The 48,468-nt window shown below is 60.8% G+C and carries 61 protein-coding genes; 20 read left to right on the top strand and 41 right to left on the bottom strand.

Annotation, left to right across the window (positions count from 1 at the left end; genetic code table 11):
• Nucleotides 1-233: 233 nt before the first annotated feature.
• From WC683_06990 to WC683_06970, 5 genes are read right to left on the bottom strand one after another with little or no spacing between them, the layout of a single operon-like run.
• Nucleotides 234-1,028, bottom strand: coding sequence for a hypothetical protein (locus WC683_06990; protein ID MFA4972342.1), 795 nt, complete (start codon nt 1,026-1,028; stop codon nt 234-236).
• A 34-nt stretch (nt 1,029-1,062) separates the two neighbouring features.
• Nucleotides 1,063-2,619, bottom strand: a complete 1,557-nt coding sequence (locus tag WC683_06985; GenBank protein ID MFA4972341.1) for a portal protein — start codon at nt 2,617-2,619, stop codon at nt 1,063-1,065.
• A gap of 9 nt (nt 2,620-2,628) precedes the next feature.
• On the bottom strand, nt 2,629-2,958 hold the full coding sequence (locus WC683_06980; protein ID MFA4972340.1) for a hypothetical protein: 330 nt from the start codon (nt 2,956-2,958) through the stop codon (nt 2,629-2,631).
• On the bottom strand, nt 2,955-3,161 hold the full coding sequence (locus WC683_06975) for a hypothetical protein (GenBank protein MFA4972339.1): 207 nt from the start codon (nt 3,159-3,161) through the stop codon (nt 2,955-2,957). Before WC683_06975 ends, WC683_06980 begins: the two co-directional genes overlap by 4 nt.
• Before the next feature lie 60 nt (nt 3,162-3,221).
• Nucleotides 3,222-5,615: a DNA-directed RNA polymerase gene (locus WC683_06970; GenBank protein ID MFA4972338.1), complete on the bottom strand. Its 2,394-nt coding sequence runs from the start codon at nt 5,613-5,615 to the stop codon at nt 3,222-3,224.
• Between the two features lie 96 nt (nt 5,616-5,711).
• Here WC683_06970 and WC683_06965 point away from each other — a divergent pair, with 96 nt between their 5' ends.
• The 18 genes from WC683_06965 to WC683_06880 all read left to right on the top strand — a co-directional run bounded on the left by WC683_06965 (nt 5,712) and on the right by WC683_06880 (nt 16,238).
• On the top strand, nt 5,712-5,864 hold the full coding sequence (locus WC683_06965; protein MFA4972337.1) for a hypothetical protein: 153 nt from the start codon (nt 5,712-5,714) through the stop codon (nt 5,862-5,864).
• Nucleotides 5,865-5,921: 57 nt separating this feature from the next.
• Entirely contained in the window at nt 5,922-6,374 is a 453-nt protein-coding gene (locus tag WC683_06960; protein MFA4972336.1) for a hypothetical protein, read from the top strand.
• Between the two features lie 32 nt (nt 6,375-6,406).
• Nucleotides 6,407-7,093 carry a hypothetical protein gene (locus WC683_06955; protein ID MFA4972335.1) on the top strand — a complete coding sequence of 229 codons (687 nt, stop codon included), beginning with the start codon at nt 6,407-6,409 and terminating at the stop codon, nt 7,091-7,093.
• Nucleotides 7,094-7,286: 193 nt separating this feature from the next.
• On the top strand, nt 7,287-7,640 hold the full coding sequence (locus WC683_06950) for a hypothetical protein (protein MFA4972334.1): 354 nt from the start codon (nt 7,287-7,289) through the stop codon (nt 7,638-7,640).
• Nucleotides 7,637-7,819 (top strand): hypothetical protein, encoded by a 183-nt coding sequence (locus WC683_06945; protein MFA4972333.1) that lies wholly within the window; start codon nt 7,637-7,639, stop codon nt 7,817-7,819. Before WC683_06950 ends, WC683_06945 begins: the two co-directional genes overlap by 4 nt.
• Nucleotides 7,820-7,973: 154 nt before the next feature.
• Complete coding sequence (locus tag WC683_06940; protein MFA4972332.1) at nt 7,974-8,462, top strand: siphovirus Gp157 family protein; 489 nt, start codon at nt 7,974-7,976, stop codon at nt 8,460-8,462.
• 10 nt (nt 8,463-8,472) lie between these two features.
• The gene (locus WC683_06935; GenBank protein MFA4972331.1) at nt 8,473-9,465 is read left to right on the top strand and encodes an ERF family protein; all 993 of its coding nucleotides are present in this window, start codon (nt 8,473-8,475) and stop codon (nt 9,463-9,465) included.
• A 580-nt stretch (nt 9,466-10,045) separates the two neighbouring features.
• Nucleotides 10,046-10,924: a hypothetical protein gene (locus WC683_06930; protein MFA4972330.1), complete on the top strand. Its 879-nt coding sequence runs from the start codon at nt 10,046-10,048 to the stop codon at nt 10,922-10,924.
• Nucleotides 10,925-10,928: 4 nt separating this feature from the next.
• Nucleotides 10,929-11,213 (top strand): hypothetical protein, encoded by a 285-nt coding sequence (locus tag WC683_06925; GenBank protein MFA4972329.1) that lies wholly within the window; start codon nt 10,929-10,931, stop codon nt 11,211-11,213.
• Nucleotides 11,210-11,440 carry a hypothetical protein gene (locus WC683_06920; protein MFA4972328.1) on the top strand — a complete coding sequence of 77 codons (231 nt, stop codon included), beginning with the start codon at nt 11,210-11,212 and terminating at the stop codon, nt 11,438-11,440. The genes WC683_06925 and WC683_06920 overlap by 4 nt, the downstream gene beginning before the upstream one ends.
• A 1-nt stretch (nt 11,441) precedes the next feature.
• Nucleotides 11,442-11,627 carry a hypothetical protein gene (locus WC683_06915; protein MFA4972327.1) on the top strand — a complete coding sequence of 62 codons (186 nt, stop codon included), beginning with the start codon at nt 11,442-11,444 and terminating at the stop codon, nt 11,625-11,627.
• A complete protein-coding gene (locus WC683_06910; GenBank protein MFA4972326.1) occupies nt 11,624-11,998 on the top strand; it encodes a hypothetical protein in 375 nt (124 codons plus the stop codon). The genes WC683_06915 and WC683_06910 overlap by 4 nt, the downstream gene beginning before the upstream one ends.
• On the top strand, nt 11,995-12,162 hold the full coding sequence (locus tag WC683_06905; protein MFA4972325.1) for a hypothetical protein: 168 nt from the start codon (nt 11,995-11,997) through the stop codon (nt 12,160-12,162). The genes WC683_06910 and WC683_06905 overlap by 4 nt, the downstream gene beginning before the upstream one ends.
• A complete protein-coding gene (locus WC683_06900) occupies nt 12,149-13,306 on the top strand; it encodes a DNA adenine methylase (GenBank protein MFA4972324.1) in 1,158 nt (385 codons plus the stop codon). Before WC683_06905 ends, WC683_06900 begins: the two co-directional genes overlap by 14 nt.
• Before the next feature lie 86 nt (nt 13,307-13,392).
• The gene (locus tag WC683_06895; GenBank protein MFA4972323.1) at nt 13,393-13,683 is read left to right on the top strand and encodes a hypothetical protein; all 291 of its coding nucleotides are present in this window, start codon (nt 13,393-13,395) and stop codon (nt 13,681-13,683) included.
• Between the two features lie 98 nt (nt 13,684-13,781).
• Nucleotides 13,782-14,222 carry a hypothetical protein gene (locus WC683_06890; GenBank protein ID MFA4972322.1) on the top strand — a complete coding sequence of 147 codons (441 nt, stop codon included), beginning with the start codon at nt 13,782-13,784 and terminating at the stop codon, nt 14,220-14,222.
• A complete protein-coding gene (locus WC683_06885; protein ID MFA4972321.1) occupies nt 14,219-14,893 on the top strand; it encodes a DnaD domain protein in 675 nt (224 codons plus the stop codon). The genes WC683_06890 and WC683_06885 overlap by 4 nt, the downstream gene beginning before the upstream one ends.
• Nucleotides 14,808-16,238, top strand: coding sequence for a replicative DNA helicase (locus tag WC683_06880; GenBank protein MFA4972320.1), 1,431 nt, complete (start codon nt 14,808-14,810; stop codon nt 16,236-16,238). The genes WC683_06885 and WC683_06880 overlap by 86 nt, the downstream gene beginning before the upstream one ends.
• 112 nt (nt 16,239-16,350) lie before the next feature.
• On the opposite strand, the gene WC683_06875 is transcribed toward WC683_06880, so the two are convergent.
• The 31 genes from WC683_06875 to WC683_06725 all read right to left on the bottom strand — a co-directional run bounded on the left by WC683_06875 (nt 16,351) and on the right by WC683_06725 (nt 42,964).
• A complete protein-coding gene (locus tag WC683_06875) occupies nt 16,351-16,542 on the bottom strand; it encodes a hypothetical protein (GenBank protein MFA4972319.1) in 192 nt (63 codons plus the stop codon).
• Nucleotides 16,543-16,633: 91 nt separating this feature from the next.
• Nucleotides 16,634-16,870 carry a hypothetical protein gene (locus tag WC683_06870; GenBank protein ID MFA4972318.1) on the bottom strand — a complete coding sequence of 79 codons (237 nt, stop codon included), beginning with the start codon at nt 16,868-16,870 and terminating at the stop codon, nt 16,634-16,636.
• Nucleotides 16,867-17,268 carry a hypothetical protein gene (locus WC683_06865; GenBank protein MFA4972317.1) on the bottom strand — a complete coding sequence of 134 codons (402 nt, stop codon included), beginning with the start codon at nt 17,266-17,268 and terminating at the stop codon, nt 16,867-16,869. The genes WC683_06870 and WC683_06865 overlap by 4 nt, the downstream gene beginning before the upstream one ends.
• Nucleotides 17,269-17,301: 33 nt before the next feature.
• The gene (locus WC683_06860; GenBank protein MFA4972316.1) at nt 17,302-18,090 is read right to left on the bottom strand and encodes a hypothetical protein; all 789 of its coding nucleotides are present in this window, start codon (nt 18,088-18,090) and stop codon (nt 17,302-17,304) included.
• A 53-nt stretch (nt 18,091-18,143) separates the two neighbouring features.
• Nucleotides 18,144-18,635, bottom strand: coding sequence for a hypothetical protein (locus WC683_06855; GenBank protein MFA4972315.1), 492 nt, complete (start codon nt 18,633-18,635; stop codon nt 18,144-18,146).
• A 39-nt stretch (nt 18,636-18,674) separates the two neighbouring features.
• Nucleotides 18,675-18,935, bottom strand: a complete 261-nt coding sequence (locus WC683_06850) for a hypothetical protein (GenBank protein ID MFA4972314.1) — start codon at nt 18,933-18,935, stop codon at nt 18,675-18,677.
• A gap of 160 nt (nt 18,936-19,095) precedes the next feature.
• Nucleotides 19,096-19,302, bottom strand: a complete 207-nt coding sequence (locus tag WC683_06845; GenBank protein MFA4972313.1) for a hypothetical protein — start codon at nt 19,300-19,302, stop codon at nt 19,096-19,098.
• Between the two features lie 47 nt (nt 19,303-19,349).
• Nucleotides 19,350-19,550 (bottom strand): hypothetical protein, encoded by a 201-nt coding sequence (locus WC683_06840; protein MFA4972312.1) that lies wholly within the window; start codon nt 19,548-19,550, stop codon nt 19,350-19,352.
• Nucleotides 19,551-19,612: 62 nt separating this feature from the next.
• Nucleotides 19,613-19,921, bottom strand: a complete 309-nt coding sequence (locus WC683_06835; protein MFA4972311.1) for a hypothetical protein — start codon at nt 19,919-19,921, stop codon at nt 19,613-19,615.
• Nucleotides 19,922-19,958: 37 nt separating this feature from the next.
• On the bottom strand, nt 19,959-20,159 hold the full coding sequence (locus tag WC683_06830; GenBank protein MFA4972310.1) for a hypothetical protein: 201 nt from the start codon (nt 20,157-20,159) through the stop codon (nt 19,959-19,961).
• 635 nt (nt 20,160-20,794) lie between these two features.
• Entirely contained in the window at nt 20,795-22,525 is a 1,731-nt protein-coding gene (terL, locus tag WC683_06825; GenBank protein ID MFA4972309.1) for a phage terminase large subunit, read from the bottom strand.
• On the bottom strand, nt 22,522-22,809 hold the full coding sequence (locus tag WC683_06820; protein ID MFA4972308.1) for a hypothetical protein: 288 nt from the start codon (nt 22,807-22,809) through the stop codon (nt 22,522-22,524). The genes terL and WC683_06820 overlap by 4 nt, the downstream gene beginning before the upstream one ends.
• The gene (locus WC683_06815) at nt 22,802-22,945 is read right to left on the bottom strand and encodes a hypothetical protein (protein MFA4972307.1); all 144 of its coding nucleotides are present in this window, start codon (nt 22,943-22,945) and stop codon (nt 22,802-22,804) included. Before WC683_06815 ends, WC683_06820 begins: the two co-directional genes overlap by 8 nt.
• Before the next feature lies 1 nt (nt 22,946).
• On the bottom strand, nt 22,947-27,515 hold the full coding sequence (locus tag WC683_06810; GenBank protein ID MFA4972306.1) for a sigma-70 family RNA polymerase sigma factor: 4,569 nt from the start codon (nt 27,513-27,515) through the stop codon (nt 22,947-22,949).
• 19 nt (nt 27,516-27,534) lie between these two features.
• Nucleotides 27,535-29,814: a hypothetical protein gene (locus tag WC683_06805; protein ID MFA4972305.1), complete on the bottom strand. Its 2,280-nt coding sequence runs from the start codon at nt 29,812-29,814 to the stop codon at nt 27,535-27,537.
• Between the two features lie 21 nt (nt 29,815-29,835).
• A complete protein-coding gene (locus WC683_06800; protein MFA4972304.1) occupies nt 29,836-30,366 on the bottom strand; it encodes a hypothetical protein in 531 nt (176 codons plus the stop codon).
• A 1-nt stretch (nt 30,367) separates the two neighbouring features.
• Complete coding sequence (locus WC683_06795) at nt 30,368-33,280, bottom strand: hypothetical protein (GenBank protein MFA4972303.1); 2,913 nt, start codon at nt 33,278-33,280, stop codon at nt 30,368-30,370.
• On the bottom strand, nt 33,280-33,624 hold the full coding sequence (locus WC683_06790) for a hypothetical protein (protein ID MFA4972302.1): 345 nt from the start codon (nt 33,622-33,624) through the stop codon (nt 33,280-33,282). The genes WC683_06795 and WC683_06790 overlap by 1 nt, the downstream gene beginning before the upstream one ends.
• On the bottom strand, nt 33,599-35,920 hold the full coding sequence (locus WC683_06785) for a hypothetical protein (protein ID MFA4972301.1): 2,322 nt from the start codon (nt 35,918-35,920) through the stop codon (nt 33,599-33,601). The genes WC683_06790 and WC683_06785 overlap by 26 nt, the downstream gene beginning before the upstream one ends.
• The gene (locus WC683_06780; protein ID MFA4972300.1) at nt 35,921-36,838 is read right to left on the bottom strand and encodes a hypothetical protein; all 918 of its coding nucleotides are present in this window, start codon (nt 36,836-36,838) and stop codon (nt 35,921-35,923) included. It lies immediately after the preceding gene.
• Nucleotides 36,839-36,921: 83 nt separating this feature from the next.
• Nucleotides 36,922-37,122: a hypothetical protein gene (locus tag WC683_06775; protein MFA4972299.1), complete on the bottom strand. Its 201-nt coding sequence runs from the start codon at nt 37,120-37,122 to the stop codon at nt 36,922-36,924.
• A gap of 36 nt (nt 37,123-37,158) precedes the next feature.
• A complete protein-coding gene (locus tag WC683_06770) occupies nt 37,159-37,389 on the bottom strand; it encodes a hypothetical protein (protein ID MFA4972298.1) in 231 nt (76 codons plus the stop codon).
• A gap of 138 nt (nt 37,390-37,527) precedes the next feature.
• Complete coding sequence (locus WC683_06765; protein ID MFA4972297.1) at nt 37,528-38,373, bottom strand: hypothetical protein; 846 nt, start codon at nt 38,371-38,373, stop codon at nt 37,528-37,530.
• A 13-nt stretch (nt 38,374-38,386) separates the two neighbouring features.
• Nucleotides 38,387-38,773: a hypothetical protein gene (locus WC683_06760; protein ID MFA4972296.1), complete on the bottom strand. Its 387-nt coding sequence runs from the start codon at nt 38,771-38,773 to the stop codon at nt 38,387-38,389.
• A gap of 101 nt (nt 38,774-38,874) precedes the next feature.
• The gene (locus WC683_06755) at nt 38,875-39,609 is read right to left on the bottom strand and encodes a hypothetical protein (GenBank protein ID MFA4972295.1); all 735 of its coding nucleotides are present in this window, start codon (nt 39,607-39,609) and stop codon (nt 38,875-38,877) included.
• A 12-nt stretch (nt 39,610-39,621) separates the two neighbouring features.
• Nucleotides 39,622-40,266: a galactosyltransferase-related protein gene (locus WC683_06750; GenBank protein ID MFA4972294.1), complete on the bottom strand. Its 645-nt coding sequence runs from the start codon at nt 40,264-40,266 to the stop codon at nt 39,622-39,624.
• Nucleotides 40,256-40,729, bottom strand: coding sequence for a class I SAM-dependent methyltransferase (locus WC683_06745; protein ID MFA4972293.1), 474 nt, complete (start codon nt 40,727-40,729; stop codon nt 40,256-40,258). The genes WC683_06750 and WC683_06745 overlap by 11 nt, the downstream gene beginning before the upstream one ends.
• 20 nt (nt 40,730-40,749) lie before the next feature.
• Complete coding sequence (locus WC683_06740) at nt 40,750-41,058, bottom strand: hypothetical protein (GenBank protein ID MFA4972292.1); 309 nt, start codon at nt 41,056-41,058, stop codon at nt 40,750-40,752.
• A gap of 14 nt (nt 41,059-41,072) precedes the next feature.
• Nucleotides 41,073-42,134: a glycosyltransferase gene (locus tag WC683_06735; GenBank protein MFA4972291.1), complete on the bottom strand. Its 1,062-nt coding sequence runs from the start codon at nt 42,132-42,134 to the stop codon at nt 41,073-41,075.
• Between the two features lie 160 nt (nt 42,135-42,294).
• The gene (locus tag WC683_06730; protein ID MFA4972290.1) at nt 42,295-42,510 is read right to left on the bottom strand and encodes a hypothetical protein; all 216 of its coding nucleotides are present in this window, start codon (nt 42,508-42,510) and stop codon (nt 42,295-42,297) included.
• 10 nt (nt 42,511-42,520) lie between these two features.
• Nucleotides 42,521-42,964: a hypothetical protein gene (locus WC683_06725; GenBank protein ID MFA4972289.1), complete on the bottom strand. Its 444-nt coding sequence runs from the start codon at nt 42,962-42,964 to the stop codon at nt 42,521-42,523.
• 124 nt (nt 42,965-43,088) lie between these two features.
• On the opposite strand from WC683_06725, the gene WC683_06720 reads away from it, so the two are divergent.
• The gene (locus WC683_06720; GenBank protein ID MFA4972288.1) at nt 43,089-43,790 is read left to right on the top strand and encodes a hypothetical protein; all 702 of its coding nucleotides are present in this window, start codon (nt 43,089-43,091) and stop codon (nt 43,788-43,790) included.
• Here the strand turns inward: WC683_06720 and WC683_06715 are convergent.
• Nucleotides 43,750-44,508 (bottom strand): hypothetical protein, encoded by a 759-nt coding sequence (locus tag WC683_06715; GenBank protein MFA4972287.1) that lies wholly within the window; start codon nt 44,506-44,508, stop codon nt 43,750-43,752. The genes WC683_06720 and WC683_06715 overlap by 41 nt on opposite strands.
• On the opposite strand from WC683_06715, the gene WC683_06710 reads away from it, so the two are divergent.
• Nucleotides 44,492-45,376, top strand: coding sequence for a hypothetical protein (locus tag WC683_06710; protein MFA4972286.1), 885 nt, complete (start codon nt 44,492-44,494; stop codon nt 45,374-45,376). The two genes, WC683_06715 and WC683_06710, sit on opposite strands and share 17 nt — an antisense overlap.
• Nucleotides 45,377-45,663: 287 nt before the next feature.
• Here WC683_06710 and WC683_06705 read toward each other — a convergent pair whose 3' ends face one another.
• The 4 genes from WC683_06705 to WC683_06690 form a co-directional block, all read right to left on the bottom strand.
• Nucleotides 45,664-46,479 (bottom strand): glycosyltransferase family 25 protein, encoded by an 816-nt coding sequence (locus WC683_06705; GenBank protein MFA4972285.1) that lies wholly within the window; start codon nt 46,477-46,479, stop codon nt 45,664-45,666.
• Nucleotides 46,476-47,093: a hypothetical protein gene (locus WC683_06700; GenBank protein MFA4972284.1), complete on the bottom strand. Its 618-nt coding sequence runs from the start codon at nt 47,091-47,093 to the stop codon at nt 46,476-46,478. Before WC683_06700 ends, WC683_06705 begins: the two co-directional genes overlap by 4 nt.
• Nucleotides 47,094-47,117: 24 nt before the next feature.
• Nucleotides 47,118-47,327, bottom strand: coding sequence for a hypothetical protein (locus WC683_06695; GenBank protein MFA4972283.1), 210 nt, complete (start codon nt 47,325-47,327; stop codon nt 47,118-47,120).
• Between the two features lie 66 nt (nt 47,328-47,393).
• A complete protein-coding gene (locus tag WC683_06690) occupies nt 47,394-48,386 on the bottom strand; it encodes a hypothetical protein (GenBank protein ID MFA4972282.1) in 993 nt (330 codons plus the stop codon).
• Nucleotides 48,387-48,468: the final 82 nt, after the last annotated feature.

Raw genomic sequence — 48,468 nt, 5'->3', positions numbered from 1 at the left:
CTTCGCAAGTGCGTCGAATCTCCCTGTTCCGTGGTCGTCTTGCAATGCGACATCGTAGGCCATGACTAAACTCCTAACTGGTGACAATGAAACGGCACAATGCGCTTCACCGTGGAGTTGTCTTGGCATGGCCGGGCCTTGCGGTTATCCGGCTGCGTCAGGCTCTTTGGTTTTGCGGGTACGGCGATGCGACCGTCCGGCGTGGCGTATCCCCGTAGGGGCGTTTCACGCGCTCAGGTCGAGAGGAACGGCAACGCGCCCATGATGTGATCGGGCGTGTTCTTCAATCGCTGCTGGAACGCAGTGCGTTTGGATGGGTCGGACTCTGCGGCTTTGGCGGCGGCGTCATATTCCGCATAGGTGCTGAACGGCGCATTGCCGTTGCCGCTGGCGGGCCGTCCGGCGTTGAGCGGGTTGCTGCCGCCCGCGCCGACGGATTCGCGGTGCATCTGCAAGAGCAACTTGACCGCGTGTGCATTGCGCGCGGGGTTGGCCAGGTCCTCAGTGAACGCCTTGCGGTCAGCCTCGCTCAAATTGGCCTGTGCCCAAAGGAACGTGTTCTTCCACTGTTCCTCGCCCCCGGCGGCGGCATAGGCTTTCGCCATAGTGTCCTGTGTCACGCGCTGTTGCAGGGCCACTTCGGTGCTGAGGAGTTGATTGACCAGCGCCTTTCCAAGTCCCTTGAGTTTCAGGGCGTCGTATTGCTCCTTCGTCAACTCGCCCTTTTCCACAAAGGTCTTGCCCACGACCTCTGGCGTGAGTCCCGCGCGGATGATGGTATCGGAGAGCGTCGCGTTGTCGTCGAGCGATTCCGGCGGCGCGGTCAAGTCCATCGCGCCGGGCTTCGGCGGCGGAGCGGACTGCTTCTTCTCCAGATTCGCGTAGGATTCGGCCATCTTCTTTGCCGAGTCCTCGATGTTTCCGGTCCAGAACTTCTCCGGGATGTACTCCGGGCGCGCGGGCTTATCCCCGCCGCCGTCCGCCTTCGCCCCATCCATGCCGTCCTTCTTCTCCGGTACGTCGCCCATGATAGACTCCTTTGGGGCCTTGCTTCAGGCAAGGTTATCCCGGTTTTTGCAGTTGGCTTTCTGCGGCCATCTCCATGAGATTACCAGCCGTTTTCGCCTTCTGCTCGTTCGCGGCAACCTGCGCCTGCTGCGCAATGGCCGCCTGCTGTTCCGCCTGCTTCTCCGCCATCGTCTTGAAGAACTGGTCCACGGACAGGCCCGTGCCCTTGAACAACTCGCGCATGGCGACATCGAGGCGGATCTCCTGCAATGCGCCGGGCAACTGCGCGACGGATTGCAGCGCGCCAAGCAACTTCTGCGCGGACAGTTGGCGGGCCAACGCCTCAAGACCCGTGGTAATGGAAATGTCCACGTCCTTCTTGAATTGCGCGGGGATGGGGATCAGCAGCCGGTCGCGCTCCATGCGGTGCTCAAGGCGTTTCAGCAGGGGAATTTGCAGTTCGCCCGCAATGTTGACGAAAGCGCCACCCAAAGCGCCATCAATCTCCTGCCGGATGCGGTCAACCTGATAGGCGGTCACGCGCTCGCCCTGCGGCTGCGTGGCGGACTCCATGAGCATTTGCTTGCCCAACCGCTTCTCAATCTGCGTCAACCCCATAAGCGCGCCGCCCATGTCCATGCTTTTGTTCGTGTGCAGGAACGCCAGCCCATTGGGCGTCTCGCCTTCTACGCGGCCCTCTACGGGTACGCCATTCGGGCGCGTGAATGCGTCGGTCGTATACCCCTTTGAGGAGTCGAAGATGGGCCGGAGCATCGTCATGGCGATGTACCCGTCCAGCAGGGCTTTGGACAGGCCGTTGTGAGAACGCAGGTCGCCGATGCGTTCCTCGATGAATCCGCGCGCGTGATTCTCCCCGGACAGTTCGATGTACCCTATGGGGATGAACGGGGACACGCGTTCCTCGGAGCGGTTGAACTCCTTGTCCTTGATTTCCTGAGTGATTACCCAAGTCCCATCGCGCTGAAGCCGTGCGCGCGTGTACTGGTCTTTCCACTGTTCAGAGTATCCGACCTTCTCTACATCTTCGCGCTTGATCTCGCACAACGCCAGTTGGTCGTCCGTCAGTTCAAGGACATGCACCTTCTCTTTGACGACGATTTGAAGAATCTGCCCATCGGAGCCGCGAATGGGAATCCACGAATCCAACCGAAAAGACCGATAGTTGTAGTTGTCCAACTCCTGCAACAGCCCGTTGCCGACGCAGAATATGGACTCAAGGCACTGCCGGATGACCATGCGGTAGTTGGACTTCTCGAACTTGGAAATGAGTTGCAGTTCCCGCCCGTAGAGGTAATCGTCAAACGCCTGCCAGCCTGCGGCCCCGGCCTTCTCGCGCACCTGGGGTCCGGGCGACATGCGGAACCACGGGCCAAGCGGCGGGAACAGCGCTACCAGAACCTTGCTCACGAGCGTCGAAAGTCCATCCGCCCCGATGGACTGGTAGGTGATCGGGATTCGTCCCCCTGCCGTCTGCCCCAGCGGGAGCAGGATGCTGGGGATTGTGAGGGCGGCGCACTCGCGGCACAAGTCCAAAAAGCTGCTTCGTTCGGCATCTTCCCGTTCAAACTGCGTCCGAATGGACTCGGCCAACGAGACTCCTTAGAGACGGATGCCCGGCGGAATGATGGATGTTGCCATGCCCGGAGTGCGCGGCACGTCCACACGCAGCATGTTATTACCTGTTGGCATTAGACTTGTGAACTGTCGTTTTACAACGGGATCTTTGGACGGAACTGGCGGCGGCAAGGGCGGTGCAGGAGACATCATGCCACTCATCTTGTCAAAGAGTCCACCAAAGCCCTTCAAGCCCCCCAATACTGTAAAGGCCAGCGTCTTTTGCACAAAGTTGACAGGAGCAAGAGGGGTAAGGTAGAGAAGGTTGGTCCAGTCCTCTGTGAAGAAGTCGGTGACTCCGCTGAACATGCTCATTGCTGAGATTCCTTGTCCCACCGCCTGCGCAGCATGTTCACCACGTCGCGTCTGCCCATCTCATAGGCCATGAGGAGCCGGTGTTTATCGTCGGCAAGACAGCCCACATTGTCCAGCACCGGCGCAGGGATGATCTTCTCAAGCCAGTCAATCAGGTCCACAGTGACCCGTGGCATCACGTCAACCGACTCGATTTTCCCCATCCCGTTACTCCACTAGACGTTACAGATGCTTTATATTTCCATACTACCACCGTCTTTGCTTTATGCAAAGAAATACCGCGATCCACGAACTGCCTCAAGGTCCAGAGTGCCCAACTTGGGGGGCGGGGCAAACGTGATTTCCGGGTATGTGGCGCACAGGTCTTTGTGCAACGTCTCAAGCAGCGGCGTTTTGTGCGCGACGATGAACTCCTCTCGAAGCAGAACGTTCATTCTATCCCGGTGCGCGGCGTGGCACCAGTAGGAATCGTGGACGCCGGCGAAGTCCATGCCCTCGGCGCGTGTGCGGATGCCTGTAGTCAACATATGGGCGGCATCCACGGAATGCACGAAATTGGGGGCAAATCCGTTGCGCTGGCGAGTGATGTTGATAAGGCGTTCATCGTCCGTACGCGCCCACAGCAAATGCCTCAATGTGTGGACGCCCATCTCCCTGCTGCACATGTACGGCTGGACCACGCGCAAGCCGCACGGGCTGGTCCACTCGATCCGCTTGCCCGTAAGGACGATCTTCTGCGCACAGTCCTTCAGCCATGCCATGCCGACATGCGCGGCGGCGCAGACCTCACGGGACGCCTCTGCGATAGCGTTCGCCAAGTTCTTGCTTACCTCGTAGATATCCTCAGCGGTATACCCGGCGCGGGTTAGTTGGTCCTCGACCTGTGTACGTCTGCCGATCATCGTTACTCCGTACAGGTCGGTCATGGTGGGCTGCTTGACCAGTTTGCGAGTGATCCACGGCTCGGCGGCAGCGGCGTAGCGATTCCCCTGCCGCGCCTCTGCTGAAATACTCTCGACTACCCTAAGTTGAACCACTGCATAGATATCTGACGGTGTTTCACGTGGAACAAGGTTGACCAGTCCCCCAGTTTCAGAACATCGGAGCATGGCCCCGTAGTGCTGTAAGGCATTGTTGCTACCGTCCGCCTGGACGGGCAGATGTGCGGCGGCTCCTTCGTCCAGAAGGGCGTGAGTAGCCGCCAACGCCTGAAATGGCTCATCCATGTCCATCCATTCCCGATGTTCAAGCGGGGCGGCAATCCACTTCTCGAACATGGCCCGGTTGTCGGAAACCCATTCAATGCGCTGTGCAAATGGTATCTTGTCAAATCCACAGCAATTCGCAAGATGTACTGCAATCCATTTCAGCCCGGTCTCTGTGATGGGCACAGGATCGGCGAACTCCAACAACCCCCGGCAGATATCGTCTCCCTGATGGTGAAGGAATAGGGGCACAGGGTATGCCCTGCCCCGGAAGTCTAACTGGTGCGGTAGCCAGAACTTAGAACGTTCGGCCCAGTGTTCTGCAACGCCCAGGGTGCATAGAAACACATTCTGCATGGCGGGCAGTTCATTCTCGTTGCGTTTGTGCACCTTGTGGGCGTACTCGCGCCAGAACCGACGCTTGTCCAAGTCGGCATTTTCCTCCGGCGTCATGGGGCGGATGGGATACGGATTGCGGCGGATGACGCCCGCAACGTTTCCACCCGCTTCCCATAACTCCTTGACCACAGGCAGGATGGTGCGATTAACGCGCCAGGGGCAGCGATTCAGTGCGTTGATGCCATCGTAGACCAGTGGCGGCGGTTCAGGTGCGCCGGTCAACGCGGCGCGCTTGATCGCCGTCATGGGCAGTTCCACGTACCCGCCGGACTGGCCCTTGCTCCACATCATCGGCTGAACGAGCATCGGCTGATAGCGGGGATGCAGGAATTGCCGCTGTAAGTGCCCTTCCTCAATGACTTTGAGTGCTTCAGGGGCAAGCGAGATAATCAACGCGCGCCGACCACGGCATCCAAAGTGCGTGTTCAGGGAACGCATCCCCTTGACGAATACCGGGGTGGGCGTACCGTCCTCAAGGGGCAGGTAGCAGGACGCCTGAACCAACTCAAACAGTGCCGCGCCCACCTTGACTTGTATCGGCAGCGTCCAGACCCCATCGGTGATTTTCCGGGCAATCTGGGTGACCAGCTTGGGATGTGACCGATGCTTAAGTCTGCGCTTGACGGACGCGAACGCCTCGTGATTCTTCCGGCGCAGTGTGCGGATGACGATCTCTGCGGCAGCCGCGCGCCCGATGTCCAGACATATCAGGTACAGACGCGCCCCGTGCGGGTAGATCATGCACCGGCTCAGCGTTTCGTGCAAGGCAATAACGGCCCATTCCGCAGGCCGCAGATCGTCAAGGTAGGGGCCGTATTGTTGCCGGTTAGGGCCGGGTGTGCCTCTGCGCCAGGAAGTGCGCTCTTTGGAAATGGCAGCGGTGAGGCGGGTATGCCAGTAGAGCATCAGACGCTCGACCGGCTTGAGGCTGGCCCCATCGCCCCGGTCGGTTGCGCGTTTCGCCAGCAGACGGTATCGCGCCACGCCGCCGTCAACTGCGGCGCGTTCCGCCTTGCGCTCCTCGGCGAAGATAGAATCATCGAGCAGCCGCACGAACCCTCCTACGGAAGAAATGTACCATAGGTCTTGCAGAAAAGCAAGCCGAAAGATTTTTCAGATTTTCTTCTTGACATTTCAATTCTCGGTTGTATGATAAGGGTGGCTGGCGAGGAACCGATTCATGACAACCATTCATTGCCGAAGCGAGATGCGCAGAAGTCCCGCCGGGCGCAAGCCCAGCGGTTCTTCGCCAGCCAACGCATCCGCTTCGGCGACATGGCCTGCCGGGGAGACCCACCGTGAGTTTGTGCGCCTTTCACGGCCCCGGCAGGCTGACCCTTTCCAATTGGAGGAGACGCGATGACGCCTACGAGAAAGCGTATCACCACGAAGTCTCGGACGGAGAAGGCCGCGATGAGTAGAGACTCGGCGCAGCGGGTACGCGAACGGCGGTCAGAAATCGAGAAGGCCGTGCTGGCCGACAGTCGGCGTTTCTGCCGGGGTTGTCGAACGCCACTCGTGTGTGAAGACAGCAAGGAACTCGGTCTCTGCGCCGGGTGCCGGAAGTATTGCCGACGATGTGGACGGAAAACCAACCAGATTGCCCGCTTTGGCGTCTGCGTCCGATGCGGGGGAGAACTCATCACCGAAATCGCCGCGCGAGTGGCCGGCAAGTCTGTGCTGGCGAATGGCCCGGTATCCACGGGCACAGAGAGCCTCCTGATCTGTGACTACTGCGGGGATCAGGCAACGACGCGAGTTGGTACGCGGCCGGCATGTGATGACTGCGCGGCAGAGGTCAAGGTAACCTAGGTAGACAGGTCATGGGATGGAGGACATGCGACATGGCGACGGACAAAATCGAGCAGGCGCAGTTTGCGAGTGCCGAGGAAATCCAGGCGCGGATAGGGAGCGATCCCGTTGCGGACGCCTGCTGCGCGACGGATGTTCACAGGGCGGTTGACGCGGCGGCGGTAAATGCGCCGTCGCCCGCACAGGCGAAAATGGAAAAGGCGCACCGCGAGGCGTCATTCGCCGAGACGGTGCGGCGGGATCCGTGGAGCCGGTCACTGCAACGGGCGAAGGCGCGGGAACGGGAGCGGATGGCAGCTGCCGGAGGATATTTCACTCAGCCGCCAATACCGGAGATCGTCGAGACGGTTGACGCGGGCGGCGCACGGAAGGGGGGGGGCGGATCGGCGCAGACCGATCCCATCACCCGTCCCTCTGCTCAGGCGGCGCCCGTGCTCATTTCCGCCGATGACGTGTTCGCAACCCGCGACGCCGTGAAACTCATTGCCGAACTGAGCCGCGAGAACTACAAGTTACAATGGGAGGTTGGCTTCGTGCGGGCGGAGCGCGACTCCTACAAGACCGAACTCGCCTCAGCGGCGCACGAGCGTATGCGGCTGGTCCGCCGGATTGACTACCTCGAAGAACAATTTCTGCAACCCGAAGCCGAGCGCGACCATGCCGGCGCGGACGGGCCGAAGATTGACCGAGTGCATGATAACGCGCTGAGGAGAGGATGACAAATGAAGCCCCTGCGAGACGCGGAGTGCTGCGTCCTCTGTAAGCATGCCAGTCTCCAGTACAAGCCGCCTCGGTGTGGCCGGGGCAACGCAGGGTGCGTCAAGCCGCGCATCAAGTGGTGGACAGTTTGCGATGACTTTGAGCGTGGGCAACCGCCCCGATGCACGTTGAATAAGGATGAGGACGAGTCCGATGGAAACGCCTGAACCCTATGTGACCGCGCCGGTGAAGCGAAAGTTGTCCGACGACTGCTGGAAGACTCTGGACTGCCTGCGTATGCACTCATGGCGCGCAACGAGCCTCGACCTGGCCCGTGTCAACATGCTGAACTACCGTGCGCGCGTCAGCGACCTGCGGCGGTTCTTTGGCGTAGACATCGTGGCGGAGTCTCAGCGTGACCAGGTGACGCGGAAACTGCACACGGTCTATGTCGTGCCGGAGCAACATCAGGCGCGGGCAATCTATCTCTGGCAGAATCATACCGTGGATGGGTTTGTCTCAAAGCATTGCCAGATTGGCCTATTCGTGAAGGGAGAAGTGGAATGACGCCATTGCCGAAGTGCCACTGCGGCGGGACGCCGAAGATCGTCGGCAACCGGAAGATCGGCTACTACGTCGAGTGCCAGAACGTGGAATGTCTGGCGGGTAGCGGATCGCTCACGAATCGCGAGGACGCTGTCAAGGATTGGCTCATGGAGTGCGCGAGAATGGAGAAGACAAAATGAAGCACCTTCCGAGCCGTGAATTGCAGGCACCCGGTGGGGATGCCGAACGCGCAGAGCAGTATCAGCGCGCGCTTGAACGCGGGCACATGCGCGGGCGTCCGCGCCCCGCCGCTGAGGTTGATGCCCGGCAGGAAGCCGGGGATAGGAGCGTGGAATGACAACTCTCTATGACATTACCGCGGGCATACGCGACATCATGGAGTGCGTAGATGAAAACGGGGAGTTGACGCAAGCGCAGAGCGACGACCTGACCGCGCTGGAAATGGCCTTCGATGAAAAGGTTGAGGCCATTGTGAAGTTTGTCCGCAACGTGGAGGCGGACGCCGATGCGTTCAAGGTCGAATCCGACAGGCTTGCCGCATTGCGCAAGAGCGCGATGAACAAGGTCGCATGGCTTGAGGATTATCTCAAGGCCCAGATGGACGCACGGCACCTGCCGAAGGCCGGGACGAAAATGGGCGGCGCGCGCATACAGCAAGGCCCGCCCCGCGTGGACGTGCTGGACGCAACACTGGTGCCCGCCGAGTTCATGGTGCCGCAGCCTGCCACATTGGACAAGGGCAAGGCGTTGATGGCGCTGAAGGCCGGGGAGAGTGTCCCCGGCTGCACGTTGACGCGCGGCGAATTTCTACGGCTGACATAGGAGAGCCAAGATGCAGTCAAAGGACATTAAGGACTTGGCGGTTGCACTGTCCAAGATGCAGTCGCAAATGAAGCCAGCCAAGCGCGGTGCGGAGAATCCCTTTTTCAAGAGTTCATACACCGACCTGGCTGGGCTGTGGGATTCCATCCGTGAGCCGCTGTCCGCAAACGGCTTGGCCGTTGTGCAGACATTCGACGGCGACGGCGAATTGCTGAAGGTTGTCACGACGCTGTTGCACACAAGCGGCCAATGGGTGCGGGGAGTCTGTGCCGTAAAACTCGCAAAGGCCGATCCGCAAGCCGTTGGCAGTGCCACGACATATGCCAGAAGATATGGCTTGGCCGCAATCGTCGGGGCATGTTCAGAAGGCGAGGATGACGACGGCAACGCGGCTACCCATGCGCGGCCAGCCGCCGCCAAGCCTGCGCCGCGTCCATCTGTACCCGCTCAGGCGAAGCCCGCGCCCGCACGGCCCGCCGCGGCTGCCCCAAAGCCGCCAGCGTCAAAGGGCAAACCTGAAGCCCCTCGACCGCATATTCTCAAATCGTGGATGGTGGACACGAAGAATGGCCCATCGCCGGTGGTCGAATTGGATCTCCCCTGCCCGACGTGTGGCGGCACAGAGTTCTGGGACGGGCAGGCGCGCCGCAAGGCGGCAGAGCAGGCCGGGACGAATGCGCCGCCCGCATTCCGATGCCGCAACCGGGAATGCGATGCGGGGAAGGGGTTCCCCGGCGCAATCTGGCCGTGCGCTGAGAATGACGTGGCCGCCGCCTTCGAGGCGAGCATGTCCGCGCCGCAGATTCCGCCGGGCGACCGGGCGCACTGGTTGTCCATCATCGGCGCATACATTGACGGCGCGACTGAGTTGGACAGTTTGACCGCAGAGGCCAACCGGCTGAAGTTCGTATTCGCAGACGAGCCGATTCTGATTTCCGACATGGACGGCGCCAGCGACGATCAGATCGGGCAGTTGGCGGCATGGGTGGAGGCGCAGAAATGAGAATCGTCAGAACGAGCGGGCGCATCAGATGCACTAAATGCCAGCGCGAACTGGCCCCAAGTGAGTTTCATAAAGCAAAGGACTTGTCTCATTATCCTAACGGTAGGAGGAATGTGTGCCGCTGGTGTGACCGAGCACAGAGAGGAAAACGTATTCGCCTGGGCGGTAGGCACATCTATAACCCACTGCGCGATAGGGCACGAGGCAGGGTGCGCGATGCGGTTCGTCATGGACGTTTAGCGAAGCCCGCACGGTGCGAGCGATGCGGCCTGCAAGTTAGTGGCAGATTGCTGGCTGGACATCATGTGCGCGGTTACGGTGAAGCCCTGGCGGTGATGTGGCTGTGTCCAACGTGTCATGCGGAGATACACATGACAGAAAGGGTGCGCGTGTGATAAGGAATCGAGCGGAGCGCGGCGTGGACAGTGACACGCGGGGAGGCGGCGAAACGGGGGGCGTCTGCCCCAGTAGCCAGTCTCACAATCTCCCCCAAAACGCGGGATGCTTTGCAGACGCCCCGCGAGCCTCGTGCAATTCGGGCCGCCCGCTCGTTCCTGTTTTGCATGTCCGCATAGACGGAATGCGCATAGTCAACGAGACCAACGCGCGGGAGAACTGGTATGCGCGCGCGGCGCGCGCCAAACGACAGCGCACGTCGGCGCGGTGGAATTGCACAGTGCCCATACTCACGGCGATACCCCCGCCGCGTGTGCCCTTGACGATTCTGATAACACGCATCGGGCCGCGCGGGCTGGATAGCGACAATCTCGCGGCAAGTGGCAAGCACGTTAGGGACGGCATTGCCGATGCGCTGGGCATGGACGATGGATCGCCACTTCTGGACTGGCAGTATGCGCAACGCTCTGAAGGTCGCGGCGTGTACGCAGTGGAATCCAAATTGAGAAGGAGGGTTGACATGGGCATTACGCCAGAGCAGGCGGACGCACTGAAGAAGACGATCTTGCTGGATACTTGGCGCAAGATTGACGCGCTGGTGGACGCGCGCCGCTATTGGCTTACTCCGCCAGAGGTTTATGCTGCCCTCAATGCGGAGTTCAATTTCGACTTTGACCCGTGCCCTTGTCCGCGCCCGGATGAGTACAATGGGCTGGTACTGCCGTGGGGACATAGCAACTACGTGAATCCGCCATTCCGAAAGAAGGACTCTCCGCACGGTGGACCTACGGCGTTTGTCCGCAAGGCCATAGAGGAACAGGCGCGGGGCAATACGTCGGTACTGATGATCCCCGTCCAGTCCTACGTGAACCTGCTCATTGAGGCGGGGGCTGAATTGCGCTCTGCGGGGCGCGTAAAATGGTTGGAGGCGAATACAAGGGAGCCGATGCGCGGCCCGTCGCCCATACTGTGCGCGATACTGCGCGGGAAACTGCCCGTGCGCGAGGCCGAGCGTGTGGCTGCATTGCCGCTGTTTGACGCCCCGCGAGCGGGGAAGGAGTAGTGACATGAGCAAGAAAGTGAAGTGGATGCACAAGCGCAGGTGTCAACTTACCCCTGAGCAGTCCGACGTGCTGTTCAAGTACCCGCTGACGTGCGGGGCGTGTGGGCGCAAGCACATCGAGGGCATCGGCCCGTGGTATATGGCCGGCGAGTTCGTAGACTCCTGTTTTGAGGACAGCGCGCGGAGCAATACCGTACTCGGCATCCCGCTATGCGAAACTTGCGGCGACAAGGTTAGCGCCGCACTTCAGAGCATTCGCCAGAGCGGAATGAAAGCGAGGAAGCCATGAGCAAGGTTGAAGTCCGCCTCGACGAGTCCGGCGCGATTGACGAAATCTGCGCCGACGCTGTGCCGGTGCACATCGAGCGCATGGATGACGACGAAATCTCCATGCACATCGGGAATCGGCTATTCTTCGTGCGCTCTGGAGCACAGGGCATGGAGACGTCGTGGTTGGAGATGACCGACATGGGCGAGGACTGCGGCGACGGGCCATTGCCCGCAAGGGAGGGATGACATGGGAGAGCATTGGACAGCAAATGAACTACGGGCGTATGCCCGCGCAATTCGATTGGCCCCACAACAGCGCGCGCAGATCGAGGTCAATCGGCGCAGAAGGGTGGACCGGCTGCTCGAACGGCTTCACCCGACATTGCCCGCAAAGGCTGCGCCAGAAGCCCCGCGCGAGGGGGGCAGGACATGACCATTGCCGACACGCTGCAACGCTACGAGACCGAGGCCGCCCCCATCTGCGGCTGGCCCGAATGGCAGGAGGGCGACCTACACTATCGCCTTGTACATGGCGTATGCGGATGGGCCGTTGACTGCATCCCGCCACCCTATGATGACGATGCGAAGTTTATGGCCAGCGAATTGCACGACCATATTTCAGAGCACGTCGCCCTGTGCCTGTGGCGCGACCGCTGCCGCGAATATGCGGCGAAACGGCACTGGTACATTGCCGTTGGGACAACCGGCGGCGTGTGTTATGTGGCCGTGCCGGGATCGCGCATAGCCCCGTTTGCCGATTATGACGACGCGCTGATTGCCGCTGTCAAGGAGATGAAGCCATGACGCGCTGCCCGCGATCCTCGGCCAAGTGCCCGGAGTGCTGCCATTGCCGCGAGCCGCACCGCGTGAGCGAGTGCTGCACCATCTGCGCGCAATGGGACGGCAAGACTTACCCGGTGCGAGTGGAATGCGACGGCGGCAAAAGGAGAAAGCGTGACCTGGCCTGAGTGGACGGACCTACGCGCACCCTTCCCGTGGTTCGGCGGCAAGCGCCGCGTGGCCGATACCGTATGGGCTGCGATGGGCGCAGTGGACAATTACTGCGAACCCTTTGCAGGGAGTCTAGCGGTGCTTCTGGCCCGTCGCGATGACCGATGGATGACCGGGGCGGAAACCGTCAATGATGCCGATTCGTACCTGAGCAATTTCTGGCGCGCGCTGGCGGCAGACCCGGACGCCGTGGCGCAATATGCCGACTGGCCGGTGAACGAAACGGACCTGCTTGCCCGGCACCTGTGGCTTGTCAACGAGGGGAAGAAGCGCATCGAGCGCATGGAGGCGGACCCTGAGTTCTACGATGCGAAGGTCGCGGGCTGGTGGGTGTGGGGCATCAACAGTTGGATTGGCTCCGGGTGGTGCGCGGGGAACGGGCCGTGGCAGATTGTGGATGGGGTGGTATGCAAGCCCGGCAACGCGGGCCGGGGCGTCAACCGGCAACTCCCGCACCTGGGCAACGCGGGCCGGGGCGTCAACCGGCAACTCCCGCACCTCGGCGACGCGGGCAGGGGCGTCAACCGGAAACGTCCGCACCTCGGTCAGCAGTTCAGCGTCGGCGTTGGCAGCAACAAGTTTGGCGGCGATGTTCTGACCGCGTATTTCCGCGCCCTCGCCGCCCGCCTGCGCCGCGTCCGCGTCTGCTGCGGCGACTGGTCCCGCGTGGTCACAGACGGCGCGCTCGCATACGGCGATACGGTTGGGGTATTCCTTGACCCGCCCTATCAAGGCGAGGTGCGCGCCAAAGACCTCTATCGCGTTGACGACCACAGCATCAGCAACGCCGTGCGCGAGTGGGCAATTGAGCATGGGCAGAATCCGCGATACCGGATTGTGCTGGCAGGGTACGCCGCAGAGCATGAAGCGCAGATGCCCGCAACGTGGCGCGTACACGCCTACAGCGCGAACGCCTGCTATCAGACGGCTAATGCTGATGGGGCCAATGCGGCCAACCGGCACAATGAGCGGCTATGGTTCTCTCCGGGATGTTTGGACGGTGAAGCATTTATGCCCCTGTTCGACAAGCCGAAGGCGCGGCAACTGGAACTAGCGCCCGTGGAATGCGACGGGGGGAAGAAAAGGAAGGAGAAGATATGAAAGTCTCGCCGGGCGAACTACCCGATGGCGCACCTGGCCCATGCCTATCGTGCAGGAAGGTTACAGTCGAGTTTCAGGAGAGCATCATGGCCGAACTGACGCGCAGGCAGATGGTGGATTTGATTGGACGACGGTGGAGCAGGGGCGCGCGGCCTGCATGTCTCGTCGCTGGGGTCGGGCGCAAGGTGCCCGGTGACATGACGCCAGGGGAGCTTTCCGCCGTCATGGCGCACCTGCCCCAGGGCGAGCCGTACATCCTACACCTGGAGCACATCCTTCAGCATGTGCTGATCCAGGTGAAACGCGACGGGTACATCTCGCGCTACATTCGCGGGACGGTGGGAGATGTGAAGATGCCGTCCAACGTAACCCCTTGACACGCAACAGGATGTGAGGTAGAATATGGGTGTCCAAGTAAGAGGCTGTCCATGAACCAAACTTGCAACGCGCCGAAGGATGCCGGAAACCCTATCCAATGGGCCTCCTGCTTGGACACCTTCGGCGCGTTGCTTCGCTTTGGAGCAAGACTATGAGCGGCAAGGAATGGTACACGGAGCAATGTCGTAAGCCGGAATGGCAACGTAGGCGGTTGCAGATCATGGAGCGGGACGGCTGGCAGTGTCGCTTTTGTCTCTCGTCCGACAGAACTCTTTCCGTACACCACCGGTACTACCTGCCCAAGCGAAAGCCGTGGGAGTACCCGGATTCCGCCCTGATAACGGTCTGTGAACCCTGTCATGTCCCACTACTGGAGGTGCCGCCAGCGCTGATTACCGCCGCCGATTTGGCACACGAGCGAATACTTGCCGGCGACTGCGGCGACAGCACACTGCGCACCCGCCTGGGACTCGTGCGTGAGATTCACCGGGCGCAAGGAACCCTTGAGATACCCAAGAAGGGGGACAGCCCAACATGAGCGCATGGATCAGGCTCGATACGGAGAGCACCTTTGCGGGATGGACGAGTGAATTATCGGACGCCGATTTCGGAACATGGACGCGGCTCCTGCTGGTAATGAAACTCTTTGGGCGCGGTGGAAGCATTGAACGACACAAGGCGGAAAAGCACCTACTTCACGCAAATACGAGCATGGAGTCCGTTGTAAAACTCTGTGCCAAATCTCATGGGCACATAACACTGGACACCGTTACTCTTACCGTTGGCAAGTTTGGCAGATATAACCCTGACCCCACTAACGCTTTGCGTCAAGCGGCTTACCGAAACAGGGCCGACGCACGTAACGGGGATAACGCAAGTAACGGATATAACGACGACAGGACAGGACAGGACACTACACTACGGGACAGCGCGCGTGACACCGTTACTGTCCCGAAGGAACTTGACGCGCTCGCCTTTCGTGTCTACGGGCAGACACCCATCGGGATCGGGGAAGCCCTGACACTTCACGGCGCAGATGTCGTCAAAGCCGCTATACTGGAAACCGCGAAGCGGGAAAAGAAGTCATGGCCGTACACTGAAGCGATTCTGCAACGGTGGGCGCGTGAAGGTGTTCCTGCGCCGACACTGGCCGCAACAGCAGGGCGCGCCTTTGGGCTTGTCACAAACGAGTTGGAGGCCCCGTACTGAAATGCGCCACGAGGAAACAGAGCGCGCGGCTATCGGGGCGATTCTGCTCACGGAAGACAACGCTGCGCTGCATTCCGTAGTTGCCGAGGGGTTGGAGCCTGAGCACTTCTGCAATCCAGCCTTTCGTATGATAGCCGAAATGGCTACAGAACTATCCGCACAGGGCAAGGCGGTTGATGTGATAAGCGTCGAGGCGGCGCTTGAGTCGGCTGGCAAACTTGATGCGGTAGGGGGACATGATTTTCTATGGGGCCTGCTCGATGGGCCGATGGGCGTCAGTCACGCGCAGACCTACGCCCGGATTCTGGTTGAGGACGCGCGGCTGCGCTCCGTGCAAGCGGCGGCAGAGTCGGCAGCGGTGGCCATTACGGGTGGCGCGGACATTGGCACCGTGCGCACGTCGCTGGAGGAAGCACTTCAGCGCACGTTGCCGGAGTCCGATGCGGAATCCGGCCCCATCGGTACGCTGCTGCGCCGGGGTGTTGGCTTGGAGAAGGCGAACGTCCACTCATGGGGACTTGAAACGCTGGACAAGCGCACGGGTGGCCTGCCGGAAGGCTGTCTCGTGGTGATCGGGGCATACCCAGGCACGGGCAAAACCAGTCTGACAACGCAAGTGCTGTGCAGCCTTGCGCGCATGGGAACGCCGGTTACGTTCTTCTCAGCGGAGATGAGTGCGGCGCAGGTGCTGTCCACGCTGATCGGCCGCGAGTCCCGCATCGGCGCGTCGAAGCTGCGGGCACTCGGATCAAAGGGACTTGTGGGTGACGACCTGGCGCGCGCCGGGGACGCTTCGGCAGAGTTGGCCGGACTCCCGTTTCATCTGGTCGCGCGCCGGCTGTCGGCCAGTGAGATCGCCGGGCACGCGCGCCACCACATTCGCAAGCATGGGGTGAAGGTCATGGCCGTGGACTATCTGCAACTTCTGCGCTGCGAGGCGCACGAGGAGAACAGGCGTATCGGTATTGACGCTTCAGTGAACACGCTCAAGGCTCTCGCGCAGTCCACCGGGTTGACGGTGATTCTGCTGTCGCAACTGGCGCGAGGTAGCGCACAGAACCCGCAACCGGCATCGTCACTGCTGAAGGAATCTGGCGGCATTATGGAGGCGGCAGACGTTGTGTTGATTCTCAACCGTCCGCATTTCAGAGAGGCGAACCCCTGCCCTGCCTGTGGAACGCAACGCGGCCTGCAATGCGACGAGTGCCGTGGAACGGGGCAGGTGAGTCTGGACACCGAGATCATCCTGTCCATTGAGAAGAACCGCTTCGGCGGGGTGGGCAGCGTCACACTTGGATGGAACGGACGGCTGATGAAAGTGTTTGAGAAGGAGGTACGCTTATGAGATTTCTGTTGATTGTGCTTGCCGCGTTTGCGTTCGCCGCGATATGGGAGTTCGTGTTCGACAAGAAAAAGCCTGGACCGGGCGAATGAGCAACCCGGCCCAGGCGTAACCGCTACGCCATTTTCTGATTCTCCAGCATTGCCTTGACGCCGGCGGCCTTCACCGCCGGGATCCCATACCTCTCCCACCGTTTCACGGTGTGCCATGACACGTTGAGTAGCCTTCCCATGCGCTCCTGGGACAGTCCCAAGCCCTTGCGCAAGGCCAGCACGGCTTCACCGCTCATTCCCGGTATCTCGCTCATTTCCGCTTCTCCCACCACAAGGACAACAACAAGAATCCGCATTGCCAAACGGCCATAACGAACAGCACCAGAAAGACGCGAAGCGTGTTACTCATTCCTTGCCCTCCGCTAGGGCCAGGGCGGCGCGGGCGGCCTTCATGTCCTCGATCTCTCGCATTTTCACGGCGCATTGCGCCATTGTCACGGCCGCTTGGTGATTGGAGTTCCATTGCGTGTAGCCAACGATTGCACATTCTAGCGGCGGCGCAGTTGTCCGCACGATCTTTCCCCTCGACATACCAACCCCACTCACCGTCCGCATTTCCATCGTGTAGGAGTAGTGTTTCATTGTGTGATCTCCAGTACAATCCTCGCTCCCTCTGCGGCAGAGTCCAAATGCGCCGCCGGTACACCTGTCGCTATCGTGTCAAGCGCAGCCTCGTATAGCCCACGCAGTGCCTCCACCAGCGCATCGTGTGAATTGACGGCGCGGACAATCAGCGCGGCGTTAGCGCGTTGTTCCGCCTCGCCATGTCCACGATCCGGCCACATGGTATCTGCAACCATACGGCCATCGGGGCCGCCAAACACGCGCAGGTTGTCCAATGCGTGATTGTCGTCGTCGTTGAGATACCCAGTATTCCACGGTCCGCGCGCAATGTCTGAAGCCGCTGTAACCGCGCCTTGCCATTGGCAACGAGTCGCCTCGATGCGACCTTGCTGCCGTCGCCGTCGTTTCTGCGCCACAGCGGTAACGTGTCAAGAGCGGTCACGTAGGGTTCAGGCGTTTCCATCGGACTCGCCCTCGATATAATCGCGAGGCACTTCCGCGATGCCCTTGCAGGCTAGCGACCGCAACTTCATTGGATAATTGGGTAGGCCGGGGAAGCATCTGCAATCCTTCACAGCGGCGGATACCCTGAACAACCGGAACGTCTCGCGGTACGCCTCTGGCACAAATAGTCTCGCCGCAGAAGGCGAATCTGCCAGATGGAGACCCTTGCCGCACTCATCTTTGTACTGTGCGTCCCATTCCGGGGCGACAGTCACGATACCTGTCCCGTACTGGCATTTTCCTGTCTTAAAATCTGTGCCGTCTGGGCGAGTAGATTTCCACAACGTCATGTGACCGCGCACGATTGCCAGCCCCTTGAGTTTGGCCCATACGCTCACAGACGCCGGGTACTTCACGACCGTGGTGCGCGCCTTGCCGAGCAACTTGATAACGACAGACGCGCCGAAATGGGTGACAGACGAAAACTCCCGCGCCACGACGTGCGCCGAGTCCCACGCCTCGACGTGCGCCGAGTCCCGCGCCTCGACGTGCGCCGAGTCCCGCGCCTCGACGTGCGCCGACCCCCGCGCCACGACGTGCGCCGAGTCCCACGCCTCGACGTGCGCCGACCCCCACGCCTCGACGTACGCCGACCCCCGCGCCACGACGTGCGCCGAGGCCCACGCCACGACGTGCGCCGAGGCGCGCCATGTCGCGTCAACTCGAACGCCAAATCCCGCAGTTACGGCGGCTTCAAGTTCGGCTTGCGTAGTTACAGTTTTATATTCCATCATCATCCTCTCCTCAGCGCGTTACCATGCGCGCCCCGGCCCGATGTGGGATTACTTCACCTCTGCCGTTCTTCCTTGATTACGCCCGCCAGTTCTTCCAGAGCGTAGTGATCGGGATTCGGATACCCCGCCACAACCTGAAGCGCTGCCACGGCCCGCCGATATTCCGCAACCGCAAACGCCACGCGATCAACTGCGCCCTGCATGAAAGACACCCGCTCCAGATCGGCCAGGAACGCCGCCCGGTATGCGTTGCGCTCGTCCCGGGCCGCATAGTAGCAGGCATTGCGCGCCCGCAGTTCGTCCGGCGTTGGCACCAACACGCCCTTGTCACTGTGACACAGCAGGAACCCCGCTCCGCTCCGCTGGCGATTCGACGGCTCCAAATGTGTCATACCGTACTCCCGGCGGATCACGAACCCCTCCGGTATGCCATTGGACCGCAACACCTTGCCTTGATTCTTCTCGCACCATGCCAGCACGGCGTCACGCTCTGCTATCGGCTCCACGTTCCCCTTGACCATCTCCGCAACCGTTGCAGTATTCACGTTACAACCCTTTCAATCCCGGACCCGCCGGGGCGGTTGTCAACTCAGAATCTTGACCTGGCACGCAGCGTATCCCGAATTGCGGAACGCCTCGCGCAACTGCGCCTTGTACTCGACCTTGTTCGTTCCGGGATCGGTGCCGGTGATCTCGATTGCTAGCCCTCGCCGGTGTGCCTTCCCGCCGCACACGCTGGCAAAGCCAACCGCCACGTTGTAATGCGCGGCGGTTGCCGGGACCAGCTTGCCCCGCGCAATCAGACTCGTCACGCAACCTCGATTTCCGTGTCTCGCGCTACCCATCGTCGTCTCCTCCATGCCCTACCCGCCGGGAACCGCCCGGCGCGGTTGTCAGTGCTTTGGCCTATGCGCTCCAAAGTATAGAGAGAGAAACAAGATTGCATAGCCAACCAGCAGCCCCATGCAAAAGCCAGAGCCAAAGTCTCCGCCACTACCATCCATGTCAGTCCCTCCACGTAAAGCAACCCGACCACTGCGCAAACTCCGTGACGGTCATATCGCGGATGCCACGCGCAACTGCGGGCTGGATGCTGCACGGAATGTTACCCATCTTTCCAGTACGCTTTGCCTCTTCCGCAGATCGTTGCGCAGCGCGCACTGTAGCCTCGCTCGTGCGTCTGCCGTTTCTGAGATACCAGCGTCTCGCCATCGTCGTCTCCTCCATGCCCCACCTGCCGGGAGCCGCCCGGCGCGGAGTCACCACTGGTAGTTATACAGCGTCCCGCCATTGCGGAGATGCGCGTTGATCGCGCGCCGCAGTCCGGCAATCTCTGATCGCTCTGCCCCGCGTGTCAACCGCACATCAGCAACGCAGGCCGCCGCGTCGTCAAGCACGCGTGCAAACACATAATCGCCGCCGTCCATCTGCCGCAGACTGTACGCCCGTGTCGTCGCCATCGTCGTCTCCTCCATGCCCCATGCCATTGCGCGTATCCGGCGCGCCCCGGCCCGATGTGGGATTACCTCAGAGCTTCGCCCTTGCGATTGTACACCGTCCACCACAGACCGCCGCTCATGTCAATCTTCCAGTGATGTTTGTCGGCTAGGGCCTTAGCCTTGACACATCCCCGCCCTTGCGCCGCCTCATTGCGGGCGTACATGTCCTGGGGCCATCGGCCCTTGCTGTTGTTGTTGGCCGTCCACAAGGACGTTATCCGTTCATTGAGCCTGTGAATTTCCATCCAATCGGACAGCGCATCGCTCTCCAAGCCCATACCCCGCAACCGCCAACCCGTGCATATCGCGTCCCGATCCTTGCTGATTCCCACGTTACTACCCTCCACTCCCGGACCCGCCGGGCGCGGTCTATCGCATAGAGACATAAACTCCCACCTCGTGCCCGAACTCGCCGCGCGACACCCGCAACGCCACCTGGTCAGCCTCCTCGTATGTGTCGAAATTGCGCACATCGGGTATTGGATGGATGACGTTCCAGACGTTGGCACCGAGAGCATATCCAACACGCCAGAGTCCCGGACCCCACGCACACGCCATATACCTTCTCATCGTCGTCTCCTTTTCCCTGCCCCTAGCCACTATCAGTATACAGTCTCATGCCACAATGTCCAACCGTTCTCTGTTAAATCACTGATCCCGCCACGTAGAAAAGCCAATAGAATCAGCCTGAAAAGCCATGCCAATCAGACAAAAAAGGGGAATGAAGGCATGGCAGAAGGATGAGAAAAAACACGAAATGACGATGGGTTGGTCCTACATGTGGATCCCCCCCTGGTCCTTGCCCCTGCATTGCACAGGCTTTGCATATCGTTTTACCCCTGATTTCATGGGCCTTTCAACGTCTGATAATATCAGTTATGGGCCGCCATGATGATTTCAGACAGGGGGGAAGGGGGGATGCGGCGAACGTCTTGATATCTGACTTCCCCTTTTCAATTTTCATTCTGAAACATGGCAGGGTAATCACAGAACGGCGTTGAGAATTGAGAATTGGAGTGGGATTAAGTCTTAACGCGCGCGGGTACACTGTTAACGCGCGCGCGGGGGAGCGATATTGATGTTATTATCAGACGTTGGGTAAGCATGGCAGTGCAAGGGATGCCCTACAGTGAGTGGGGGTTCGGTTTGGGTACGAAAGTACGTGAAAGGTGGCCTGCGTTCAACCTGGGGCACCGTAGAGCGTTTTACGGCATGTTCTGTGCTACCGGGCTTGGGTACTGAATCCATCCACCGGACGGTTCGGGGTGAAAGCGTTTACGGTATGCTTCGACCAGTTCCATGAGTTCGGCTTCGGGGTCGCGTTTGGAGAGGACTTCGGCATCTTGGTAGAGGCAGTCCTTGAAGAACTCGGCGGCCCCGGCGGCTGATTCGAGGCGGTCTTCGTGGTCAAGTGCGCCGCGTTCGGTGGTGATCAGGGCAAGTTGCTGCATGGCGATTGAATCTCGGGCGACGGAATCTGAGACGATCAGCCGGTGTTGGGCCATAATGGGGTCGAGTGCTGAGGTAATGCGGAGTTCCTTCTGGCCGGATGAGTGGACGCCTTCCATGTGGACGGATGCGGTCCAGCCTTTGGGGAAGGTGGGGTGCTCCCCTGCCTTGCAGGAAAGCTTGCGAATGATGGGTTCGAGCAGTCGTAAGAGGGTATCTCCGCCGAAGTTAGACTCGCCGGTGATATCGGTCACGCCATGTTCCCGGCATGAGGTGGCGATTTTCATGAGGTTTTCTGGGGTAGCGCCGCCCTTGACGCCGTTGACATGCTTCCAGAACAGCATTCCGTTGAGTTGACCCATGATGGACCATGCCAGTTCGTCTTCGCCGTGTCCGGCGGGGTCAATCCAGCAGACACAGCCCTGGTAGGGCGCGAAGTCTGCGGAGACGAACACGGGGCCATAGAACCCGTCCCCGGCGATGCCGGGAGAGGGGATGTCCTCTCTTGACGATGATCCGGCGGCGGTCTTCGTGCCCCAGACTACCAGAGTGGGGGCGAGGTCGCGGTGGAGTGACATAACGACCAGATCGTGCAGTTTGAGGGGGCGGCGGTCGCCTTCCTGTACTCCGGGCATGAGCATCAGTTGCATCGCCCATGAACGTTTGGAGATACGGAGTTGCCGCTTCAGGACGTACTCCTGCCCGAAACGGACGGGGAATACAGGGTCTCCGGGTCGGCTTGCCCCGGATTCAAGGCGTTTCAGGAGGATCGGCGCGAGTCCGGGCACGGTAGTAGGATTCGCGGGGTAGCAGATGGGGTAGGTGCGGAACTCGTACCCGCGCTGCATGAGTTTGGTGTACAGCGATTCCTCATGGTGGTATGTGCCGGTCACGAGGATTTCGGACTTCTGTTCGCTGGCGATGTGCTCGAACTCGTCGAACCGCTGTTCAAGGCGCGCGCGTTGGTCGCGGGTGATGGTGTTTTCGTCGGTCTCAACGTCGTCGGGGTTGATGAACGTCGCGCGGCTCCCCGTGCGCTGTCCTGTGAGTCCGATGGCCTGGAATGATGGGGTCTTGTCAATCAGGGCTTGCGGCACGTCGAATGCCGTCTGCGAATCGCGGTACTTGTCGTCGTTGTCCGCTGTGGGTGCCAGATGCCGCAGGAAGGGTATCCGCAGGAGCCAGCCGCGCGCCAGGTGCAGGGTTTCAAGGGCCTTGTTGGCGGACGGGGAGGACGCCAGAACGCGCTCCATTTCCGGGTTGCGCATGATGCGCCAGTCGGACAGTGCGCAGATTACCTCGGTTTTTCCGATGCCGCGCATGGCCAGGATGCCGCGGCGTTGCGGCCCGCAGGCCGCCCACCATGCCATGTCCTTCTGCACGTCGCAAGGCTCGATGCCTTTATACAGGCGCAGGACTTCGCTGTAGAAGAACACGAAGTCATCGCGGAGTTTGTTCAGGTAGAGGCGCAGTTCCGCTTCGGTCATGCGACCGCTTCGTCCTTCAGATCCTCATTGGACATGGGCGGCATGGGGTGGATGCGCAGTTCATCGGCCAGTTCGGCTAACGTCTGGCCCTCGACGGGCTTGCGGCTGATGCCATTGTCCTTGAGCAGTTGCCGGGCGACGTTCAGGTGCGAGGCGGATGCGGCGACTTTGCGGATTTCCCCTGTCTTCTGGTCCACGGCGTCCACGCCATTCCTGATGGCGTCAAGCAAAGCGCGCGCCAGTTCATCGGACAGGTCACGTAGAACCGGATCGGCGTCAGGCATGGGATTTCCTCCGTTTGGCGCGTCGCTTCTTCACGGCGGCAGTGGCAATCGCCCCGGAATGGGTGTTGCTGAACACAGCCCGCCAGATTTCGTGCTCGTGTTCCGTCAACGTCTTCCCGTTCATCTTGCGCGGCATGTTATCGCTCCTTCAGGGGAACTGCGGACTTCGGCGGCAACCCGGAATGCCCGATCCCATAGTTGGTGACGTTACTGAACAGGAACATGTTGCTCCACGGCATCATGCGCCTAAACTGCTGCGCGTTCTGCTGAGAGAATACGGTATCGCTGCGCGTCATGGCCTTCATGGCCCCGGACTCCGCTTCCCATGCGCCCTGAATCAGTGCGCCCGACGGGGTGGATGCGATTCCGAATGTCTGTAACCCTGTGGTACGGTAGGTGTTGGCAAAAATCGGGTCTTGGCCCAGCGTGTAGGCCGAAGCGTCAATCAACGAAGGCATGATCGAGGACCAACCGGACCGCTGGAACGCGCCCGCGGCGAGTGAACGCGGGGTCATGTACCGCTTGAGATATTCCTCCTTGTCCGGGCGGCCCAGGGCGTTGGAATAGACTATGCCTGTGCCAATCAACCCGCCGTAGAAGTAGGACATGGCGGCCCCGCTGATGGCTTCCGCGTCGTGCAGGTAGACGCCGCGCAGAAGGTGCTGACGCCACGCCGCCAGATTGAAGAACCGGAATTGCAGGAACGAACGCGCCAGTTCCCCCGACATGAAGCTCGACAGCATCATGGGGTTCGGCTCGATGATGGACTGTTCTGCCCCGCGCTGCACCCCGGCATACAGCTTGGCGAATGCCGTCGGATTCTTCCAATTCTCAGGGTTCAGTTTGATGAATCGCCGTCCGGTCATCGGCCCGGCGGTCGCTTCGACCGCACCGGGTTCCTGCATGGCGGAAAGAATCTGGTCGTAGTCGCTCTCGGACCAACCCATGAGGCCAAGCCGCTTGGTGGAAATGCGCTGACCGCCGTAGGCGTCGTCAAGAACGCGCTGGAGAATCACGGCGCGAATGCCAAGTTTCTGCCGCGCGTCAATGGCCCGGAAGCCCGACCACTTCAGCGTCGCTTCATGCGCCTGGTCAAGCCAGCGGTCTACGCGGCCAAGTGCCGCCTCTGGCCGCGATACCCAATCGTCGGGCGTCATATGCGCGAAATGTCCCCAGCCCGTGTCGCAGGCATACAACGCCTCAATTCCTGAAAGGGTGGCATTGGACAGTTTGCCGGAAAGCGCATCGCGCTGCAAGGACATGAGCGCGGGGAACTGCTTGTTGAACGCGGCAGGCCCAAACTCAGCCTGCATGAATGCCGTGTCGGGCAACTGCGCCGCGCCAAAACGCATCCCGAACACGACCGTCGCGGCCTTGCGCAGCCGCTTGAGCGTGAGAAGGGCCACGCGCGCGCCCTCGGACGCCGGTTCCGGGTGTGCGGGCATCCCCAGCACAAGTCGGTGCATCGTCTCAAGCCGTGCGGCCTGGTTGCGCTGCTTGAACGCGGCCCACTTCTTGCCCACGGCGGTCTTGGCTTCGTGCAATGCCGACCACAAGGCCCGCTTGTTGGCGTCGGCAATAATCTGGCGCATTTCGGGAACATGCCAGTTCTCCATCCAATCCCCGCCCTGCTCGGTCGTCCAGTCGGCGATGATTCCCGTCTTCGCCGGGGTCGGGGTGTCAATGTACTCGGCATAGGCCGTGCGGACGCGCCATTCCATCAGCGCGCCCCAGAAGTTGTTGATCGTCCGGCGCGTGAGGTTGTTGAAGTCACGGTCCAGCAGGTCGCGCAGGCGCAGGGTCTTCCCATCCTTGCCGGGGATCTCAGCCCAATAATCCACCATCATTCGTCCCTTGACGATGCCCTTGTTCTGCTTCGCCGCGTTCCATGCGTTTATCATGCTGGTCGCCTCGTCGGCGTTGTGCCCGGCGTTCTCAAGAATATTGCGGAGCATTTCCGTCTCGCTCCCCTTGAACCGCCAGAAGTGATTCTCCCCGTCCAGTCCGCGCGAAAGTGTGTTCTTGACGAGTGCATTGGCGAACGAATCGGCCAACTTCGGATTCAGTTCCGGGGTCTCATTCATAAGGCCCTTGACGATGACGGCATGGACGTAATCTTCCCCGTGCTCGGCGAACGCGCCAAGCAACTGATCCTGCCGCCAACTGCGCATGAGGTAGTTGTCAATCCGATTCTCCGGCGTGAACCCAGCAAGTTTCTGGCGCATCCCGCGCTCCCAGAGGCCGTTGTCCAGTTCCTTCCACGCCTTGACGACATCGGCGATTTCCGGGTCCGCCTCGATCATGGCCTTCAGGCGCACGGGGTCGGCGTTGGCGGCGTCGGCGCATGTCTGGTTCAGGGTGCGCTCAATGTCAATGTCTGATAATCCACGCGCCTTCATGCGCTTGCGGAATGCCGTAAACGCCGGTTCATAGGCGTAGGTGATCTTCATGGCATCCACGGCGCGGTTCAGCATCAATCCTTCGTAGGCACTGGCCCAATGCGTCGCCCCAGTCTCGTCGGGGAACAGGTTGCCCGCCAAGCGCCGCGCCAGTCCACGCTGTGCAGGTTCACCCTGCCCCAATTTGGCGCGCAAGTCAAAGGACAGGATGCCCAGCCAGCCGCGCGGCCCGGCATACTCGCGCCCCAACGGCATGTTTTCCACCTGCCCTACGGCATCAAGGTAGGCGTCCACGAAGTCCTTGCCTTCGACCGCCCAGTGCATCTTCTGCGCGCCGGGGCCGCCGGGCAGTTCCCCGCCCTCTGCGATGGGGATGTACTTCTTCAGGGAAATCGCCAACTTCTCTTTGGCAAGTTTCTCGTAAGTGCGCACCGTTTCTGGCGATATGCCAAGCTGCTTCGACAGCGCGCGGTAGGTCGCCTTGTCGTCCGCCATCAGTCGGGACAGAGCAATCTTCTTCTGAACGTCCGTGAGTTCGTCAACTGCGGCGCGCACGTCGGAGTTCAGCGTGTCATACAGCGCCACTTCGTCAGGTTCAAGAACTGCGCCGCGTGGCAGTGGTGCGGCCTTGCGGCTATGCAGCGCCGCCTTTTCCGTCTTGATGCGCTCCCCGGCGTTGATGAGGTGGTTCTTGATGACCTTGCCCATCCATGTCGTCGGTTTTTCTTTCGACGGGTCATACTGGCCCCACTTCGTAGCTACGTGCGTCATGGCGTCGCTGATGGCGTCGTCCAAGTTGGCCTTCTGCAACCGGCCCTTGTACCACTTGCGCACAGTCTGCGCGACGAACGGCATGTGGTCGAATGCCGCGTTCGGGCGCGCGACCACTTCGGCGGCGGTCGGCACGGGGGCCTGCAACGCGGCAGCGGCTTTCGGGGATGGCAGCGCGGCGGTAGGCTTCTGCGCGGGCGCGGGCAGCATCTTTGCCGTCTCGCGCGCCTTCTGCGCTTCGGTGTAGAGCATGGGGCGTAGCCATTCCGTCCCCTGCGGCTTCACTGTACCCGTCACGGGCTTTGCCGCCGGCGGGGCGATGGGTGCGCCTTCAACGATGTCGGGGATAATGAGCGGCGCGGTGCCGAAGGGAGTCTTGGCCCGAAGGCCCGCCTCGGTGATGATGGCGTCGCCCAACTTGCCCGGCTGGCGCAATGAGGCTTCTATCGCCTCATGCGACTTGAACCCGCCGCCGGGCATACCGTTCGCTTCCTCGATGATCCGGTTCATCTGCGCGATGTTCTGCGCGGACGCCTTCTGAAGGCGCGCCACTTCCGGCAGCGGGCGCACGTCGGCGTAGTATTTCTCGCCCTTTGCCGTGAGTTTGGCACCCGCTTCGACGATATCGGAAAGCTCCTGCTCCTTCATGGCCTTGACGGCCTGCGCACGGTAGGGGTCAAAGGCCGCCCCGAATGCCGCGCCAAACGCAAAAGCCGCCGACATGGAATACGCCGCGGTGCTCACGTCATAGTGCGGGTCATAGATCATCCGCGGCACGTCCATGACGGCGGCGGCGGGGACGTTGAACAGGCCCGCCCGCATGGCCCGGCCCATTCTGCCGAAGCGTGACGCCGATACCCATGAAGCGCCAAAGCCGCCGGTGAAGGTCGCAAAGGCAACGTTCGCCGGGTCCAGCGCGCTGGCGGCAAACTGGCCGATAGTGCCCGGCCAACCCATCTCGCTCAATCGCTGGCCGCGCTTGAGTTCCTGGCGGTACTGGTCGGCAATCAAGGTCGCATGGCGGTCGGACACGGCGCGCGTCAACACCTTCGTCTGGTACTCGTCGGGCAGGTCGCCCATGATCTGCTTCTGAATCTCAGGCGTCCACCACTGCTCGACTGGCTTGGGGTCAAGCCAGAAGAAAATCTTGCGTAATCGCGCATCGTATTCTTCCGGCGTGTCATGCGACCAGAAATACCCTACGCTGTTGTTGCCGTAAAGGTCTGCAATGGTGCCCCAGAGATTGTCCTGCCAAGTCGCCTTTTCGCGCACCCACTTCCCGTCCACCTTGACAAACGCGCCAAAGGCGTAGCGTTCCTTGCGCGCCTGAACTTCGTCCCAGTGCCGCTGGATAAGCCAGTCCTTCGGGGCGTTGGGAGGCTCCTTGCGGCTGGCGATGGAATTGAAGATGGCCGCGTGCATCCGATCTGCGGCTTGTAATTTCATCATCAACGCCTGCCCCAATTGGCCCGGGTCCACGGCGGGAACGTACTCGCGCTGCGTCCGCATCAACTCGGGCGTAAACGTGTCCGGCATGGATGGGGTCGCGTTGGGGTCACTGTTCATAGCGTACCTTGCCGCCCGGCGCGGGTTTGGGCATGACGCCCGAAGTCGCCCGTTCGCCCTGTTGCGTTCTCACTTCTTTGGCAATCCCGCGTTCCAGGGCAAGTGCCTTGTCGGCGGCCTTGTGCTTTTCATGGATGGCATCCATGAGCTTGTCCAGTGGCATCCATCCCTGCAAAGAGTTCTGCACCGGAAAGCCGTCGGGTGTAACGAGCCGGAACGCCCGTTCCACGTCGTTCCACTGCAAGGACAGGTAACGTTGCGCGTCGGGGGTGCGATGATCCCCGAATATTTCATAGGCGGCGGTCGCCTGCGCGATGAGAGGATTGGTGAGTGCCGCATACCGGACGGCCTTTGGCGTCTTCCACTCATACGGGATATCCATGCTGTCCATGATGGACTGCGCTTCCTTCGGGTTCTCCTTCCAGTAGGTGTCCATCCAGTCCGCAAGCGTAGCCGGCGCGTAACTTACATCCTGCTGTGTCATGCCCGCATTGCTAACATAGACTGCGAATCCGCCAACGAGCAGGTGTTCCGCCCAGAAGTCTTTCGTTGCCCGTTTTACGGCATCCTCGGCAGAAAGGCCGGGGACCAGTTTGACGTAGACCGCCGCCTCATCGGCAACGCGCTGTTCCGCATAGACGGGGTTCTTGAGTTCGGTGTCCTTGAACACCGGGTCAAAGATGAACCAACCCTGCTGGCGCGACTTCGCTACGGCGGCGGTGATTTCGGGCGTGACTGTTGCATGTTCGATGTTGGATGCGCGGATGGAACGCGCGGCCATCATCATCGCCTTCTTCCGTTCGCCGGGATATTTCTTCTCGTACAACTGCACCGTCCCAAGCAACTTGGCGTCGGCGTCATTGAGATATTTCCCGCGCAAGGTGATGTCGTCGGAATCGAGGAACGCATACGCCAACGTAACGCCATCCGCCATGTCCGGTGTGATTTCCGCTTCGTCGGACAAGTCCACGAGCAACCTGCTGGCGTTTTGGATTTTCTGCTGCACGGCGTCACATACCACGTTGGGTTTCAACGCGGCGACAATGGAAAGCGCGTTCGCCTCGGACAGGTTCGGGACCAGATTCGGCGCGACGAGTTCTTCAAGAACTTGCTGCCGCTCGTCATGGGTGCCGTCCGTAGCGCGAAGTCCATCCGTGCGCGCCAGTCCTCTCAGGGAATAAATGTGCTCCTGCCGGTTCAACGCCTCAATGGCGTCGCGCGCGTAGCCTTGTGCGCGGCCTATCAGTGACGGGAGGTCGTCGGGATGCACCAGCCCGTCTGCTTCGGCCTTGTACACGTCCTTGCTATAACTCTCAAGGGCGGCCATGACCATCTTCGGGTCGGTGTACTTGGGAAATGACTGGTCCACCGTCAATAGCATCTGGTCGCCAATCTTCCTTTGACCCTGTCGAATCAGCGCATCCTTCTGCCCCGGCTCAAGGTCCGTGCCTCGAATGGCTGCAAACACTTCGGGCGCAGTGATGGAGTTGAGTTCCATGCCTTCGATCTGGTTCGCAAGGTTCTTCTGATAAACGCCCCGCGCGATATTCTCGGCCTGGCCTTGATCTTCAGGCAGGAGCGTCGCCATGTTCTTGACGCTGGCCAAGTTGCCCTGCGCGGCGTAGTTCTGCCGTATGTTCTGGAGCATATTGCTCCACCATGCCGTTTCGTCGCCCCCTGCGGCCTTGACGATGGGGCCAATCACGGAACGTACTTCCTTCAATCGTTCAATGCCGGAGTCCGTCAAGTTCGTGCGCGCGTAGAAGCCGATCACGTCCTTGCTGTTCTTGTCGAGCGTCGCGCGTGCAGTGGAGACCTTGTTCTCCGCATCCCATTTAGCGACTTGCGGTTCCGTGCGCAAGCGAAGCGCGGCCTTGAAACTCGGCGGACGATTCTGCGATACCGTGTCCAGCCACCGTTCGTAAGAGCCATGCGGATCTTCGGCGTCCAGCGCCGTGTCGGGATTGAAGTCAACCACGCCGGCCAGAGCGCCCATGAGCACCTTCTGTGCGCGTTCAGTCCGGAGCATAGCGCCGGGGTTGCCCTCCGCAATGGCCTTTTCGATGATGGGCTGATCGAGGGCGTAGTTCAGTTCGCCTTCGGCCTCCTGCGCCTGCGCGTAACTGCCGGTGAGTTGGACGCCGCCCTGAAGGAACTGCGCCAGCGCGGCGGGATAGTCCGTGCCCGGCGGCGCGATTTGCGGGCGCGCGCCCGGAGCCGTGAGTCCGCCCTGAATGCCGGAGCGCGGCGCGTTGATTCCCGTGTTCATCGGCAGTGGCATGGTCGCTCCTTACCGGAAGTTCAAGGATGTATTGTAGGACGAGAAGGAACCGGCGGGCGCGGGCGGCGCATAGAGCGCGTTGGTACGCTGAATCCCGGAGAGGTTGCTTGACAGGTTCATGCCCATATTTGCGCCTTGCAACCCGCCCATGATGCCCGCGAGCAGCGGGTTCGTGCGCGGCTGCGGCTGGAACTGGCTGGCGATGCCCAACTGCGCGTTGCGCATGTTCTGGTTGATGATGTTCAGATTCCATGATTCGTCCATGCGCGTCTGGCGCGTCAACGCCTCGAAGGTGCCGCCCAGCCCGATGCCCGACTCCCCGGCGGCGACGCGAATGCGGCTTTCCATCTGGTGCGCCTGCTGCTCCACCTTCTCCGCCTCGACGGATGCTTGATCGGCGGCCTGTTTCTGCTGCAAGGCCAGCGCGGCCTGCTGCGCCTCCTCATTGCGCTTGGCCGCCTGGTTCGCCATGACGGCGGATGTGCCCGCCATAGAGGCCATCATAATCGCTGCCAGAATGGCCCACGAAATCGGTTCCATGTTACATGGTTCTCCTTGTTGCCGTAGCGGTGAACTCCGCGCTATTCAGCACCAGCGGACGCGCGTTCGACGACACAACTGAAATCTCAATGCGCTTCGTGTTGGCGTTGATCCAGAATCGCGCCTTGCCCTGCGCTTCGGGCGACGGGACGGGCGAGAATATCTGCGCTTCCGTATGTGTGCCGGAGCCGGAAGTGTTGCGTGGCACCAGCGTCGCCGGGACAGAGGGAAGACTATAGGCCCCCGTGCTTTCGCTGACGGCGATGAACTCATACCTGCGCAATGCGGTAAGACCCGTCTGCGTGATGATGCCATCCCCGACGCGGGTATTGCCAGTCGTCCATGAGGACGCGCCATCGAGCCGGTAGAATAGCAGATTCGTTACCCCGGCGGCCCCGGCCACCGTTGCCGTAACGCTTGTTCCGCTGCCGCTGTTCACCACGGCCAGCGTAGGCCGCGCCGGAGCAGCGGGCGTCGTGTCATACGTGCCATCCACGCCCAATATCGTCGCCGTGTCGAGAATGTTGGCCTTCTGTGCGTCAACGGCGGCTTGATCTGTGACCAGTTGCGCCGCTTGGCTCGTGGCCGTAGTCGGGTAGGCACCCGGACTACCGCCAACGTAATTGTTGTTGCCAACGGCAACGAAAGCCGCACTGACAATGTTGGAGATCAGCGAGTACAGGGCCATGTTCAACGTCCCCGTCACGCCGAGAATCGTCTGAGTGCTATCGAGGTACGTCTTCTTCGCATCAACTGCGGCCTGATCCGTAGCAAGTTGCGCGGCCTCTGTCGTTGCGGTGGTCGGATAGGAGCCATCGGCCCCGCCGACGTAGTTCTTGTTTCCCGTCGCCACGAAAGCCGCGTCAACCACATCGCTTTTGCTCACGGCGTCCCATGTGCCGTTGCTGCCGCCGGTGTAGCGCGGAGTTCCATTGCGCACGTCCCCAGCGGCCACGATGCCGCTGATGAGCGCGTAGAGCGTCAAGTCGCGCGTGCCCACCACGCCGAGGATAGTCCGGGTCGTGAGGATGTCGGCCTTGCCCGCGTCCACCGCCGCCTGGTCGGTCGCCAACTGCGCCGCCTGCGATGTGGCGGTGGTGGGATATGACGGCGTTTCACTGTTGCCGTTGATGCCGTAGGCGGCGGCGGCGGCTTGCACGTTTGCGCCAGCGGGGATTGTCGCTGCGGGCGTGATGGAGTTTCCCGCGACGCCGAACGCAGCTTCGGCAACCAGTACCTTCGTGCCATTCGCGGGGAGCGTCAACGTGCCATTGGACCCGTCAACCGTGTCCGTCGAAAGCACATTGCCCACGGCGGGGAAGTCCGGTGAGTAAGTGCCATCGCCGAAGTCGCTGGGCACTGCGTTCTTGATATTCGCGGGCGCGACGTAGGTTGGCGCGTCCACCGTCGGCATCCCGTTCGCCCAGTTCTGGTGCGATACATAGTAGGTCGTCGTCGTGTCGTCGGCATGGGTGACGACAATCGTCGCCTTGCCCCAGTCAACGACCTTCGCCGACTCGTATTCGTCCGTGCGGAACACGATGCGAATCTTCCCCTTCGCGGCTGTCCCGCCGACGACGCCGGAGGTTGCGGTGAGCGTGTACGGCGCGGTAATCAGTGTCCCGGCATCGGTCAACAACTCAGTGGACTGGACGCTCGTAACCCACGCCTGCTCCGGGTCAATGATGACCTTCGCGCAGTCGGATGTCATGCCGCTGCGCGCGGCGGGAACGCTCACGGCAACGGACTTGTCGCCGGTGATGACGGGGACTTCGCAGTGCATGTCCAGCGGCAGAACCGCCGTTACTGTACTCGCTGGGGTCTGTCTTGCGTGGTATGTCTCAGCGCCATACGGCGCGGCGGTAGAACGCTCGACGGTGCCTACCATGCCATCGTAGAGGTATCCTATCCCGGATGTTCCAACGCCGTTGGCGCGCCCATAATTGTCTGCCACCACCGCACCTAACCCGCTTATCGGCGTTGCGGCACTGAGAGAGATGCCGTCGGCAACTAGCCGGACGCCGATGCTCGTTGCGATATCGGTAGTGTTGGCCTGCACATTGCCGTCAACGTCGGTTCCGAAAACACAATTCGTAAACGTCATGCGCGCCATCCCGCCAGCGGCGATATTCACGCCGGAACCTGAAGTCACGCTGGATATAAATGAATCCCTGACGACGCAAAACACGCGCGAATAATTGTTGAAGAGGAAGCAGTTAGAAATCTTGTTTTCCACGTCGCAAGCGTTGAGAATCAGAATGATGTTTCGCCCCGCGTTCTCGCACTTGAAACATGGATACCCAACTAGGATGTGGCTATAGGAAAAATACCCATACGTGATTTCTGCAAAAGTCAACCTGGCGTTCGCGCCTGCGTTTGTGTTGGTGAATGTACAGAAATTTCCAGCCGTCCACGCTGTTCCGATAGCGTAGATGGCAGACGCAGCCGCCCCGGTAATACTCACTGTGCTATTCGCATTCGCTTGGCACCCCCCGTTCGTGCCCGGCGCGTAGTTCATCCTTCCAGCAAATGTCGAATTGGCCGTGATGCCGATCCCGCCGCTTCCGATATTCCACGTCGCGCCTGCGCCCTGCGCAAAACTGGTGCAGTTGAATCGCCCCGCGCCGGTCGTCAAGCCCCCTGTGGTTGTGCCGGTCAAGACCCCCATCGTGAACGCTTCGGCCCCGGTCTCCAGGCTCCCGCCCGCCCCGATTCCGCCTGCGCCTGTGCCTGTGACGGCAACGGACGGGGCACTGATTGCAAAAGCTCCGGTGGAAAACGTGTCGGCGGCGTCATCTTTGTAGGGGTACGAGTTGAGCGCCGTCTGTGCGCCACCGTCATGCCACGGAGAGGCGGCGTTGCCGCTCAACGTGTCAAACGCGCCTGACCTCTGTGGCACCCAATTCGTCGCCATTACGGTTTCACCTCCGCCGCGCCGAACACGGCCACCACGGCCTCAGCGCCCGGCTTGGAATAGTCCACCGCCGCAATGCGCTTGCTCAATTCCGCCTGTATCGCGGAGTCCACGGACGCGCGCTTCGCCTCTGCCGCACGCGCAACGAGCCGCGCGGCTATGACGCTATCCACGAGAGCGACGCCCTTGACGCTCAGCGCGCCCTTGACAACGTTCTCAGCCGTCAAATGCAGCGCGAGATACACCGGACAGTCGGGGTCGCGGCTGTCCCATACCTCATAGCCTCCGTAGTCGCATGGCGAGACGCGCAGGATCATGTCAACCAGTCCTTTCCAGGCGAACATCGTACCCGCCACTCGAATAATGGTTGAACGTAACAGACTGAAGCACCAGTTCAAGGTCCAATATCGGCGCGCCGTCGCGGTTCTGCACGTAGGGGCGCGGCAAGGTCAAGAGGAAGTCATAGACTAACCCAAGCATCGCCTCGCCAGCCGACCAGTCGCCCGCCGCCTTGTAGTGCGTCGTGTCCACCTTCGTCAAGGTCAATTCGTTGCCGGAACTGGTTCCGAAGTCCGGGCCAAGCACGGCGGTAGTCAAATCGCCATCCGCAGTGGCCAACGTCCACGTCGTAAATCCCGCCGCATATACTCCGGTAAGGGACACGCGCCGGTCGAGCCGGACTGGATATGCCCATCCCGTCGTCGCCGCTTCGTCAAGAAGCTCAAGCGAGTAGAAGCGGAATCCGTCGCCCGTCTCCGAGAGCAACCAGAGGGTTGTGCCGAAGACGCAGATATCATGTATCACCTCCCCGTCGTCAAAGTCATAGGAACCCCACGCGCTCTGCGCGCGTTCGTTGCCCTTCCAATACGACCGATGCAGGTAGACCGACGGCGACGCCGAAGGCAGAACCAGCGTGATGTCGGCGTTCAGGCATACCGCCAGCCGCCGCACCGTCAACGGAAGGTAGCCTTCCGCGTGTGCGGTAATGTCCGCCGCTTTGGCCGATTGCAGGCTGTCATCGTAGTAGTATTCAAGAATCTGCCCGCTGCCCCCGGCCTGCGCGGCCATGTACATCGTCGTACCCATAGCGACGGGCTGAACGCCATTGACTGTGCGGTAGGACGTGGACGGCGTAATCGCCGCCGTGTTAGGGGTGAGGATTTCCGGCGTGTTCAACTCGAACTGCTGTGCGCTTTTCGTGAGGATCACCAGTGTCTTGCGCCAGGGCAACAGGGAATCCACCAGGCAGACCTGCGCACTGGTCAAGGTCGCGTCAATCGGGTCGGCATCTGCGATGTTATCGGATTCCTCAATCCAGAAGTTGAAGAACTCCGCCGCCTGAGAGAATATGATATGCTCGTCCCCGGCCAGCACGAAGCGGTTGCGGTGGAAGCACAGGTCTGTGACCGTGTGCCCGTCCTTGAAGATGGAGACGGGGGGATTATCGCTTTCGTTGCCCGACGTGCGGTCGTCCCATGTAATCGCGCTGGCGGTGAATGCCAGGGGGCTGATCGCCGTGCGCACCAGCTTGATCGGCATGGTCGAAGCGGTGAGCCGACCTTTCGTGTCGCCCGGCGCGGCCACGCGCTCAAACCTGTCCTCAAGGGCAAGGGTTTGCTCGTCGGGATCGCCCGTGCCGTCGTTAGCCGTTCCGCCGGCAAAGTAGAACGGCCTGCCGCTGGCGGAGAGGTCATAGACGCCGCTCGACGGCGCCGTGATGGACACCACCTTCGCTCCGGTGCCACGGTAGGGGGCCAGAATGCGGAAGCGGCGGGTTCCATCCGCCCGGTCTACCCATCGAATCCCCGCCGTGGTCGCGCCCGCGTCGCGCAACACTTGCTGTAGACGCAAGGCGATTTCAGTCATGTCGGCGGCAGGAATACCCATTCCTTCGCTGTCCACATCGAGGGGGTTGCCAAAGTTCTCCTTGACTTCATACGTCGCGTCTACGCCGTCGCGGTCCCGGAATGTCACCTTGAACCCGACGGGGTTCAGGTCATTGTTCCAGTTGCCGGTCGGAATCGCCCAATCTCCGGTCACTACCGCGCCACGCCACTGCGCGAAGTCCGTGGTGTCCACACTGGTCTTGTAGTACCCCTTCGGGTGCCCTACGGTATCCTCTTCCGTGTGGAAGTAGATATCCGCCGCCACGCGATAGGCCGTCGCCACGTCCCAATTCTTGAGGTTGGCCGACACGGCATATACGGGCGTGGTCTCAACGGAGGTGGCAACTTTCGTATTGGCGATGATCGTGTGGTCGGCATTCGTCACCATGCGCAGATCATCGGCGGTCGCGCTTTCGGCGTTCAGATATGTCTGTGCTGCCGCGCTGATGGTCACGGTCGCTTCCGTGCCGTCCAGCGCGTAGACGCGCAGTTCCATATTGGTCGCCCCGCGTCCGTAGACCACCATGTATTGCTCATCGTCGTCGCGGGTAATGGCATGGACGCGGTGATTGCCCGCCGCGAGCAGGCCCGTGGGCGCAAACTCAAAAATGCTTCCGGGCCGCTTGACCGCTCCTTGCCGCACGGAGAACATGACATTGGACGCGGCCTTGACTTGATTCGGGTGCATCTGCCCATCGGGCTGAGTAGAAACGCCCCCGTACAGCGTTGCGCGCGGGATTGTCAGGTTGGCCACCTATTGCCGCTCCGGCCTCGTCGCCCAACTATGCCCCAGGATCGTTGCTGCGTGTTCAGTTTGCAGCATCCCCACATCCCCGCTTCGGATATCCGCGTTGTGCATTCTGGACTGCGCCCGTTGCATTCGCAATTCCAATTCGCCTTTCATCGGCCCGTCGCCGATCATGGCGCGGTAGAACTCCTGGCAGGCCGCCGCGACGGCATACGCGCGCAGTTCATCGGACATGTCGCTGAACGCCAAGCGGCGAATGACCTCAAGTTCCATGTCCCCATCGAACTCGTCTGTGCGGTTCTCAAGGTCATAAACCCGTCCATTGCGCAGGCTTACGCGGAAGTCCGTGCTGGCGTTGATGGCGTCAACGGAGAGGATATCCGTACCCGGCTCGACGTGTTTACTGCCGTCGGGCGTGTAGGTCACGGACTCGGTATTCTCATACCAACCCATTGACTGAACGCGCCGTTCGGTGCGGTCAAGAATTGCCTCTGCCCGGCCCGCCGCAGACACCCCTCCGGTATCCAGTGCGTCCACGGGGGCTTCCCCGATAATTTCAAGCATCTCGTTAACGGCCTCAAGCGTCGCATCGCCGGACGCCGCCGGAGCGGGGATCGCACCGCTGGCGACTTGCAGGGAGATCGCGCTGATAATCGCGTCGGTCGCCAAATCGTCCAACGCCGTCACCAGCACCGTCATCACGCTGGCGGTTGCGTTCAGGAGTGCCAGGTCCAGTTCCGCCGTGTAAACCGATTCGTCCGCATCGCCCGCGGCAGTGTTTTCCGTCGCTGCGAGTTTGGGATTGACCGCTGTGGTCTGCCAGGTGTTGTCGTCGAAGTCAAAGAACTTGCTCGTGATCGGGTCGAACACGCGGAAGTACACCGTGCTTCCGGGGGCATATCGGACCATCAGGGGTTCAATCATCGGTCATCCTTTCCGTGTACCTGCGGGTGCGGGCAGGCGGGCCATTGTAACCCTGCGCCACAATTCCCGCGCCCGCAGGGTAATCACTGCGTTACCGCCTGAGTCGCGCCGATCTGTGCGGCCATGAGTAGGCCGCCGACTTTCATCGCGCCGATCAGTTCACCTTCACGAAACGCCGCCAGTTCGGCGGCGTCGTAAGTGGAAAGCAGTGCCTTGTCCAGCGCCATGTTCTGCGCTGTCACGGCATCGGCAATCCGCCCTGCCACAAGTTCCTTCGGATCCATTCGTATCACCTCCACCCTTCGCCCATCCGTGGGCAGTTAATCCAATGCGTCAACCAGCCATGCTGCCTTGAGAACGTCTTCCGGGTTCTTCCGGGCGCGTTCGCGCGCGACGCTCAGGGCGTTGGGCGTAAACAGCAACCCGCCTTCCTTTCCGTCCTCATCCTGAGCGCGGACAAAGACATAGTGCCGCGCCTCGCCGAACTTGCGGTTACGATTCGGAACGGTAATCAGGTGTCCGAGTTTTGCCTTCCAACTGCGCGTCGCCATGAGCGTTCTCCGTCAAACCCACTTCAGAATGAAGTGAAGAATACACCACAACAGCATGATCCCCGCGAGCACCATGACCACGTTCGTAACCGTCACCGTCCCGCGTTCCATCAGTCGCTTCAACGTCAGATCATCCTCCTACAGAACCTTGACTTCCTTCTTGCGAGACTCGGCGACTACCGCCAGTGTCCCGGATTTCTGCTGCTCTTTATTCGCAGCGATCTTGAGCTCGTTTGCAACCGCCAGGGGCAGAGAGTCGAGCGCCTCCTCGGCCAGCCCTGTCGCCGATGCGAGGCCCGCCTTCGCTCGTTTGACGATGATGATGACGACGTAGACCACGGCGGCCAGGAGCACAGTGGCCACGGCGTAGCCGAGCCACGTCCCGGCCTTCGAGAGAAACACCCATGACACGCAGGCGGCAATCGCGCCCATCGTTGAGGCGGCCAGTCCGTACTTGCCGACGAAGGCTTGGAGCCAGATCGTCGCGGCGATTCCACCGGCAATGACGGCGATGCTCAGTACCAGGAGCCAGCGCAGCATCGTCGCCGTCTTGGACTCGGACGCAGCCTTGAGCTTCACAATCTCAGCGTTGAGCTTGGCAATGGTCTTTGCCGCATCCGTGACGGACTGTTCCAATGTCGCCACCTGCCCGCTGAGCGCCTTGACTTCGCCGGAGAGCGAGAGCAGTCGCGCGGAAATGGAATCAAGCACGTCCGCCTGCGCGGCTACCACCCCGCCGCTGTACGGAACAGCCGACGTGATTGCGGGCACCTCGGCGCGCAAGGTGTTGCCGACAATCTTGACGTTATCACCCTCGGCGTCCACGCGCAGCGCGGCGTCGCTCACGCTCTGCGAGGCGGGCGTCCCGCCCGGCGACGTCGCGTTCTGCTGCAACGTCTTGCATCCGCTGGCCATGAGCACCAGGATTATCGCCAGCACTAAGGCCGAGAACACCAACACCACTGCGAGCGTTCGCTTCTTCACGGCACGTCTCCTTTCACTTCCGATGGAGCAGCCCGGAAAGGGCTTCGATCACTTCGTAGAGCCGTCCTGAACTGATGATCGCCACGACGATCAGGCCAAGCAACCACAACACGAGGGGCGGGATTCGCCACTTGCCTATGATCAGCGCATCCTTGCCATTGCGGTTCGGCATCTCGGATTCGGCAATGATCTTGCGGTAGTCCGCTTCCCGGCAATGAAGTAGTGTGACTTGCCCGCCCGCCAACACCTTCATGCAGTCCACCAGTGCCCAATGGCCGGGGCCGCAGACTTCCACGTCGGGAGTGCTCTGAATTTTCTTCACTGCAACGCGAATCTCGCGTGCTCTCTCGGCGCATTCGTCTGCCAATACCCGCGTTGCCTCAAGTCCCGTAGGTGTCACGGTATCCCTTTCTCGTATAGCAAATGGTATGCCGATGAAATCGGCGGTATTCGGGCATGGCACATCACACGACTATGTGCTGCCGTTTCGTTGCTGCACATTCAATCATGCCGGAAAGAGGGGGCAAGATCGGGGCGGACCGCCAGTAACGCCGACCAGTAGGGCTTGAGGGATGCGGGGGTAAGCGGGGTCTTTCCGTCGCCGAAGTCCGCATTGTGCGCGCGCCAGTCAAGGTCGTGTTTCTGTTGGTCTGTCCACGGTTGATTCTCGGAATGGTATCCGCCGTCGTTGATGCGGAACACCCATCCTGGAGTCATGTCAAGGACCTCTAGACCGGGGACAATCCACGCGCCATCAGCCGGACGCAAGCCTACCGCCAGCGCAATCTCGGTGCGTACCATATAGGAGCCTTCGCCGGTTTCGATTTGGTGTAACCCAAAGCGATATGCCCCGTTACAACCGACCATGATCCAGAATTGGCGCGTTTTTATGGCGGACGCGACGCCGATATGCTCCGCGCATTGCGACAGACACCACGGCAGGTATAGGTCGTCGTCCAGCCACATGACGACGAACTCAGTGTCCACCGTCTTGAGGGCCTCAGCCCAAATGGCGTGAACGCCGCCGGACATGGGATGATTGAACACGGACACGCCCGGCTGTTCACAGTGAATGGGCGTCTCCGCGAAGTTGAAGATGTTCATCTTCATTTCGACCGGCAGGGCACTCCGGTAGGCGTCCACCGGGAGTTGACCGAGGAAGCAAGCCAGCGAATCGCGCAAGCGCGTGAATCGGCCATGCGTCATGCACAGGGCGGTCACGCCGATGGTGTTCATTCGTCTATGCCTTCAGAGGTAATTGGGTTGCGGCACGGACGCCCACTTGAGGTTTTCTTTCCCGCGCGCGTTGACGCCGCTCCACTCGCGCAGCGCGTGTCCGACGTGGACAAGCGGTATGGCGTCAATCCGGCGGCGTTCGATGCCAGCCTGCCCGATGCGGATATGAAGGATGTCGTCATCCCCGCCCCATCCGTAGGTGCGTTCGTCCCATCCGCCGATCTTCCGCCAGTTGTCGCTGGACAGGTAGTTCGCGCTGCCCCAGCAGTCCTGAAAGACGGGGAGATTCAGCCAGTCGGCCCAGGCGCGCTTGGGGGCTTCGGCTTCAGTAATATCCCGACGGCGCACCCACAGATGGAACGCTTGCATGGACGGTTCAAGGCACAACTCAAGCAGCCCAGGCGGAATCAGATAGTCGGCATCCACGCAGAGCACCCCGTCGCAACGCGGCAGGAGTTTGCGCAGGCCGACATTCTTTGCCGCCGCCACGTTGAACTGCGCCGGATTGTCGTCGTAATCATCCTCGGTGAGAATGCACAGTTCCACGCGGGTACGCAGGCGCGCGGGCAGTTCGTCGAATGACGCCTTCAGCCTTAACCGTTCCTTCGGCAGGTGGATTGCATGAACGAGCAGGCCAATGCGCAGGTCATTTGACATAGACGCCCACCTTCTCATTGACGGCCAACGGCATGAGCGACGGGTAGCGTTCGGCTACGAGGGCGGCGGTCAAGTCATCTTGGACATGCACTTCGTAGGGGTTGCCGTCCAATTCCCCTTGCTTGTAGAGGAACGGCACTTGCACGAGCGCGCGGCGGCACCGCGCCAGCACGAATTGCGCGTCTGGAACCGGCAGGTGTTCCAGCAGATCGCCCAGAATGACGAACTCATAGGCTTCGATCTTGAACCGCCGCACGTCGTCAATGTGAACGCGCCTGTAGACGTGGAACAGGTCGTATTTCAGGACGTTGTGAGGGAAGACTTCCAGCGCGTCAATCTTCGAGTGCGTTGGCTTGAGCAGCCGCCCCCACTTGCCGTAGCCCGCGCCCACATCCAGAATGGCGGCATCGGATGCGACATTCTTCACCATCCATGCAACGGCCTGTGCGTCAAAGTCATTCATGCTGAACCCGGAAGGCGCGGTCACTGCATGGCCTCGACCTGCCGCGCTATCAGGCGCAGGTGATCGTCAACCTGCGTGTCGCGCCCGAATACCCAGGGCTTGAATGTCAGCCCTTCCTTCTCGTAGAGGTCGGCGTAACAGTCGTTGCCACGGCAGTAGGCGACAATGCAACCTACGGTCGCCAGACGCCCGCGATGTTCCGGGTTCGGGTCATCACGGATCAGCACGAACTTGTCCTGAATCTTGAACAGCATCCCGGTTTCATGCCCGCAGCAGTGAACCTTCTCAACGCAGGGGTCTTTGGCTTCCTTCACAATCGTCGGCGCCATCATAACCATCGTCGCTATCCTTTCGCGCGCGCTTCAAGAAACGCATGGTCCGCCGCGCGCTTGGCGTCCAGTTCCGCGATCAGGGCGTCTCCGCGCAATGCGAAGCCCTCCTGCACCATGTTGCGGTATGCGGTGAACTCAGGCTTTTCTACCTCGCGCAGAATGTACTCCGGCACGGGGCGGACGCGGCCTGGCAGGATGTTCTTTGCCAGCGTATTGCGCCAGCGCAGTTGCCACATATCTTCGGGGAACGCCAGCCGATAGACGGCGGCCAGATTGTCCAGTTCGCGGTCTTCCGACGTTGAGTACGGGCATGGGATGGGGTCCGTGCCTTGCGACCGGAATAGATGCCACGGCGATATCTGCGTGAGGCAGACGATGGGAATCTGATGCGCCGCCGCCAGCAGGGACAGGATTTCTTCCTCAAATCCGAAGTGCCCCGGCAGTTGCGGATAGCCGCCAATGCTCTCCCATGCGTTTCTGCTTCCGGCATAGCAGCCGCCGTTGAATGCGGCGGTGGGCAGTTCTGCGGGCATCGGCCCGCGCGCAAGCGTGTAGCGCGCGCGATACAGCCCATTCTCGACATTCAGAGTCGCCGGGCCTTGACGGCAGGGGGACAGGTAGGCGAAACAGTCATGCTCGACGGCCACTTGCATCAGTCGAAGCAACTTGTCTTCGGCTACATGGACTTGCGCTTCCCACATCGGGGGCGTGTAGTCTTTGGGCAACGCCTTGTGTGTGACAAAACGCTGATTTTCTTCAATCAGCGCGCCCAGTGCTTCCCCCGCGCCAAAGAGCATATGGGAATCGCACGTGACCGCGCCCTGCACAGAAGGGTCTTGCAGGGCATTGTAGATGCCGACTGCCCGTGCGCGCGCCGCGCCAATTCTGCGAGGCTGCGGGCATTCGCGCACGTTCAGGTCGGAGAGGTCGGGTTCCGGGCGTTCGCTGGCGTCGTCTACATGCCAGATATCCCATGACGGGGGTACGGTATCGCGGACGGATTCCGCCGTGCGCCGCAACCAGTCGCCCTCGTTTCGCGAGGGAATAACGACACCCGCCCGTATCGCCTTCATGTACCCTCCACGCAGGGGAGTTTACCCGACCGCCGGCGTCTTGTCAAGTGCGGCCTTGCGAGCGGCAGCTTTGGCGAGTTCTTCGGGAGTGTACGGGTCGGCATGGCAGCAGCCGCCGTGCAACACGCGCGCGGCGGGGCGCGGCTCAAGCGCTTTCAGTTTACTGGCCGACAGCAAGGCCCAACTCCTTCGCTACGGGGGCTGCGCGAAATGCCGTGAGCACCCCGGCCTGGACCAGTCTTACAATGGCCGCCTCGCGCATTGTTGCGTCGGCGTCCGGTCCGAGAATCGCGTTGACCTGCTTCGCCCACCGCGCATTGATATAAGCCTCAGCGGCGACTCGCTTGGCCGCTAATTCCGCCTTGGTAAACACCATGTGACTCTCCTCAGTAGACCAGAATTGTCTCGGGCCAGCCCGCGCCGAGACTGTCCACGAGCGTATAGATGTTGTCAGGGCAAGGCTGGGCGTCCAGTGCGTAGAGCGCCCATCCGACGACCTCCTCTGTATTGTTGTCGAACATTTGGAAGTACAACGACCACTTGCCGGCGTAGTCTGTGCCGCACTGAAGCCCAACGCCGACATCGGTGAACAACGTAAAGGCCGGTACAGTATCATCGTCGAAATAGGTTGCCTGTGGTGCCCACCAACACCTATCTGGGTAGCGCACGTACTCTTCCACGCCCACAAAAGCACCGGACCCACACGCGCCGTCGAAGGCGCTGATGTCCGTGTAGTAACTGCCGGCGCACGCCTCGCAGGAAGATGGGCAAACGGCTGCGGCGGATGCGGACGCGCTGGTGCTGTCGCTTTCGGAGTTGCTGTTAGACACGCTGATGGAATCGGAGTTGCTCAGGCTGATTGAATCCGAGTTGGACACGGATAGCGAGTTGCTGTTGGAAACGCTGTTGGAGTTAGAAACTGAAAGGCTATTGGAGTGAGACACGCTGTTCGATGTGCTTTCAGACGAGGACTCACTGGCTGATGTGGACGTAGAGTTGCTTTGCGACACGCTGTTGGACGTGCTGTTGCTGACGGACTCAGAGTTAGACACGCTGAGGGATGGGCTGTTACTCGCGGAAACCGACGTAGAATCGCTCGCACTCTCCGACGTGGAAACGGAGTTGCTATTCGACACGGACAGGCTGTCTGAGTTGGACACCGACAGACTGTTGGAATGTGATACGCTGTTAGAGTTAGAGACAGACAAGCTATCGGAATGCGACACGCTGTTGGAGGTCGATATGGACGGGGACTGGCTCGCGCTGATAGAGGATGAGTTCGATGCACTCTGGCTTGTTGAGACAGAATTGGACGCACTGATACTATTGGACGTGCTGACGCTATTGGACGTGGAAATCGAGGCGGACTGCGATACGCTGTTTGATGTTGAACTACTGGTGCTGCGCGATGTGGACAGACTGCCCGAATGGCTCTGCGAATCGCTTACACTGTCCGATAGGGAGACGCTGTTGGACGTGCTGATGGAAGGACTCTGCGATACGCTGTCGCTGGTCGAGTTGGACGTGCTCAACGATTCCGACGTGGATTCGCTCAGGGACACGGACAGGCTGTTCGAGACGCCGACTGTGCTGCCGGAAGCGAAGTGTACGATAATCATGTTCGGTGTACCTTCAGGCAGAGCGTCGCCTGTGTGATGGTGTCCACGCTATCCACGTTGAACGCGAACACGTCGCCGGCGGCGAAGGTCTTGGTCCACCCGGTAAGGGCGGTGTTCTCCGTGGACTGTTCCGCGCTCAGGGTAGGCGGCGCGGATGCGGTAATGCTGTCGGCATCGGTGGGCGGGAAGTTGGCGTGAACGTCCTTCCAGATATCCACGGCCAGCGACCCGGACTCTTTCGCATACAGCGCGACGGAATCTATCGCGCCCGCGTAGTCCATGCGGATATATCCCAGAACGCCTGTCGGGATTTCATTTACGCCGTCCCCGATGAGGATATTCCATGTGTCATACTGCACGGCGAACTTGACGCCTGCCGCCTGAGCACTGTCGGCGACAAGGGCGGTGCCGTTTGCGCCAACGGCCACTTCGGCGGGGGTGCTGGCCGCACTGGCGGCGTACATGCTGCCCTTCGCCGCAAGCGTGGCCTTCTTCGTGTACTGAGTATGGTCATCGTCGGTCAATCCGGTAAGCGAGCCGTGGTCATTAACACCGGAAGTGATGGCAGTTCGGACTGCTTTTGCCGTTGGTATTTGGGAGTCCGTGCCGGGTGTGCCGAGCGTAGTGACCACGGCCAAGCCGCTGTCTTTAATGATCTTGCCTGTCGCGCCGTTGAAGGATGCGAGATCGGAATCTACGGCGGTTGACGGGCCGACGACATCTCCGCCGACGTTTCCTGTGGGGAGCAGGGCCATTTACGCGGCCTCTGAAGCGGATGTGCTGGTGCTGTCCGACTCGGAGTTGCTGTTCGAGACGGACACGCTGTTCGAGTTCGAGACTGAAAGGCTGTTGGATGCACTCACGCTGTTTGACGTGGAAATGGATGGGCTTTGCGATGTGCTGTTGCTGGTAGACTCTGAAGCCGATTCGCTTGCGCTCTCGGATGCGCTTTCGCTGTTTGAGGCCGACTCCGAGTTGGATTCGCTCAGGGATGGACTGTTGCTCACGGAAACCGACGTAGAATCGCTCGCGCTCTCCGACGTGGACTCGCTTGCACTCTCGGACGCGCTTTCGCTGGCCGATTCGCTGTTGCTGACAGACACGGAGTTCGACACGCTCAGGGATGGGCTGTTGCTTGCGGAAACGGAAGTGGAATCGCTGGTGCTCTCGGAGTTGCTTACCGACACGCTGTTAGAGGTCGAAATTGAGGGCGACTGGCTCACACTGTTCGATGCGCTCACGCTGTTCGACGCACTGACACTGTTGGATGCACTGACACTGTTGGATGCACTGACACTGTTGGACGCGCTGACGCTGTTGGACGCGCTGACACTATTGGACGTGCTCACGCTGTTCGACGCGCTTACGCTGTTCGATGTTGAAATTGAGGGCGATTGGCTGACGCTGTTCGACGTAGAAACGGACGTGCTGTTGCTGCCCGACAGGCTGACGCTGTCCGATGCGCTGACGCTGTTGGAGTTCGACACGCTGCCCGAATCGGACTCCGACTCGGAATCGCTCACGCTCACGGAATCGCTGTTGGACTCGCTCAGCGACGGGCTTTCACTGACTGAAACACTGGTGCTGTCGGACTGCGAGCCGATGGCGGAGGCAATATTGTAGGCGAGAAGGTTCAGTTCCGTCGAGTCAATCTCAATGACCGTCGCGCCGTAGCGCAGGGCTTCAGGCGTTTCGGGGGTGGGCGGGCCAGCCAGATAGGCCGCGGCGACAGCGATGGACAGATTATCGCGGCCCGCGCTGGTGAACTGTACGACGGTCGCTCCCGACATGGACGTTACTCCTTCTTCCACGTGAATGATGGTCGGCACATGCCTCTCCTCCAGCTATCAGGGGGCGGGCGCGCCCCGTTGGGCTTGTTGACGGAAGGGCGGCGTCAACCGGGGCGCGCCCTAAGAAGCCTGCGGTATGGCCTTGCGAACGCCCCAGGATACCTCTCCGCTGAACGGGCCATTGCCGCAGTTGAAGTTCAGTTGCGCCAGCGGGAATAGCACCTGGTCGTTGACGGCGGAGATAATTTCCGAGTTCAGGTCAACGTGGTTGTCCGTCCAGTTGAAGAAGTGTTCGCGCGAGTAGACGCGCCAGCATATATCCGATGCGCCGGGCATCATGCCGCAGATCCACGGGTGCGGCGCGTAGACCTTCGGCGCAAACTCGCACTGATAGGAACAGAACATCCAGTCCAAGTGACATTTGCCGCCCAGCGGGCGCGCATTGTAGAGATGCTCCCAAGCCCACTTGTACCACTTCTGCATGAAGGGAAGGCGATAGCCGGTCGCCCATGTCCCTGTAATTCCGCGCAACGCTACCACGTGTTCATTCACCTGCGAAGGCGGGTACTTGATCATTCCGCGCAGGAGTCCGCCCAAGTAAATCTGTTCCCAATCTGAGGGCACAGAGTCCATGAACGGCAAGATGCGCTCCGAACAGTCCGCAGAGAAGGTGCAATCATCCTCGAACACGAATATGGCATCGTGTCCGTGGGTGATAGCATCTTCAAAGATGCGGAAGTAAGAGAACAGGCAGCCGAGCGCCCCGCCGGTTTGCGTCCACCATGCGGGAAGGGGCAGTTTGGAGCCGTCCAGCCCGGATACGCGCTCCGGCGTCTGGAAGGGCCACCCGGACTGCGAGTAGCCCTTCCAGAACGACCGCAAGCGTTCAGGTCTACGGTCCAGATTCAGAACGTAGACCTTATCGAACATGCTCATTCGCCGGAGTAACCGAGGTTGGTCCAGTTGATCTCGATCTTGCCGGTGAAGGTGAGCGTCCCGTCGGCGTCCAGGGAGCCTGCCGTGCCGGAGACGTTCAGGTAGGCGTCAACGGCGGTGCCGCTGCCGTCAATGATGCTCAGGCCCAGAACGGACGAATTGTTGTTGACGCAACTGACGCTGGTGGATAGCGTGAGCGACAACTGGTCAATGATGTCGGCCATCGTGCCGGTGAGTGTCACGACCACGCTGGTCGCAACGACAGAACCAACGGAGAGGACGAACGCGGCATCGTTCGGGAGTCCGGTGCCGTCCACGACGATGCTGTCAGCCTTGATGATTCCGGGGCCGGTGGCGATCAGGCCTTTGGGGAAATCGTAAATCTTGGTTCCCCCGCCGTGTCCTGCGGTGCCGTTGTCCACGGTGGCAACTTCCAAATCCGTGCAGGTCAGCACCGTCCGGTGGTTCTTGCCGTCGCCGAACTCGTCGGCGGTGACATAGGCGGCCAGCGCGGTGGGCACAGCGCCCACTCCGGCGATGCAGCCGATGCCAACATCCGAGTCAATGAAGGCCACGTTCTTCGGGCCGTACTGAATGCGATTGTCTTGCGACATTTCGAGGCTCCTTTCAGGTAGTGATCATTCCGCCGATTCCCAGAACCCGGCGGTGCCGTAAACGGTCGCTCCGTCGGTAATGGACGCATCGGCGAGATTGGAACGATTGAGGCGGTAGACGATCTCCATGACGAGGGGATCGCTGCGACACGCCTGCTGCAAGTCACGGATGAGCGTCTGCTTGCTGGTGTATGCGGCGTAGGCGCTGGTGTTGTTCGGCGGGGCCGTGCCCATGCGATATCTCCTTTCGTAGAGAAACGCGGGGCGGGGATGTAGCACCCCGCCCCAAGTAAAAGAGAACTACGCGCTGGACACCACGATCCCGGCGCATTCGGGCCGGTACGTGTCCAACCCCTTCATGATGGCGGCTGTGCACAGCCACGAACGCCGCACCGGTATCCAGTCAATCGTGACGGTCACGCCTTCGGCCATGACGCCCTTGAGGGCCTGCCTGCTGGCGACGACCATCGCCACCTTGCTGGCGTCGGGGATGTACACGTAAGTCCCCTGCTTGGTCGGGCCGGTCGTGACGGCGGTGAAGCTGCTTCGCGGGAAGGCGTTCGTCGGGATGACCGGGTGGCCTTCCACCATCGTCAATGTCCCCAACTCCTTGTTGGCGAACATCGGCGACGTGAAGTCGCGGCTCATCAGCGTGTCGTCCTGCCGCAGCGCCAGTTTGATGTCCGGTCGGCAGAAGATGACCTTCTGCTCATTTTCGGGAACATCGTCCTGGTAGAACTGGAGGTCGAGCTTCTGAATGGCGGTCTGCAACAGCTTGGAGGCTGTCACGGACGGCGTGGTGATTCCGAAGATCGTAGCGAACGTCCCGGTCTCGGACACGGACTGCCCGCCCTTGAAGTTGCCGCTGGCGGAAGTCTGGGCGGCGACGATCAACTGTCGGAGCACGTGCTCATCCACCTGCTTGGCCAGGGAGTAGCCGCAGGCGAACGCGGTCTCACCCTTCTCGTCGTAGTGGGAAATGAGCGCGTCGCGCTTGGACAGGTAGACCGCAGCGATGGTTTCCTTGTCCTCGATGCGGACGGTGCCGACCGTCTTTTCGAGCGTCTGCCCGGCGATCTCAGCGTTCGGATCGTGAATTTCCGGGGTGACTTCGGGGACGATGCGAATGTAGTCTTCGCTCGTCTTGCCGGAAATCGGGGCCATGCTCACAAAGTCCGCCGCGCGCAGCGAGCGAACGAACGCGCGCACGACGTTCGACAGGAAGGTTTTCTTCGCAAGATCGTCGAAACTCCCTGTTCCGTGGTCGTCTTGCAATGCGACATCGTAGGCCATGACTAAACTCCTAACTGGTGACAATGAAACGGCACAATGCGCTTCACCGTGGAGTTGTCTTGGCATGGCCGGGCCTTGCGGT

The organism is bacterium (assembly GCA_041648665.1).
Taxonomy (GTDB): Bacteria; UBA10199; UBA10199; order 2-02-FULL-44-16; family JAAZCA01; genus JAFGMW01.
Note: the sequence above shows the minus strand (reverse complement) of the source record. Positions and strands in the feature narration are given on the sequence as shown.

Bases quoted from the DNA above. Each gene is read 5' to 3' on its own strand.
- WC683_06990 (MFA4972342.1), bottom strand. From the start codon at position 1,028: ATGGGCGACGTACCGGAGAAGAAGGACGGCATGGATGGGGCGAAGGCG.
- WC683_06980 (MFA4972340.1), bottom strand. From the start codon at position 2,958: ATGAGCATGTTCAGCGGAGTCACCGACTTCTTCACAGAGGACTGGACC.
- WC683_06975 (MFA4972339.1), bottom strand. From the start codon at position 3,161: ATGGGGAAAATCGAGTCGGTTGACGTGATGCCACGGGTCACTGTGGAC.
- WC683_06965 (MFA4972337.1), top strand. From the start codon at position 5,712: ATGATAAGGGTGGCTGGCGAGGAACCGATTCATGACAACCATTCATTG.
- WC683_06960 (MFA4972336.1), top strand. From the start codon at position 5,922: ATGACGCCTACGAGAAAGCGTATCACCACGAAGTCTCGGACGGAGAAG.
- WC683_06955 (MFA4972335.1), top strand. From the start codon at position 6,407: ATGGCGACGGACAAAATCGAGCAGGCGCAGTTTGCGAGTGCCGAGGAA.
- WC683_06950 (MFA4972334.1), top strand. From the start codon at position 7,287: ATGGAAACGCCTGAACCCTATGTGACCGCGCCGGTGAAGCGAAAGTTG.
- WC683_06945 (MFA4972333.1), top strand. From the start codon at position 7,637: ATGACGCCATTGCCGAAGTGCCACTGCGGCGGGACGCCGAAGATCGTC.
- WC683_06940 (MFA4972332.1), top strand. From the start codon at position 7,974: ATGACAACTCTCTATGACATTACCGCGGGCATACGCGACATCATGGAG.
- WC683_06935 (MFA4972331.1), top strand. From the start codon at position 8,473: ATGCAGTCAAAGGACATTAAGGACTTGGCGGTTGCACTGTCCAAGATG.
- WC683_06930 (MFA4972330.1), top strand. From the start codon at position 10,046: ATGCGCATAGTCAACGAGACCAACGCGCGGGAGAACTGGTATGCGCGC.
- WC683_06925 (MFA4972329.1), top strand. From the start codon at position 10,929: ATGAGCAAGAAAGTGAAGTGGATGCACAAGCGCAGGTGTCAACTTACC.
- WC683_06920 (MFA4972328.1), top strand. From the start codon at position 11,210: ATGAGCAAGGTTGAAGTCCGCCTCGACGAGTCCGGCGCGATTGACGAA.
- WC683_06915 (MFA4972327.1), top strand. From the start codon at position 11,442: ATGGGAGAGCATTGGACAGCAAATGAACTACGGGCGTATGCCCGCGCA.
- WC683_06910 (MFA4972326.1), top strand. From the start codon at position 11,624: ATGACCATTGCCGACACGCTGCAACGCTACGAGACCGAGGCCGCCCCC.
- WC683_06905 (MFA4972325.1), top strand. From the start codon at position 11,995: ATGACGCGCTGCCCGCGATCCTCGGCCAAGTGCCCGGAGTGCTGCCAT.
- WC683_06895 (MFA4972323.1), top strand. From the start codon at position 13,393: ATGGCCGAACTGACGCGCAGGCAGATGGTGGATTTGATTGGACGACGG.
- WC683_06890 (MFA4972322.1), top strand. From the start codon at position 13,782: ATGGGCCTCCTGCTTGGACACCTTCGGCGCGTTGCTTCGCTTTGGAGC.
- WC683_06885 (MFA4972321.1), top strand. From the start codon at position 14,219: ATGAGCGCATGGATCAGGCTCGATACGGAGAGCACCTTTGCGGGATGG.
- WC683_06875 (MFA4972319.1), bottom strand. From the start codon at position 16,542: ATGAGCGAGATACCGGGAATGAGCGGTGAAGCCGTGCTGGCCTTGCGC.
- WC683_06870 (MFA4972318.1), bottom strand. From the start codon at position 16,870: ATGAAACACTACTCCTACACGATGGAAATGCGGACGGTGAGTGGGGTT.
- WC683_06860 (MFA4972316.1), bottom strand. From the start codon at position 18,090: ATGATGGAATATAAAACTGTAACTACGCAAGCCGAACTTGAAGCCGCC.
- WC683_06850 (MFA4972314.1), bottom strand. From the start codon at position 18,935: ATGGGTAGCGCGAGACACGGAAATCGAGGTTGCGTGACGAGTCTGATT.
- WC683_06845 (MFA4972313.1), bottom strand. From the start codon at position 19,302: ATGGCGAGACGCTGGTATCTCAGAAACGGCAGACGCACGAGCGAGGCT.
- WC683_06840 (MFA4972312.1), bottom strand. From the start codon at position 19,550: ATGGCGACGACACGGGCGTACAGTCTGCGGCAGATGGACGGCGGCGAT.
- WC683_06830 (MFA4972310.1), bottom strand. From the start codon at position 20,159: ATGAGAAGGTATATGGCGTGTGCGTGGGGTCCGGGACTCTGGCGTGTT.
- terL (MFA4972309.1), bottom strand. From the start codon at position 22,525: ATGACCGAAGCGGAACTGCGCCTCTACCTGAACAAACTCCGCGATGAC.
- WC683_06820 (MFA4972308.1), bottom strand. From the start codon at position 22,809: ATGCCTGACGCCGATCCGGTTCTACGTGACCTGTCCGATGAACTGGCG.
- WC683_06815 (MFA4972307.1), bottom strand. From the start codon at position 22,945: ATGCCGCGCAAGATGAACGGGAAGACGTTGACGGAACACGAGCACGAA.
- WC683_06810 (MFA4972306.1), bottom strand. From the start codon at position 27,515: ATGCCGGACACGTTTACGCCCGAGTTGATGCGGACGCAGCGCGAGTAC.
- WC683_06805 (MFA4972305.1), bottom strand. From the start codon at position 29,814: ATGAACACGGGAATCAACGCGCCGCGCTCCGGCATTCAGGGCGGACTC.
- WC683_06800 (MFA4972304.1), bottom strand. From the start codon at position 30,366: ATGGAACCGATTTCGTGGGCCATTCTGGCAGCGATTATGATGGCCTCT.
- WC683_06795 (MFA4972303.1), bottom strand. From the start codon at position 33,280: ATGGCGACGAATTGGGTGCCACAGAGGTCAGGCGCGTTTGACACGTTG.
- WC683_06790 (MFA4972302.1), bottom strand. From the start codon at position 33,624: ATGTTCGCCTGGAAAGGACTGGTTGACATGATCCTGCGCGTCTCGCCA.
- WC683_06780 (MFA4972300.1), bottom strand. From the start codon at position 36,838: ATGATTGAACCCCTGATGGTCCGATATGCCCCCGGAAGCACGGTGTAC.
- WC683_06775 (MFA4972299.1), bottom strand. From the start codon at position 37,122: ATGGATCCGAAGGAACTTGTGGCAGGGCGGATTGCCGATGCCGTGACA.
- WC683_06770 (MFA4972298.1), bottom strand. From the start codon at position 37,389: ATGGCGACGCGCAGTTGGAAGGCAAAACTCGGACACCTGATTACCGTT.
- WC683_06755 (MFA4972295.1), bottom strand. From the start codon at position 39,609: ATGAACACCATCGGCGTGACCGCCCTGTGCATGACGCATGGCCGATTC.
- WC683_06750 (MFA4972294.1), bottom strand. From the start codon at position 40,266: ATGTCAAATGACCTGCGCATTGGCCTGCTCGTTCATGCAATCCACCTG.
- WC683_06745 (MFA4972293.1), bottom strand. From the start codon at position 40,729: ATGAATGACTTTGACGCACAGGCCGTTGCATGGATGGTGAAGAATGTC.
- WC683_06740 (MFA4972292.1), bottom strand. From the start codon at position 41,058: ATGGCGCCGACGATTGTGAAGGAAGCCAAAGACCCCTGCGTTGAGAAG.
- WC683_06735 (MFA4972291.1), bottom strand. From the start codon at position 42,134: ATGAAGGCGATACGGGCGGGTGTCGTTATTCCCTCGCGAAACGAGGGC.
- WC683_06730 (MFA4972290.1), bottom strand. From the start codon at position 42,510: ATGGTGTTTACCAAGGCGGAATTAGCGGCCAAGCGAGTCGCCGCTGAG.
- WC683_06715 (MFA4972287.1), bottom strand. From the start codon at position 44,508: ATGGCCCTGCTCCCCACAGGAAACGTCGGCGGAGATGTCGTCGGCCCG.
- WC683_06705 (MFA4972285.1), bottom strand. From the start codon at position 46,479: ATGAGCATGTTCGATAAGGTCTACGTTCTGAATCTGGACCGTAGACCT.
- WC683_06700 (MFA4972284.1), bottom strand. From the start codon at position 47,093: ATGTCGCAAGACAATCGCATTCAGTACGGCCCGAAGAACGTGGCCTTC.
- WC683_06695 (MFA4972283.1), bottom strand. From the start codon at position 47,327: ATGGGCACGGCCCCGCCGAACAACACCAGCGCCTACGCCGCATACACC.
- WC683_06690 (MFA4972282.1), bottom strand. From the start codon at position 48,386: ATGGCCTACGATGTCGCATTGCAAGACGACCACGGAACAGGGAGTTTC.